The organism is Leisingera sp. S232 (assembly GCF_049800895.1).
Classification (GTDB): Bacteria; Pseudomonadota; Alphaproteobacteria; order Rhodobacterales; family Rhodobacteraceae; genus Leisingera.
Genome location: NZ_JBNAFX010000001.1, coordinates 112,621 through 168,203, shown reverse-complemented (window position 1 = coordinate 168,203; position 55,583 = coordinate 112,621). Strand labels below are relative to the sequence as shown.

58 protein-coding genes (2 of these 58 only partly in view) are annotated in these 55,583 nt (G+C 60.5%); 31 read left to right on the top strand and 27 right to left on the bottom strand.

The genetic code is table 11. From position 1 onward, the window contains the following. The 19 genes from ACP151_RS00850 to ACP151_RS00760 form a co-directional block, all read left to right on the top strand. A protein-coding gene (locus ACP151_RS00850) for a DUF5337 domain-containing protein (RefSeq protein WP_424976928.1) crosses the window boundary here: on the top strand, positions 1-90 show its final stretch. It extends 138 nt beyond the left edge of the window; the window shows 90 of its 228 coding nt (coding positions 139-228); the start codon falls outside the window, past its left edge; the stop codon is at positions 88-90. A 6-nt stretch (positions 91-96) separates the two neighbouring features. After that, positions 97-1,395, top strand: a complete 1,299-nt coding sequence (nuoF, locus tag ACP151_RS00845; RefSeq protein WP_424976927.1) for an NADH-quinone oxidoreductase subunit NuoF — start codon at positions 97-99, stop codon at positions 1,393-1,395. 3 nt (positions 1,396-1,398) lie between these two features. After that, the gene (locus ACP151_RS00840) at positions 1,399-1,815 is read left to right on the top strand and encodes an MAPEG family protein (protein ID WP_424976926.1); all 417 of its coding nucleotides are present in this window, start codon (positions 1,399-1,401) and stop codon (positions 1,813-1,815) included. Beyond that, a complete protein-coding gene (locus ACP151_RS00835) occupies positions 1,812-2,177 on the top strand; it encodes a hypothetical protein (protein ID WP_424976925.1) in 366 nt (121 codons plus the stop codon). Before ACP151_RS00840 ends, ACP151_RS00835 begins: the two co-directional genes overlap by 4 nt. A gap of 101 nt (positions 2,178-2,278) precedes the next feature. After that, positions 2,279-2,683, top strand: a complete 405-nt coding sequence (locus tag ACP151_RS00830) for a DUF5333 domain-containing protein (protein ID WP_424976924.1) — start codon at positions 2,279-2,281, stop codon at positions 2,681-2,683. A 3-nt stretch (positions 2,684-2,686) separates the two neighbouring features. Continuing rightward, the gene (gene nuoG / locus ACP151_RS00825; RefSeq protein ID WP_424976923.1) at positions 2,687-4,711 is read left to right on the top strand and encodes an NADH-quinone oxidoreductase subunit NuoG; all 2,025 of its coding nucleotides are present in this window, start codon (positions 2,687-2,689) and stop codon (positions 4,709-4,711) included. After that, positions 4,708-5,094: a hypothetical protein gene (locus ACP151_RS00820; protein WP_424976922.1), complete on the top strand. Its 387-nt coding sequence runs from the start codon at positions 4,708-4,710 to the stop codon at positions 5,092-5,094. Before nuoG ends, ACP151_RS00820 begins: the two co-directional genes overlap by 4 nt. Before the next feature lie 6 nt (positions 5,095-5,100). Continuing rightward, positions 5,101-6,138, top strand: a complete 1,038-nt coding sequence (nuoH, locus tag ACP151_RS00815; RefSeq protein WP_058287913.1) for an NADH-quinone oxidoreductase subunit NuoH — start codon at positions 5,101-5,103, stop codon at positions 6,136-6,138. A gap of 3 nt (positions 6,139-6,141) precedes the next feature. After that, on the top strand, positions 6,142-6,636 hold the full coding sequence (gene nuoI, locus ACP151_RS00810; RefSeq protein WP_424976921.1) for an NADH-quinone oxidoreductase subunit NuoI: 495 nt from the start codon (positions 6,142-6,144) through the stop codon (positions 6,634-6,636). Continuing rightward, entirely contained in the window at positions 6,633-7,064 is a 432-nt protein-coding gene (locus ACP151_RS00805; RefSeq protein WP_424976920.1) for a carboxymuconolactone decarboxylase family protein, read from the top strand. The genes nuoI and ACP151_RS00805 overlap by 4 nt, the downstream gene beginning before the upstream one ends. Next, a complete protein-coding gene (locus tag ACP151_RS00800) occupies positions 7,061-7,663 on the top strand; it encodes an NADH-quinone oxidoreductase subunit J (RefSeq protein ID WP_039145419.1) in 603 nt (200 codons plus the stop codon). Before ACP151_RS00805 ends, ACP151_RS00800 begins: the two co-directional genes overlap by 4 nt. Next, positions 7,663-8,133, top strand: a complete 471-nt coding sequence (locus ACP151_RS00795) for a hypothetical protein (protein ID WP_424976919.1) — start codon at positions 7,663-7,665, stop codon at positions 8,131-8,133. Before ACP151_RS00800 ends, ACP151_RS00795 begins: the two co-directional genes overlap by 1 nt. Further along, on the top strand, positions 8,130-8,435 hold the full coding sequence (gene nuoK, locus ACP151_RS00790) for an NADH-quinone oxidoreductase subunit NuoK (protein ID WP_008553673.1): 306 nt from the start codon (positions 8,130-8,132) through the stop codon (positions 8,433-8,435). Before ACP151_RS00795 ends, nuoK begins: the two co-directional genes overlap by 4 nt. 6 nt (positions 8,436-8,441) lie before the next feature. Next, the gene (gene nuoL / locus ACP151_RS00785) at positions 8,442-10,478 is read left to right on the top strand and encodes an NADH-quinone oxidoreductase subunit L (RefSeq protein ID WP_424976918.1); all 2,037 of its coding nucleotides are present in this window, start codon (positions 8,442-8,444) and stop codon (positions 10,476-10,478) included. Continuing rightward, positions 10,478-12,025, top strand: coding sequence for an NADH-quinone oxidoreductase subunit M (locus tag ACP151_RS00780; protein WP_424976917.1), 1,548 nt, complete (start codon positions 10,478-10,480; stop codon positions 12,023-12,025). The genes nuoL and ACP151_RS00780 overlap by 1 nt, the downstream gene beginning before the upstream one ends. Positions 12,026-12,040: 15 nt before the next feature. Next, the gene (nuoN, locus tag ACP151_RS00775) at positions 12,041-13,480 is read left to right on the top strand and encodes an NADH-quinone oxidoreductase subunit NuoN (RefSeq protein ID WP_424976916.1); all 1,440 of its coding nucleotides are present in this window, start codon (positions 12,041-12,043) and stop codon (positions 13,478-13,480) included. A gap of 68 nt (positions 13,481-13,548) precedes the next feature. Beyond that, positions 13,549-14,295 (top strand): biotin--[acetyl-CoA-carboxylase] ligase, encoded by a 747-nt coding sequence (locus tag ACP151_RS00770; protein WP_424976915.1) that lies wholly within the window; start codon positions 13,549-13,551, stop codon positions 14,293-14,295. A 12-nt stretch (positions 14,296-14,307) separates the two neighbouring features. Beyond that, positions 14,308-15,090, top strand: coding sequence for a type III pantothenate kinase (locus tag ACP151_RS00765; protein ID WP_424976914.1), 783 nt, complete (start codon positions 14,308-14,310; stop codon positions 15,088-15,090). After that, positions 15,087-16,754 carry a ribonuclease J gene (locus ACP151_RS00760; protein ID WP_424976913.1) on the top strand — a complete coding sequence of 556 codons (1,668 nt, stop codon included), beginning with the start codon at positions 15,087-15,089 and terminating at the stop codon, positions 16,752-16,754. The genes ACP151_RS00765 and ACP151_RS00760 overlap by 4 nt, the downstream gene beginning before the upstream one ends. A gap of 200 nt (positions 16,755-16,954) precedes the next feature. Here ACP151_RS00760 and ACP151_RS00755 read toward each other — a convergent pair whose 3' ends face one another. Both ACP151_RS00755 and ACP151_RS00750 read right to left on the bottom strand, forming a co-directional pair. After that, positions 16,955-17,149: an RSP_7527 family protein gene (locus ACP151_RS00755; protein WP_424976912.1), complete on the bottom strand. Its 195-nt coding sequence runs from the start codon at positions 17,147-17,149 to the stop codon at positions 16,955-16,957. Positions 17,150-17,334: 185 nt separating this feature from the next. Then, the gene (locus tag ACP151_RS00750) at positions 17,335-18,765 is read right to left on the bottom strand and encodes a DEAD/DEAH box helicase (RefSeq protein ID WP_424976911.1); all 1,431 of its coding nucleotides are present in this window, start codon (positions 18,763-18,765) and stop codon (positions 17,335-17,337) included. Between the two features lie 310 nt (positions 18,766-19,075). Between ACP151_RS00750 and ACP151_RS00745 the strand changes: the two genes are divergently transcribed. Then, positions 19,076-19,471 carry a hypothetical protein gene (locus ACP151_RS00745; protein ID WP_424976910.1) on the top strand — a complete coding sequence of 132 codons (396 nt, stop codon included), beginning with the start codon at positions 19,076-19,078 and terminating at the stop codon, positions 19,469-19,471. A gap of 1 nt (position 19,472) precedes the next feature. Here ACP151_RS00745 and ACP151_RS00740 read toward each other — a convergent pair whose 3' ends face one another. Continuing rightward, positions 19,473-21,080 (bottom strand): peptide chain release factor 3, encoded by a 1,608-nt coding sequence (locus tag ACP151_RS00740; protein ID WP_424976909.1) that lies wholly within the window; start codon positions 21,078-21,080, stop codon positions 19,473-19,475. Between the two features lie 188 nt (positions 21,081-21,268). Here ACP151_RS00740 and ACP151_RS00735 point away from each other — a divergent pair, with 188 nt between their 5' ends. Beyond that, entirely contained in the window at positions 21,269-22,885 is a 1,617-nt protein-coding gene (locus tag ACP151_RS00735) for an ATP-binding protein (RefSeq protein ID WP_424976908.1), read from the top strand. Positions 22,886-22,964: 79 nt separating this feature from the next. Here ACP151_RS00735 and ACP151_RS00730 read toward each other — a convergent pair whose 3' ends face one another. The 3 genes from ACP151_RS00730 to ACP151_RS00720 form a co-directional block, all read right to left on the bottom strand. Continuing rightward, on the bottom strand, positions 22,965-23,387 hold the full coding sequence (locus ACP151_RS00730) for a response regulator (RefSeq protein WP_424976907.1): 423 nt from the start codon (positions 23,385-23,387) through the stop codon (positions 22,965-22,967). A 16-nt stretch (positions 23,388-23,403) separates the two neighbouring features. Then, positions 23,404-25,209: a CHASE domain-containing protein gene (locus ACP151_RS00725; RefSeq protein WP_424976906.1), complete on the bottom strand. Its 1,806-nt coding sequence runs from the start codon at positions 25,207-25,209 to the stop codon at positions 23,404-23,406. A gap of 322 nt (positions 25,210-25,531) precedes the next feature. Then, positions 25,532-26,545 carry a Hint domain-containing protein gene (locus tag ACP151_RS00720; protein ID WP_424976905.1) on the bottom strand — a complete coding sequence of 338 codons (1,014 nt, stop codon included), beginning with the start codon at positions 26,543-26,545 and terminating at the stop codon, positions 25,532-25,534. 208 nt (positions 26,546-26,753) lie between these two features. Here ACP151_RS00720 and ACP151_RS00715 point away from each other — a divergent pair, with 208 nt between their 5' ends. The 5 genes from ACP151_RS00715 to ACP151_RS00695 all read left to right on the top strand — a co-directional run bounded on the left by ACP151_RS00715 (position 26,754) and on the right by ACP151_RS00695 (position 32,098). Further along, positions 26,754-27,533, top strand: coding sequence for an SDR family oxidoreductase (locus ACP151_RS00715; protein WP_424976904.1), 780 nt, complete (start codon positions 26,754-26,756; stop codon positions 27,531-27,533). Positions 27,534-27,547: 14 nt separating this feature from the next. Beyond that, complete coding sequence (locus ACP151_RS00710; protein WP_424976903.1) at positions 27,548-28,672, top strand: hypothetical protein; 1,125 nt, start codon at positions 27,548-27,550, stop codon at positions 28,670-28,672. Between the two features lie 219 nt (positions 28,673-28,891). Further along, on the top strand, positions 28,892-29,941 hold the full coding sequence (locus ACP151_RS00705; protein WP_424976902.1) for a methyltransferase domain-containing protein: 1,050 nt from the start codon (positions 28,892-28,894) through the stop codon (positions 29,939-29,941). Positions 29,942-30,098: 157 nt separating this feature from the next. Next, complete coding sequence (locus ACP151_RS00700) at positions 30,099-31,205, top strand: ABC transporter ATP-binding protein (protein WP_424976900.1); 1,107 nt, start codon at positions 30,099-30,101, stop codon at positions 31,203-31,205. A gap of 41 nt (positions 31,206-31,246) precedes the next feature. Further along, a complete protein-coding gene (locus ACP151_RS00695; protein WP_424976899.1) occupies positions 31,247-32,098 on the top strand; it encodes a GNAT family N-acetyltransferase in 852 nt (283 codons plus the stop codon). Between the two features lie 68 nt (positions 32,099-32,166). Here ACP151_RS00695 and ACP151_RS00690 read toward each other — a convergent pair whose 3' ends face one another. Both ACP151_RS00690 and ACP151_RS00685 read right to left on the bottom strand, forming a co-directional pair. Beyond that, complete coding sequence (locus ACP151_RS00690) at positions 32,167-32,841, bottom strand: helix-turn-helix transcriptional regulator (RefSeq protein WP_424976898.1); 675 nt, start codon at positions 32,839-32,841, stop codon at positions 32,167-32,169. Between the two features lie 102 nt (positions 32,842-32,943). Continuing rightward, entirely contained in the window at positions 32,944-33,252 is a 309-nt protein-coding gene (locus ACP151_RS00685) for a hypothetical protein (RefSeq protein WP_424976897.1), read from the bottom strand. Between the two features lie 227 nt (positions 33,253-33,479). Here ACP151_RS00685 and ACP151_RS00680 point away from each other — a divergent pair, with 227 nt between their 5' ends. Genes ACP151_RS00680 through tatC form a run of 3 tightly spaced genes read left to right on the top strand, consistent with a single transcriptional unit; the run spans position 33,480 to position 35,065 of the window. Continuing rightward, entirely contained in the window at positions 33,480-33,695 is a 216-nt protein-coding gene (locus tag ACP151_RS00680; protein ID WP_424976896.1) for a twin-arginine translocase TatA/TatE family subunit, read from the top strand. Positions 33,696-33,701: 6 nt separating this feature from the next. Further along, positions 33,702-34,178 (top strand): Sec-independent protein translocase protein TatB, encoded by a 477-nt coding sequence (gene tatB / locus ACP151_RS00675; RefSeq protein WP_424976895.1) that lies wholly within the window; start codon positions 33,702-33,704, stop codon positions 34,176-34,178. Beyond that, positions 34,175-35,065 (top strand): twin-arginine translocase subunit TatC, encoded by an 891-nt coding sequence (tatC, locus tag ACP151_RS00670; protein ID WP_424976894.1) that lies wholly within the window; start codon positions 34,175-34,177, stop codon positions 35,063-35,065. The genes tatB and tatC overlap by 4 nt, the downstream gene beginning before the upstream one ends. A gap of 127 nt (positions 35,066-35,192) precedes the next feature. On the opposite strand, the gene ACP151_RS00665 is transcribed toward tatC, so the two are convergent. Continuing rightward, a complete protein-coding gene (locus tag ACP151_RS00665; protein ID WP_424976893.1) occupies positions 35,193-35,690 on the bottom strand; it encodes an AAA family ATPase in 498 nt (165 codons plus the stop codon). Between the two features lie 357 nt (positions 35,691-36,047). On the opposite strand from ACP151_RS00665, the gene ACP151_RS00660 reads away from it, so the two are divergent. After that, positions 36,048-36,689, top strand: a complete 642-nt coding sequence (locus ACP151_RS00660) for a hypothetical protein (RefSeq protein ID WP_424976892.1) — start codon at positions 36,048-36,050, stop codon at positions 36,687-36,689. A 67-nt stretch (positions 36,690-36,756) separates the two neighbouring features. Here the strand turns inward: ACP151_RS00660 and ACP151_RS00655 are convergent, their stop codons facing one another. Next, positions 36,757-37,929: an adenylate/guanylate cyclase domain-containing protein gene (locus ACP151_RS00655; protein WP_424976891.1), complete on the bottom strand. Its 1,173-nt coding sequence runs from the start codon at positions 37,927-37,929 to the stop codon at positions 36,757-36,759. Between the two features lie 174 nt (positions 37,930-38,103). Between ACP151_RS00655 and ACP151_RS00650 the strand changes: the two genes are divergently transcribed. Beyond that, positions 38,104-38,946: an ATP-binding protein gene (locus ACP151_RS00650; RefSeq protein ID WP_424976890.1), complete on the top strand. Its 843-nt coding sequence runs from the start codon at positions 38,104-38,106 to the stop codon at positions 38,944-38,946. A gap of 86 nt (positions 38,947-39,032) precedes the next feature. Here the strand turns inward: ACP151_RS00650 and ACP151_RS00645 are convergent, their stop codons facing one another. The 17 genes from ACP151_RS00645 to ACP151_RS00565 all read right to left on the bottom strand — a co-directional run. After that, positions 39,033-40,283 (bottom strand): peptidoglycan DD-metalloendopeptidase family protein, encoded by a 1,251-nt coding sequence (locus ACP151_RS00645; RefSeq protein ID WP_424976889.1) that lies wholly within the window; start codon positions 40,281-40,283, stop codon positions 39,033-39,035. Between the two features lie 102 nt (positions 40,284-40,385). Continuing rightward, a complete protein-coding gene (locus ACP151_RS00640) occupies positions 40,386-41,033 on the bottom strand; it encodes a protein-L-isoaspartate(D-aspartate) O-methyltransferase (RefSeq protein WP_424976888.1) in 648 nt (215 codons plus the stop codon). After that, positions 41,030-41,824: a 5'/3'-nucleotidase SurE gene (gene surE, locus ACP151_RS00635; protein ID WP_424976887.1), complete on the bottom strand. Its 795-nt coding sequence runs from the start codon at positions 41,822-41,824 to the stop codon at positions 41,030-41,032. The genes ACP151_RS00640 and surE overlap by 4 nt, the downstream gene beginning before the upstream one ends. 303 nt (positions 41,825-42,127) lie before the next feature. Continuing rightward, positions 42,128-42,775, bottom strand: a complete 648-nt coding sequence (locus tag ACP151_RS00630) for an SDR family NAD(P)-dependent oxidoreductase (protein ID WP_424976886.1) — start codon at positions 42,773-42,775, stop codon at positions 42,128-42,130. Positions 42,776-42,890: 115 nt separating this feature from the next. Next, on the bottom strand, positions 42,891-43,151 hold the full coding sequence (locus ACP151_RS00625) for a hypothetical protein (RefSeq protein WP_424976885.1): 261 nt from the start codon (positions 43,149-43,151) through the stop codon (positions 42,891-42,893). 120 nt (positions 43,152-43,271) lie between these two features. Beyond that, complete coding sequence (locus ACP151_RS00620) at positions 43,272-43,859, bottom strand: DUF2199 domain-containing protein (RefSeq protein ID WP_424976884.1); 588 nt, start codon at positions 43,857-43,859, stop codon at positions 43,272-43,274. Positions 43,860-43,961: 102 nt separating this feature from the next. Then, a complete protein-coding gene (gene purF / locus ACP151_RS00615; RefSeq protein ID WP_424976883.1) occupies positions 43,962-45,482 on the bottom strand; it encodes an amidophosphoribosyltransferase in 1,521 nt (506 codons plus the stop codon). Positions 45,483-46,168: 686 nt separating this feature from the next. Then, the gene (locus ACP151_RS00610; RefSeq protein ID WP_424977067.1) at positions 46,169-46,849 is read right to left on the bottom strand and encodes a Hint domain-containing protein; all 681 of its coding nucleotides are present in this window, start codon (positions 46,847-46,849) and stop codon (positions 46,169-46,171) included. A 386-nt stretch (positions 46,850-47,235) separates the two neighbouring features. Continuing rightward, positions 47,236-47,790, bottom strand: coding sequence for a CvpA family protein (locus ACP151_RS00605; protein ID WP_424976882.1), 555 nt, complete (start codon positions 47,788-47,790; stop codon positions 47,236-47,238). Between the two features lie 42 nt (positions 47,791-47,832). Then, complete coding sequence (gene radA / locus ACP151_RS00600) at positions 47,833-49,194, bottom strand: DNA repair protein RadA (protein ID WP_424976881.1); 1,362 nt, start codon at positions 49,192-49,194, stop codon at positions 47,833-47,835. A 173-nt stretch (positions 49,195-49,367) separates the two neighbouring features. Further along, the gene (locus ACP151_RS00595; RefSeq protein WP_424976880.1) at positions 49,368-49,811 is read right to left on the bottom strand and encodes a paraquat-inducible protein A; all 444 of its coding nucleotides are present in this window, start codon (positions 49,809-49,811) and stop codon (positions 49,368-49,370) included. Positions 49,812-49,970: 159 nt separating this feature from the next. Beyond that, the gene (locus tag ACP151_RS00590) at positions 49,971-50,420 is read right to left on the bottom strand and encodes a hypothetical protein (RefSeq protein WP_424976879.1); all 450 of its coding nucleotides are present in this window, start codon (positions 50,418-50,420) and stop codon (positions 49,971-49,973) included. Then, a complete protein-coding gene (locus ACP151_RS00585; protein WP_424976878.1) occupies positions 50,417-51,163 on the bottom strand; it encodes an ABC transporter ATP-binding protein in 747 nt (248 codons plus the stop codon). Before ACP151_RS00585 ends, ACP151_RS00590 begins: the two co-directional genes overlap by 4 nt. Beyond that, on the bottom strand, positions 51,160-51,942 hold the full coding sequence (locus ACP151_RS00580) for an MlaE family ABC transporter permease (RefSeq protein WP_424976877.1): 783 nt from the start codon (positions 51,940-51,942) through the stop codon (positions 51,160-51,162). The genes ACP151_RS00585 and ACP151_RS00580 overlap by 4 nt, the downstream gene beginning before the upstream one ends. Continuing rightward, positions 51,939-52,976 (bottom strand): alanine racemase, encoded by a 1,038-nt coding sequence (gene alr, locus ACP151_RS00575; protein WP_424976876.1) that lies wholly within the window; start codon positions 52,974-52,976, stop codon positions 51,939-51,941. Before alr ends, ACP151_RS00580 begins: the two co-directional genes overlap by 4 nt. Positions 52,977-53,080: 104 nt before the next feature. Further along, positions 53,081-54,172, bottom strand: coding sequence for an agmatine deiminase family protein (locus ACP151_RS00570; protein ID WP_424976874.1), 1,092 nt, complete (start codon positions 54,170-54,172; stop codon positions 53,081-53,083). Beyond that, positions 54,153-55,583: the 3' portion of a replicative DNA helicase gene (locus ACP151_RS00565; RefSeq protein ID WP_424976873.1), read on the bottom strand. It continues 108 nt past the right edge of the window; the window shows 1,431 of its 1,539 coding nt (coding positions 109-1,539); the start codon falls outside the window, past its right edge — the gene reads right to left on this strand; it ends in the stop codon at positions 54,153-54,155. Before ACP151_RS00565 ends, ACP151_RS00570 begins: the two co-directional genes overlap by 20 nt.

Here is a 55,583-nt window from a genome sequence, read left to right as displayed (position 1 = left end):
CTGTTCGACTTTGCCGCGCTGGCAGGCATGATCTATGCCCTGGTCAACATATTTCAACTCTGGCGCATGCGCCAAAACAGCCAAAGGTAGGCACACATGCTGAAGGATCAGGACCGGATCTTTACCAACCTCTACGGCATGCACGAACGTAACTTGGCGGGCGCCAAGGCGCGCGGCCATTGGGACGGCACCGCAGGGCTGATCCAAAAGGGGCGCGACTGGGTCATTCAGACAATGAAGGACAGCGGGTTGCGTGGCCGGGGTGGCGCGGGTTTCCCGACCGGCCTGAAATGGTCCTTTATGCCCAAGGAAAGCGACGGCCGCCCGGCCTACCTGGTGATCAACGCGGATGAATCCGAACCCGGTACCTGCAAGGATCGGGAAATCATGCGCCATGATCCGCATACGCTGATCGAGGGCGCGCTGATCGCCTCTTTCGCGATGAATGCGCATACCTGCTACATCTATCTGCGCGGCGAATACATCCGCGAGCGCGAAGCGCTGCAGGCCGCTATCGACGAATGCTATGACAAAGGCCTGCTGGGCAAAAACGCGGCTGGCTCTGGCTGGGACTTCGACGTTTTCCTGCACCACGGGGCAGGGGCCTATATCTGCGGCGAGGAAACCGCTCTGATTGAAAGCCTTGAAGGCAAAAAGGGCATGCCCCGGATGAAACCACCGTTCCCGGCGGGCGCGGGCCTTTATGGTTGCCCGACCACGGTGAACAACGTGGAGAGTATCGCGGTTGTTCCGACCATCCTGCGCCGCGGCGCCGACTGGTTCGCCTCTTTCGGACGGCAGAACAACGCAGGCACCAAGCTGTTTGCGATTTCTGGCCACGTGAACAACCCCTGTGTTGTCGAAGAAGCCATGTCGATTGGCTTTGAGGAGCTGATCGAGAAACATTGTGGCGGCATCCGCGGCGGCTGGGACAACCTGCTGGCGGTGATCCCCGGCGGCTCCTCCGTTCCATGTGTGCGGGGCGAGAACATGCGCGACGCGATCATGGATTTCGATTATCTGCGCGGTGAACTGGGCTCTGGCCTTGGTACCGCTGCTGTCATCGTGATGGACAAGCAGACCGACATCATCAAGGCGATCTGGCGCCTGTCTAAATTCTACAAGCACGAGTCTTGCGGCCAGTGCACCCCCTGCCGCGAAGGCACCGGCTGGATGATGCGCGTGATGGATCGTCTGGTGAAGGGCGAGGCCGAGCTGGAAGAGATCGACATGCTGTGGGACGTGACCAAACAGGTCGAAGGTCACACCATCTGCGCCCTTGGCGATGCAGCTGCCTGGCCGATCCAGGGCCTGATCAAAAACTTCCGTGAAGAGATTGAAGACCGTATCAAGGCTCAGAAGACGGGCCGTATGGGTGCGATGGCGGCGGAGTGAATGATGGAAAGTTTTGCAGAATATTCCCATGCGTTGGCTGCGCTGGCGATCTTTACGCTGATCACCTTGGCGCTGTCGCCGCTCTCGGCGTTTGCGAAACAGAAGGCAGGACATGTTCCGGGCGCCACGCCGCAGGACGATTATGCGGATCAGGCTTACCGCCTGAACCGCGCCTATCTGAATGCTTGCGAGACACTGCCTGCTTTTCTGACAGTGACACTTGTTGCGGTTTTGGCAGGGGCGGCGCCGTTCTGGGTGAATCTGCTGGCCTCACTGGCGCTGGCCGCGCGGATCATCATGGTTTTCATCCATATCAAGGGCATTGGCAAATCGCATAGCGGGCCGCGCACAGTTTTCTATGTGGCCGGCTGGGCCTGCATGGTTGGTTTGGCGATTCTAGCATCGGCGGCAGTATTTTGAGCATCATTAAGACATATCGGATGGCCGTGCCTGCGGCTTGCCTGGCGGCTTTTGCGCTGGTTTCGGCCTGCGGCAGTTCCGTCACCAACAAAAACCGCGAACTCTATGACGGCGTGCCTTTCAAAGCGAAGGCCAAGCCCATCGACAAGAAGACTGATCCGGCGCTGTTTCAGATTGACATCAAGGGGGCTGAGCGGTCGGCCCAAGGGGCACGCGAAGCAGCGGCCCATGGCGGCACAAAATACTGTGTGACCACCTATGGGTCTTCCGACATCGAATGGGCCAATGACCCGCGCGACGCAGAGACACCGCTGACTATCACCGATGGTCGGGCTGTGTTTCAGGGGACTTGCACGCCGTGAGCGGATGTCCGGCATATCAGGGTCTGAAGGCCCGGCTGCTATTGCATAGCAGCGCCGCGTGCCTGCGCATGGGGGCTTCTAAACTGAAGGAGTCCCATGCCATGCATGCCCTGATTGCCGTTGGTCTGTCCATTTTTGTTGCCGTGCCGGCCGCCGCACTGGCAAAACAGTCGCTGCGCGACGTGAAGGAAATCGAAGACCCGCTGTTTGCCGTCGCCATCGCCAAGGAAGTTGCAGATCACTGTGACGACATTTCCCCGCGCTACCTGAAAGGGCTTGGCGAATTGCGCCGTCTCAAGGCGCGAGCAAATTCGCTTGGCTACTCGGATGCGGACATCCGCGCCTACATCGAGTCTGATGCCGAAAAGGCCCGGATGCGTGCCAAGGGAGAGACACTTCTGGCGCAAAGCGGTGTTGACTACGGCCAACCGGAAACCTTCTGCGCCTATGGCCGCGCGGAAATTGAAAAGAACAGCGCGATCGGCGTGTTACTGAGGGCGAAATAGACCATGTCTGACCTCCGCAAGATCAACATTGACGGAACCGAGATTGAGGTGGACGGGGCAATGACCCTGATCCAGGCCTGTGAGGAGGCCGGTGTCGAGATTCCGCGCTTCTGCTACCACGAGCGGCTGTCGATTGCCGGCAATTGCCGGATGTGCCTGGTAGAGGTTGTTGGCGGCCCGCCGAAACCAGCGGCCTCTTGCGCCATGCAGGTTCGTGACTTGCGCCCCGGCCCCGAAGGCCAGGCACCGCAGGTGAAAACCAACTCGCCGATGGTGAAAAAAGCCCGCGAAGGTGTGATGGAATTCATGCTGATCAACCACCCGCTGGACTGTCCGATCTGCGACCAGGGCGGCGAGTGCGATCTGCAGGATCAGGCGATGGCCTATGGCATCTCCGACAGCCGCTTCAAGGAAGCCAAGCGCGCAGTGGATGATCTGGACCTCGGCCCGCTGGTCTCTACTACCATGACCCGCTGCATTTCCTGCACCCGCTGCGTGCGTTTCACCTCCGAAGTAGCGGGCATCACCCAGATGGGGCAGACCGGTCGCGGTGAAGATGCGGAGATCACCTCCTATCTGAACCAGACGCTGCAATCGAACCTTCAGGGCAATATCATTGACCTCTGCCCGGTGGGTGCGCTGACCTCCAAGCCTTACGCCTTTACTGCCCGCCCGTGGGAGCTGACCAAGACCGAAACCATCGACGTGATGGACGCATTGGGGTCGAACATCCGGGTTGACACCAAGGGGCGCGAAGTGATGCGTATCCTGCCGCGCAACCATGACGGCGTGAACGAGGAATGGATCAGCGACAAGACCCGCTTTGTCTGGGACGGGTTGCGCCGCCAGCGCCTTGACCGCCCCTATGTACGGGTTGATGGCAAGCTGAAGCCTGCCACCTGGCCTGAAGCGCTGTCTGCCGCTGCAACGGCCATGAAGGGCAGGAAAGTTGCGGGTCTGATTGGTGATCTGGCGCCAGTTGAGGCCGCATTTGCCTTGAAACAGCTGGTTGAGGGACTGGGTGGCAAGGTGGAATGCCGCACGGACAACGCCCGCCTGCCGATCGGCAACCGCGCAGGCTATGCCGGCACGGCAAGCATCGACGACCTCGACGACGCCGAGATGATCCTGCTGATCGGCACCAACCCGCGTGACGAGGCACCGGTGCTGAACGCCCGTATCCGCAAGGCCTGGTCCAACGGTGCCGAGGTGGCGCTGATCGGCCCGGCAGCGGATCTGACCTATGACTACTACCACGCCGGCACGGGCCGCGATGCCCTGACCGACATGATCGCCAAAGGTGTTTCGGACGAGACCCGCGACAATAAGAAAACCGTGATCATCCTGGGGCAGGGCGCCTTGCGCGAAGCGGACGGCCTGGCTGTCATGGCAGCCGCGCAGAAAATGGCGGAACTGTCCGGCTCCAAGCTGATGGTCCTGCACACAGCGGCTTCCCGTGTTGGTGCGATGGATGTCGGAGCCGTGACCGAAGGCGGTATGGCAGCGGCCATTGACGGGGCAGAGGTGATCTACAACCTGGGCGCTGACGAAGTTGAAATCGATGCAGGCGCCTTTGTCATCTATCAGGGCAGCCACGGCGACCGGGGCGCACACCGTGCGGATGTGATCCTGCCCGCAGCTGCCTACACTGAGGAAAACGGGCTTTTTGTGAACACCGAAGGCCGCCCGCAGCTGGCCTTGCGGGCAAGCTTTGCGCCGGGCGAGGCCAAGGAAAACTGGGCCATCCTGCGCGCTCTGAGTGCCGAAGTGGACGCCAAGCTGGGGTATGACTCGCTTGCGCAGCTGCGCCAGGCATTGATTGCAGAGGTTCCGCATCTGGCCAAGATCGACGAAGTCGTCGAGAAGACCGGCGAGGCGCTGCAGCAGGATAAGCTCGGAGATGCGGATTTCCTGACTGTAATCAAAGACTTCTACTTGACCAACCCGATTGCTCGCGCGTCGCAGCTGATGGCGGAGCTGTCGGCAGGCGTGAAAACCCGCGAAACCGGAGCCATGGCCGCCGAATGATCCGCCTCGCCCTCATATCCTCCTTACTGCTGGCCGCCTGTGCAATGGCGCCCGGCAGCCAAGGTGAGCGGCCCACCCCGATCTACGAAGGGGTGGAAACCAGCCTGCTGGAGGGCGATCTGGTGCAGTTTCACGTTTCCATGCGCGGACCGCGCACCAAAGGGGACGTCGACCAATATGCGGCTTGTGCCGCTGCACAATACGCGTTGATCCGGGGATACGGGTTTGCGCGCCATGTGCGTACAACATCAAAACAGGATGGGGGCAGCCGGACCGCTGATGCGGTTTACGTGATTTCGCCCTCTCTGCCGAGCGGCCTGCGCACCATCGACGCCGAAGTCGTTGTCGCGGATTGCGAGGTCAACGGAATACCCACGGTGTGAGGACCTATGGCTGATTTCTTTAACACTCCAGGCGGCATCGCTGTTCTGATCCTGGCGCAAGTGCTTGCAGTTGTTGCCTTCGTGATGATCTCGCTTCTGTTCCTCGTTTACGGGGACCGCAAGATCTGGGCTGCCGTCCAAATGCGCCGGGGCCCGAATGTGGTGGGCGTCTTTGGCCTGCTGCAGTCGGTGGCTGATGCGCTGAAATATGTGGTCAAAGAGGTGGTGATCCCGGCTGGCGCCGACCGCACCGTCTTCATCCTGGCGCCGATGACCTCCTTTGTGCTGGCGATGATCGCCTGGGCGGTGATCCCGTTCAACGACGGCTGGGTTCTGTCGGACATCAACGTCGCCATCCTTTATGTCTTTGCGGTCTCCTCGCTTGAGGTCTACGGCGTGATCATGGGCGGCTGGGCGTCGAACTCAAAATACCCGTTCCTGGGCTCACTGCGGTCTGCGGCACAGATGATCTCTTATGAGGTTTCGATTGGCCTGATCATCATCGGTGTGATCATCTCCACCGGTTCGATGAACTTCGGCGACATCGTGCGCGCGCAGGACGGCGATCTGGGCCTGCTGAACTGGTACTGGATCCCGCATTTCCCGATGGTCTTCCTGTTCTTTATCTCGGCGCTGGCGGAAACCAACCGCCCGCCCTTCGACCTGCCCGAGGCGGAATCAGAACTGGTGGCGGGCTATCAGGTGGAATATTCAGCCACCCCGTTCCTCTTGTTCATGGCCGGCGAATACATTGCCATCTTCCTGATGTGCGCGCTGACAACCCTGCTGTTCTTCGGCGGCTGGCTGTCGCCGATCCCGGGCCTGCCCGATGGCGTCCTGTGGATGGTTGCCAAGATGGCTTTCTTCTTCTTCCTCTTCGCAATGGTCAAGGCGATCACCCCGCGCTACCGCTACGACCAGCTGATGCGCCTGGGCTGGAAAGTGTTCCTGCCGTTCTCGCTGGCCTGGGTGGTTTTCGTGTCCTTTGCTGCAAAATTTGACTGGTTCTGGGGCATCTTCGCCCGCTGGACCGTGGGAGGCTAACTGATGGCGAACATCGACTACACCCGCGCCGCCAAATATTTCCTGCTGCAGGATTTCTGGGTCGGCTTTAAACTGGGGCTGAAGTATTTCTTTGCGCCCAAGGCGACCCTGAACTACCCGCACGAGAAGGGCCCGCTGTCGCCGCGCTTTCGCGGTGAGCACGCGCTGCGCCGCTATCCGAACGGAGAGGAACGCTGCATTGCCTGTAAACTCTGCGAGGCGGTCTGCCCGGCGCAGGCGATCACCATTGACGCGGAACCGCGCGAGGACGGCAGCCGCCGCACCACGCGCTATGACATCGACATGACCAAATGCATCTATTGCGGCTTCTGCCAGGAAGCCTGCCCTGTGGATGCCATTGTCGAAGGCCCGAACTTTGAATTCGCGACTGAGACCCGCGAGGAGCTGTTCTACGACAAGGACAAGCTGCTCGAGAACGGCGAGCGCTGGGAAGCCGAGATTGCCCGCAACCTGGAAATCGACGCGCCGTACCGATGAGCGATCCCAAGAACCCTTTTGAGGCCATGATGGCCCAGATGCAGACCCAGGCGCAGGAGATGGCCAAGGCGTTCAATCCTGCGCTGGAGAACTTCTCGCCAACGGAGGCTTACAAGGAGTTCGAGGCGCTGTGGCCCACCATGCCCAAAGAGGTCATGGAAATGATGTTCGGCAACACCGTCAACAAGGACGGGCTGGATGCCAAGACCCGGCTGCTGCTGACACTGGCCGGGCTGACAATGCAGGGCGCGCAGGCCGACAGTGCCGTGCGCCAGACCGTGCGCCACGCCCTCGCGGCCGGCGCCAAGAAACAAGAGATCGTGGAAACGATCGGACAGATGTCGGTGTTTGCCGGCATTCCGGCCATGAACCGGGCGCTGGATCTGGCGCAGGCGGTCATGGACGACAAAAGGGACGATGAGACATGAGCGTTTTTGCCTTCTACCTCTTCGCCATCAGCGCCATCACCGGCGGGCTGTTCACCGTGATCAGCCGCCAGCCGGTGCATTCGGTGCTGTGGCTGATCCTGGCCTTTCTTTCCTCGGCCGGGCTGTTTGTGCTGCTGGGGGCGGAGTTCGTCGCCATGCTGCTGGTCATCGTCTACGTGGGCGCGGTCGCGGTGCTGTTCCTGTTTGTGGTGATGATGCTGGACGTGGATTTTGCCGAGCTGAAGGCGGAGATGGCGCGCTACATGCCGCTGGCGCTGCTCATTGGCCTGGTGATCCTGATGCAGTTCGTGATGGCCTTCGGGGTTTGGGAAACCGCCCACAAGGCGCCTGAGCTGCTGGCCAATCCGGTGCCTGCGGACCGCCACAACACTGAGGCGCTCGGCCTCATCATCTATGATCAATATTTCCTTCTGTTCCAGCTGGCGGGCCTGATCCTGCTGGTGGCGATGATCGGCGCGATCGTGCTGACCCTGCGCCACCGCACCGACGTCAAGCGCCAGGACGTGGTTGCCCAGATGATGCGCGACCCGGCCGCCGCGATGGAGCTGAAGGACGTGAAACCGGGGCAGGGGCTGTGATGCGTTGGTTTTTGATTTCAAGCGGGTTCCTTCTCGCTGCGTCGGCTAGCGCTCAAGAAGTCGATTGTGAGAAGCATGAACAGGCGTTGTTTTCGCCAAGGGAGATTATGACCAGAGGTGAAAGTCGCTACGTCTTGGAGCATTTCGCAGTCGCGAAAGACCGGGCTGTAGCGGTTCTTTCGCACTGTGATCGAGGGAGCTTCGTTCTGGACAAGTTTAAAGTTCCTGTAAGTTCGGCGGAGTTTTCGGCGTTCAAAGGCAAGATTGTCTCAGCCGGATTAGGAAGCTTTGACAAAGCTGCTCAGGTCAACTCAAGCATAACTCGGAGTGGATACAGCAACGAGCAGACTAGCTGTGGCTGTATAGCGGAGTTCCCAGAACTCGGCTCTGAAAGAAATCCGGTTCGCCTCTATGTTCAATACGATGAGGCAATCAGGTTGAAAATGGAGATGGCGGAGCAATCGCAATGATCGGACTTGAACACTATCTGACCGTCGCGGCGACGCTGTTCGTCATCGGCATTTTCGGGCTCTTCCTGAACCGCAAGAATGTGATCATCCTCTTGATGAGCATCGAACTGATGCTTTTGGCGGTGAACATCAACCTGGTCGCCTTCTCCAGCTTCCTGGGCGATCTGGTGGGGCAGGTTTTCACCCTGTTCGTGCTGACCGTGGCCGCTGCTGAGGCCGCCATCGGCCTGGCGATCCTGGTCTGTTTCTTCCGCAACCGCGGCACCATCGCCGTCGAAGACGTCAACGTGATGAAGGGCTAAAGACACATGGAAACCATCCTCCTCTTTGCCCCGCTGGTTGGCGCCATTATCTGCGGCTTCGGCCACAAGATGATCGGCGAGAAGGCCGCCACTGTGACCGCCACCGCACTGCTGTTTCTGGCGGCGCTCCTTAGCTGGATCACCTTCCTGTCATTTGACGGCAAGACCGAGACCATCCAGATCCTGCGCTGGATCGAAAGCGGCACTCTGTCCACCGACTGGGCGATCCGTCTGGACCGGCTGACCGCGATCATGCTGATTGTGATCACCACGGTTTCGTCGCTCGTGCACCTCTATTCCTTCGGCTACATGGCCCATGATCCGCAGTGGAAAGAGGGCGAGAGCTATAAACCGCGCTTCTTTGCCTATCTGTCGTTCTTCACCTTTGCGATGCTGATGCTGGTGACCTCTGACAATCTGGTGCAGATGTTCTTTGGCTGGGAAGGTGTTGGTGTCGCCTCTTACCTGCTGATCGGCTTCTATTACCGCAAGCCCACCGCCAATGCGGCGGCGATGAAGGCATTCATCGTGAACCGCGTCGGCGATTTCGGCTTTGCGCTGGGGATCTTTGGCCTGTTCTTCCTGACCGACAGCATCAATCTGTCTGACATCTTTGCGTCGGCCCCCACGCTGGCAGAAACACAGGTGTCCTTTTTGTGGACCGAATGGAACGCGGCGAACCTGCTGGCCTTCCTGCTGTTTGTCGGCGCGATGGGGAAATCGGCGCAGCTGATCCTGCACACCTGGCTGCCGGACGCGATGGAAGGCCCGACCCCGGTGTCGGCGCTGATCCACGCGGCAACCATGGTGACCGCGGGCGTGTTCCTGGTCTGCCGCATGTCGCCGCTGATGGAGTTCGCGCCCGACGCAACTGCTTTCATCACTGTGCTGGGCGCCTGTACCGCATTCTTTGCGGCCACCGTTGGCCTGGTGCAGAACGACATCAAACGCGTGATCGCCTATTCGACCTGCTCGCAGCTGGGCTACATGTTCGTGGCCGCAGGCGTCGGCATGTATTCGGCGGCGATGTTCCACCTGTTCACGCACGCTTTCTTCAAGGCGATGTTGTTCCTGGGCGCCGGTTCGGTGATCCACGCGATGCATCACGAGCAGGACATGCGGAACTATGGCGCCTTGCGCAAGAAGATCCCCTATACCTTCTGGGCGATGATGATCGGCACGCTGGCCATCACCGGCGTTGGTATCCCGCTGAGCGGTTGGGTGGGTTTTGCAGGCTTTGTGTCCAAGGACGCCATCATCGAAAGCGCCTATGCGGGCGGTTCCATGTTCGGTTTCTGGGCTCTGGTGATTGCCGCCTTCATGACCTCTTTCTACTCCTGGCGCCTGATCTTCATGACCTTCTATGGCGAGGCACGTGGCGACAAGCACACCCATGACCACGCACATGAAAGCCCCTGGACCATGCTGGTGCCGCTGGGCGTTCTGTCGCTCGGTGCAATCTTCTCGGGCATGCTGTGGTACAGCAGCTTCTTTGGACACAATGATCAAGTCGGCAAATTCTATGGTATCCCGGTTGCTGAGGCGGATGCACATGGGGAAGCGCACCACCATTCCTTTGTTGGCAAGCCGGGCGAGGGTGCGCTGTATATCGCGCCGGACAATCACATCCTGGAGGATGCCCACGCGGCGCCGAAATGGGTGAAACTGTCGCCCTTTGCAGCCATGGTTGCGGGTCTGGTTCTGGCTTTGTGGTTCTACATCTGGAACCCGTCGCTGCCGAAACGTCTGGCAAAACAGCAGCGCCCGCTGTACCTGTTCCTGCTGAACAAATGGTACTTTGACGAGATCTACAACGTGATCTTTGTCAAACCCGCTCTGGCCATTGGCCGTTTCTTCTGGAAACGCGGCGACGGCGGCACCATTGACGGCTTCCTCAACGGCCTCGCCATGGGCGTTGTGCCCTTCTTCACCCGTCTCGCCGGACGCGCACAGTCCGGGTACATCTTTACTTACGCCTTCTGGATGGTGCTGGGCATTGCTGCCCTGGTCACCTGGATGTCGATCGGCGGAGGAGCGCACTGATGGACAATCTCCTTTCTATTGTCACCTTCATCCCGGCGCTTGCGGCGGCCATATTGGCCCTGTTCCTGCGCGGCGAGGATAAGGCGGCGCAGCGCAACGCCAAGTTTGTCGCGCTTTTTGCCACCACGATCACCTTCCTGGTCAGCCTTGGCATTTATTTCGAGTTCGACCCGGCCGACACCGGCTTTCAGTTCGTTGAGGACCGGGCGTGGATATTCGGGCTGAAATACAAGATGGGCGTCGATGGCATCTCGGTTCTGTTCGTGATGCTGACCACCTTCATCATGCCGCTGACCATTCTGGCCAGCTGGTCGGTTACCGACCGGGTCAAGGAATACATGATCGCTTTCCTGCTCCTGGAGACCCTGATGCTGGGTGTCTTCATGGCGCTGGATCTGGTGCTGTTCTACCTTTTCTTCGAGGCGGGCCTCATTCCGATGTTCCTGATCATCGGCATCTGGGGCGGCAAGGAGCGGATCTACGCCTCCTTCAAGTTCTTCCTCTATACCTTCTTCGGCTCGGTGCTGATGCTGGTGGCGATGGTGTTCATGTATGTGGATGCGGGCACCACCGATATCGAAACCCTGCTGACCCACAGTTTCTCGGCGGCGTCGTTTGACGTGCTGGGCATTCATGTGCTGGGCGGTGCCCAGACGCTGATGTTCCTGGCGTTCTTTGCTTCCTTTGCGGTGAAGATGCCGATGTGGCCGGTGCATACTTGGCTGCCGGACGCCCACGTTCAGGCGCCGACCGCGGGGTCCGTGGTGCTGGCAGCGATCCTGCTGAAGATGGGTGGCTACGGTTTCCTGCGCTTCAGCCTGCCGATGTTCCCGGTGGGCGCGGATGTGATGACTGATGTGGTCCTGTGGATGTCGGCCATTGCGGTGGTGTACACCTCGCTGGTGGCGATGGTTCAGGAAGACATGAAAAAGCTGATCGCCTATTCCTCGGTTGCGCATATGGGCTTTGTCACCATGGGTATCTTTGCCGCCAACCAGCAGGGCATTGATGGCGCCATCTTCCAAATGCTGAGCCACGGCTTTATCTCTGCTGCGCTGTTCCTGTGCGTGGGCGTGATTTATGACCGCATGCATACCCGCGACATCGACGCCTACGGCGGTCTGGTGATCCGGATGCCGGCATATGCGCTTGTCTTCATGTTCTTCACCATGGGCAACGTCGGCCTGCCGGGCACCTCCGGTTTCGTTGGCGAATTCCTGACCCTGATGGGCGCCTTCCAGAAAAACACCTGGGTGACTGCGGTTGCAGCCACTGGCGTGATCTTCTCGGCCGGCTATGCCCTGTGGCTCTACCGCCGGGTGGTCTTTGGCGACCTGATCAAGGGCAGCCTGATGGGGATCAAGGACATGTCCGCGCGCGAGCGGTTCGTCTTTGCACCGCTGGTGGTGATGACCCTGCTGCTGGGCGTCTACCCGTCGCTGGTCACCGATATCATCAGCCCCTCGACCGAGGCGCTGATTGCAAACTTCAACCAGTCTCTGGCTGCTGCCGATACCTCGGCAGCGACCCAGATTGCTTCGCATTAAGGGAGCATCAGGCAGATGATCCAAGCTGATCTTACCGTAATCCTGCCAGAGATCGTTCTGGCGCTTTACGCCATGGCGGCGCTTCTGGGCGCTGTCTACACCGGCAAGGACAAGCTGGCGGTGCCGCTGGTCTGGAGCACAGCAGCGCTGCTGGCGCTGGTCGCTTTCTGGATCGCGTCCAGTCCGGCCGGCACTCAGACTGCGTTCAATGGCATGTTCATCGACGATGGGTTCTCGCGCTTTGCCAAGGTGGCGCTGCTGTTGGGGGCCTCAGCCGTTCTGCTGATCGGCCAGGACTATATGGCGCGCCGCGGCATCTTGCGGTTCGAATACCCGGTCTTGGTGGCGCTTGCTGCTGTGGGCATGATGATGATGGTGTCCGCAGGTGATCTGATGTCCCTCTATATGGGGCTGGAGCTGCAGTCGCTGTCGCTTTACGTCGTTGCCGCGATGCGCCGTGACAGCGTCAGGTCGACCGAGGCCGGTCTCAAGTATTTTGTGCTGGGGGCGCTGTCCTCTGGCCTGCTGCTTTATGGCGCGTCGCTGGTCTACGGTTTTGCCGGCACCACCCAGTTTGCCGGTATCATCCAGGTGGCGGAACATGGGTCTATGTCTATCGGCATGCTGTTCGGGCTGGTCTTCATGATCTCGGGGCTTGCGTTCAAAGTTTCGGCAGTTCCTTTCCACATGTGGACACCGGATGTCTACGAAGGTTCGCCCACGCCTGTTACCGCGTTCTTTGCCACCGCGCCCAAAGTCGCAGCCATGGGTCTGTTCGCCCGGGTGCTGTTTGATGCCTTTGGCGGTGCTGTCTCTGACTGGCAGCAGATCATCGTGGTGCTGTCCGTGCTGTCGATGTTCCTTGGCGCCATTGCGGCGATCGGCCAGCGCGACATCAAACGGCTGATGGCGTTCTCCTCGATTGCCCATATGGGTTATGCGATGATCGGACTGGCGGCCGGAACGGAGCAGGGCATCACAGCGATGCTGGTCTATCTGGCGATCTACGTCACCATGAACATCGGTACATTCTCCTTCATTCTGATGCTGGAGAAAGACGGTAAACCGGTGACCGATATCATGGCGCTGAACCAGTTTGCAGCACGCGAACCGGGCAAGGCGCTGGCGGTGCTGATCCTGATGTTCTCGCTGGCAGGCGTGCCGCCGATGCTGGGATTCTTTGCCAAGTTCGGGGTTTGGCAGGCTGGTATTGATGCAGGGCTGATGACGCTGGTGATTGCGTCTGCCGTCGCCTCGGTGGTTGGCGCATTCTATTACCTGCGGATTGTCTTCTACATGTACTTCGGCACCGGAGAAGACGAGGTAGAGGCGAAGGGATCGCCGGTTCTGAGCCTTGCTTTGATGGCCTCTGCCGCGCTGATGCTGGTAGGAGTTGTCTATCAGTTCGGCATCGATAATGCCGCTGCGGCTGCAGCCGCGACCCTTGTAAATTGATCTGCTTCTCAGGCAGGCTGACAGAGCCCGGTCTTGCGACCGGGCTCTGTCGCATTTAAGGAGCGCATATGAGCTGGCCAGCTGGATATGGAAAACGGGTGCTTGCCGAGGTGGACAGCACCTTGAACGAGGCCGCGCGAATTGCGGATGAACTGGCCGGTCCGGAATGGATTCTGGCCCTGCGTCAAACCCAGGGAAGGGGCCGCCGCGGGCGGGATTGGAAAGATCCCGAGGGCAACTTTGCCGCCACCCTGATGATGCGCCCCGAAGGCTCCCCGGATCAGGCTGCGCTGCGCAGCTTTGTTGCGGCTCTTGCGGTCTTTGACGCCTGCGTCGCGGTCACCGGTCGCAGCGAAGGTCTGTCGCTGAAATGGCCCAACGATGTGTTGCTGAAAGGCGGTAAGCTGGCAGGCATTCTTTTGGAAAGCGCAGGCAACAGCAAGGGCGTGAACCATCTGTTTGTCGGCATCGGGGTGAATCTCGTGGAAACCCCGATGAAAGAATGGCTGGAGCCGGGGGCGGTCTGGCCGGTGTCGCTGCTGTCGGAGACCGGCGTTCAGGTCACGCCAGAGGAGTTCCTGGAAGCCGTGGCCGAAACCTTTGCCCGCTATGAGCAGCAGTTCAGTACCTATGGGTTTGAGCCGATCCGAACCGCCTGGCTGGAACGGGCGGCCAAGCTGGGCGAAGTGATTACGGCTCGAACTGCAAGTTCCGAGACTGAAGGCACTTTTGAAACGGTGGACGCCAGCGGCAACCTTGTCCTAAACACCGCCAAGGGCCGCGTCAGCATCCCGGCGGCGGACATCTATTTCTAGGAAGGGCCAGCGATGCTTCTGGCAGTTGATTGCGGCAATACCAATACCGTCTTCTCTATTTATGACGGCGAAAAATTCATCGGCATGTGGCGCACTGCTACCGAATGGCAGCGCACCGCTGATCAGTATTATGTCTGGCTCAGCACGCTGATGCGGCTGCAGGGGATTGAGGCGGATATCACCGACATGATTATCTCCTCCACCGTGCCGCGTGTGGTGTTTAATCTGCGTGTTCTGGCGGACCGCTACTTCAACACACGCCCGCTGGTGGTTGGCAAACCCGACTGCCTGCTGCCGGTCGCCGTGCGGGTGGATGAAGGCACCGCCGTTGGGCCAGACCGGCTGGTCAATACCGTTTCCGGCTTTGACCAGCACGGCGGCAATCTGATCGTTGTGGATTTCGGCACCGCGACCACCTTTGATGTTGTGGCCGCAGACGGTGCCTATGTTGGCGGGGTGATCGCACCGGGCGTGAACCTCAGCCTGGAAGCGTTGCACCAGGCTGCCGCGGCACTGCCGCATGTCGACATTTCCAAGCCGCAGAACGTGATCGGCACCAATACCATCGCCTGTATGCAGTCTGGCGTGTTCTGGGGCTATGTCGGCCTCGTGCGCGAGATCTGCACCCGCATCAAGGCGGAACGGGCGGTGCCAATGAAAGTGATATCGACAGGCGGACTGGCGCCTTTGTTCCAGCAATCTGCTGATCTGTTTGACGCATTTGAGGACGACCTCACCATGCATGGGCTTCAGATCATCCATAAATACAACAAGGATAACGGTACTGACGCATGAGCAGTGATAGATTGATCTACCTGCCCCTGGGCGGGGCAGGCGAAATCGGCATGAACGCCTATGTCTATGGCTACGGGCCACAGGGCAAGGAACGGCTGGTGCTGGTCGACCTGGGCGTGACTTTCCCGGATATGGACACCACCCCGGGCGTGGACCTGATCATGCCTGACATGACCTGGCTGAAGGAACGCGCTGATCAGCTGGAAGGCATCTTCATCACCCACGGGCACGAGGACCATATCGGCGCCATCGCCCATATGTACGCGCATTTGAACGTGCCGGTTTACGCCCGCGCCTTCACCGCCAATCTGGCGCGCCGCAAGATGGAAGAGGCCGGCCACGACCCAGCCAATGTGCATATTTTGCAGGCCTGGCCAGAGACAATCAAGCTTGGCCCCTTCACCATCGGTGTGGCACCGATGAGCCATTCGATCCCTGAAAGCGGCGCGCTGGTGATCGACAGCCCGGCAGGTCGGGTGGTGCACACCGGCGATTTCAAACTGGACGCTAGCCCGCTGGTTGGCGAGCCTTTCGACCCTGAGATGTGGCAGGAGATCGCCAAGGACGGTATCCAGGCGCTGATCTGCGATTCCACCAATGTGTTCTCTCAGCATCCGGGCCGTTCGGAAGCCGAGCTGCCAGAGGAGATCACCAAGCTGTTTGCCGAGGCCAAGGGCATGGTGGCCGCCACCACCTTTGCGTCCAACGTGGCCCGTGTGAAAACCCTGGCCGAGGCGGGCGCCAAAGCGGGGCGGTCTGTGGTTCTGCTGGGCCGCGCCATGCGCCGGATGATCGAGGCCGCAACTGAAACCGGCGTGCTGACGGATTTCCCAAAGGTGGTCAACCCCGAGGACGCAGGCGACATCCCGCGTGAGAACCTGATGCTGATCACCACTGGCAGCCAGGGCGAGCGCCGTGCCGCGACTGCGCAACTGGCGCGCGGCAAGTACCGCGGGCTGGAATTGAAAGAGGGCGACACCTTCCTGTTCTCCTCCAAGACCATTCCCGGCAACGAAAAGGGTGTGATCCGGATTATCAACCAGTTTTCAGAAAAAGGCGTGGATGTGGTCGATGACAGCTCCGGCCTGTATCACGTTTCCGGCCACGCCAACGGTCCCGACCTGGAAGTGGTTCACAACCTGCTGAAGCCCAAAATGCTGATCCCGATGCACGGCGAACACCGCCACTTGCGTCAGCATGCCCGGTTGGGCGAGGCAAAAGGCATTCCCAGCGCTGTCGTTGTGAACGGCATGATAATGGATTTGACCGGAGAAACGCCAAAAGTCTCCGGTTATGTGGATACCGGGCGCACCTATCTGGACGGCTCGGTCAAATACGGCGCAATGGACGGCATCGTCCGCGACCGTATCCGCATGGCGCTGAATGGCCATGTGGTGGTGACAGTGATCCTGGATGAGGACGATGAACCGCTAGGGGAGCCTTGGTGCGACCTTAAGGGGTTGTCTGAAACCGGGACTTCCAATGCAGCACTGGTCGAGGTGCTGGAAGAGGATCTGAACCAGTTTCTGATGCGGGCCGGCGCCAAAACGCTGCGTGACGACGAGAAGCTGGAACAGGAGCTGCGCCGCATTGCCCGCCAGACTGCGCATTCCGAAATCGGCAAGAAACCGGAAGTGACGGTGGTGGTCAGCCGCATGCGCTGATCCTGCAGGCCGGGCGGGAGCACCTGCCCGGCACATGCCGCATCGAGGATGTTCAGACCGGCAGAGCGTGGCTCTGTGTATCCTGACAGTCCTGCAGCCCTGCCGCGGCCTTCGACGACCGAAAACGAAAGACGCCGCGGCCTGACAAGGCACGCGGCGCTTTCATGTCGGATGCCGCTCCAATAGCAGCCGCCACAGCCTCAGCCGCGCAGCGGGCGGGCGCAGTTGGGGCAGGACAGAGCTTTGCGCGGGGCACTGAAGAGCGTGCCGAACAGGCGGCGCATAAAGCCCGCAAATGCTTCTGCGCGCAGCTGGTGCGCACGGGCTTCGATGGCCTGGAATTGGGCGAAGCTCAGGATCTGTGTTTCATTGGTGTTCATGTCGTGACCCATCATTCATGGCGCGTATTACTGTTGCACCTGCTTTACGCCGCTCTGCCTGGAAATACGCCGGCCAAGATCGAAGACCCGCTATGCCGCAATTGCAAAGGTCGCCTTGCTGTGTCTGCATCATACGCAGCACATGCCACGAAAAAGGCCGCCCCAGCGGAGCGGCCTCAAGATCTGTCTGTGAACGCTGGTCAGCTGGCGCGGCGCTCGGCAAAGCTGAGGGCGATGAAGCTTGGCAGATGATCGCCCATGCCGACCACGGCCTTGTCGTCGCGTTTTCCGTGCTTGCCGCCGCGGCCGCCGGAAGAGCGTTCCTGCCTCTGCGCGGGCTTTTCATCCCTGCGGCGGTCACGGCTCTCGTCTTTGCGGCTCTCGCGGCTTTCGCTCTTGCGGCTCTCGCGAGTGTCCGATTCAGCTTTGTCGGCCTTTTCAGCCTTTGCAGGCCGGGCAGGCTTTTCTTTCTTGGGTTCCGGCTTAACTGGGTTTTCCAGACGCGGAATTTCCTTTTGGATCAGACCTTCCACTGCCGCCAATGCCTTGTCGTCGCGCGGGATGCAGATGGTGATCGCCTTGCCCTCACGTCCGGCACGGCCGGTGCGGCCAATGCGGTGAACGTAGTCCTCTGCGTGGCCCGGAACGTCAAAGTTGAACACGTGGCTGACGCTCGGCACGTCCAGACCACGTGCAGCCACATCCGAGGCCACCAGAATGCGCAGGTTACCTTCGCGGAAGGCATCCAAGGTCTTGGTGCGCTGGCTCTGGTCAAGGTCGCCGTGAATGGCCGCGGCGTCATAGCCGTATTTCTTGAGCGACTTCGCGCAGATATCCACATCCGTCTTGCGGTTGCAGAAGATGATGCCGTTGGTCAGCTTGTCGCCCTCTGCGTCGATAAGTGCACGCAGCACGGTGCGCTTTTCGCTGCCCTCGCGGTCGCGGCGCGAAGCTTTGAACTGGACCACGGCCTGTTCGATGGTTTCTGACGCGGTGGCCTGACGGGCCACTTCGATTCGCGCCGGACCTGACAGGAAGGTATTTGTAATGCGTTCGATCTCTGGCGCCATGGTGGCAGAGAAGAACAGCGTCTGCCGGGTGAAGGGCGTCAGTGAGAAAATCCGTTCAATATCCGGAATAAAGCCCATGTCGAGCATCCGGTCAGCTTCATCAACCACCATGATCTGCACGCCGGTCAACAGCAGCTTGCCGCGCTCGAAATGGTCCAGCAGGCGGCCCGGCGTGGCGATCAGCACGTCGACGCCTTTGTCGATCAGCGCATCCTGTTCCTTAAAGGAAACGCCGCCAATCAGCAGTGCCTTGGTGAGTTTTACGTGTTCGGCATAGGTGTCGAAGTTCTCTGCCACCTGCGCCGCAAGCTCGCGGGTCGGGCACAGCACCAGGCTGCGCGGCATCCGGGCACGGGCGCGGCCGCGTGCCAGCAAGGTTATCATCGGCAGCGTGAAAGACGCAGTCTTGCCCGTGCCGGTCTGGGCGATTCCCAGTACGTCGCGCCCCTCTAGCGCAGGCGGGATTGCCCCTGCCTGAATAGGGGTGGGGCTTTCGTATCCGGCGCCCTCAATAGCTTTGAGGACCTTGGGATTAAGGTTCAGATCGGAGAATTTTGTCATTTGCATCCGTCATTGCGGACACTGACCTGGCCCGCGCGTGTATGTTGCAGCCGGCTCCGCAAAAGGTCATGCAGTGTGGCAACTGCCGGCTCGTGGCGCGGCATAACAAAATCCTGTGCCAAGGTCAATTAATGGCAGATTTTGCAGCGTTTTCGTCGCGGAGATCGGCAAAATGGAAACAATTCGACTGAAGCCGGGGAAATGTTTTCGCCGCTTGTCTTCCCTGCTGAGGGGGCGAATCTCCCAAAGGCCCCAGCCGTCAGCCGTGCCCGCAATCCGGTTTCCCCCTCTCGCCTGCGAAGGCCGACAGATGTTCTTGCACGGTCACGCCTCCGAATTTGCGCGGGAAAGCAGGCTATCACTCGGCCCTGTGAGGCCGGTGTTGCAAGCGGTACCGGAAATGCCACAACCAGCTGTCCCGGGTTCGGGCAAACAGCTGGCACAGGCCCATGCTGGCGGTCTGGGTGAGGTCTGGTTTTTGCTTTTTCTGAAAGGCGTTATGGATTTGCAGTTCGATGTCTTCCAACCCGGTGCAGACAAACAGCTTGCCACAGAAATGGCGCAGAAACCCGCCGTCCGGATGTCCGCCAAACTTGGGGTAGACGTGCTCTGTTCTGTGGGGGGCGTCCGGTTTGGAAAGGGGAGGTTTGAACGTGCGGCCATCCCGGCCGGACAGCTGTTCAATTGGCCGCACGAGTGTGTTTAAATCAAACCATCATTTCCTTGGTCGCGGTCAGGCTCAAATCCGGATAGTCCCGCACCACCCGGTCAATGTCCCACTGCAGCCGGGTCAGAAAGACGATGTCGCCGTCATTGTCATGGGCGATGTGCTGCTTGTTGGCATTGATGAATTTGTCCACTGCGGCTTTGTCTCCGTTGACCCAGCGCGCACTGGTGAACTGGCTGACCTCAAACCGCACGGGCAGGCCGTATTCCATTTCAATCCGGCTGGCGAGGACTTCGAACTGCAGCTGACCAACCACGCCGACGATAAAACCGGAGCCGATTGAGGGTTTGAAGACCTTGGCAGCGCCTTCTTCGGCAAACTGCATCAGCGCTTTTTCCAGGTGCTTGGCTTTCATGGGATCGCCAGCGCGTACCCCCTGCAGCAGTTCCGGTGCAAAAGACGGGATTCCGGTCACTTTCAGCGCTTCGCCCTCGGTCAGCGTATCGCCGATGCGCAGCTGGCCGTGGTTGGGAATGCCGATGATATCGCCGGCCCAGGCTTCTTCGGCCAGTTCCCGGTCAGAGGCCAGGAACAACACCGGGTTCGACACCGCCATCGGCTTCTTGGTGCGGACATGGGTCAGCTTCATGCCGCGCTTGAAATGGCCGCTTGCCATCCGCACAAAGGCCACCCGGTCGCGGTGCTTGGGGTCCATATTGGCCTGAACTTTAAAGACAAATCCGGCGACTTTCTTTTCCTCGGGCGCCACGGCGCGGGGCTGCGCTGACTGGGGTTGCGGCTCTGGTCCGTAAGCACCAATGCCGTCCATCAGCTCTTTGACGCCAAACGAATTGATCGCCGAGCCGAACCAGATCGGGGTCATATGCCCCTCCAACACGGCCTGCGGGTCCAGTGCGGGCAGCAGTTCGCGGGCCATTTCGACCTCTTCCAGCAGCTTCTCCAGCAGGTGCTCCGGCACGTGTTCAGCCAGCTTTGGGTCATCCAAGCCGTTGATTTCAATGCTTTCCGCAATTTTGTTACGGTCAGCGCGGTCCATCAGTTCCAGCCGGTCGCGCAGCATGTCGTAACAACCGATGAAATCCCGCCCTACGCCAATAGGCCAAGCGGCAGGGGTCACGTCGATTGCCAAGTTTTCCTGGATTTCGTCAATGATTTCAAACGTGTCCCGGCTTTCACGGTCCATCTTGTTACAGAAGGTCAGGATCGGCAGATCGCGCAGGCGGCAGACTTCGAACAGTTTCTGGGTCTGGCTTTCCACACCTTTGGCGCCGTCAATCACCATCACTGCCGCATCCACCGCTGTCAGGGTGCGATAGGTGTCCTCGGAGAAATCCGAGTGGCCGGGCGTATCCACCAGATTGAAACGGAAGCCGCTGAAATCAAACGACATTGCGGATGCGGAAACAGAGATTCCGCGATCCTTTTCCATTTGCATGAAGTCCGACCGCGTGCGTCTTGCCTCGCCTTTGGCGCGCACCTGGCCAGCCATCTGAATCGCGCCGCCATAAAGCAGGAACTTTTCAGTCAGCGTGGTCTTGCCTGCGTCCGGGTGCGAAATGATCGCAAAGGTCCGGCGGCGGGCAATTTCGGGCGGCAGTTCGGGGCGGTTTGTGACGGTGCTCAGCATGCGGGTGGCTGTATCCACAAACCGCATAAGAGGCAAGAAAAACGGCGCCCTGGCACATTTGGACCTGCTTTGGGCGTCAAGGGAAACAATTCTAACTTGCCTATGTTTTAAAGACGATTTTCTTGTAACATTGTCACTGCGAAAACATTGTTTAAGACTTCAGTAGCTTTGCCTTTAAGGAACCCTACGTGCCACAAGTTGAATTTTCAGATCACTTTGAAATTCTGGAAGCTATTGAACTTGCGGTGATTGTTCTGAAAATGGGCGAAGATGGGCTGCCACGTTACGTGGTCATGAACGCAAAGTCGCGAGAGCTGACGAAGTTCAAGCGCAGCGACTATTTAGGCAAGACGGCGCTGGAACTTTATGGCGGTGCGACAGGCCGGAGAGCTTTGAACCATCATCTGGCTGTCATCAACGGCGGCAAGGCTGCAACATATGACATCGTGCTTCCGGTGGAGAACAAGGAAAAACATCTCAGCACCACTCTTCGGCCGGTGTTCGACGAAAACGGCCGCCCGATCTACCTTGTGGGCACGTCCATCGATGCCACCACTGAACGCGAAAGAGACGAAGCGCTGGAACTCACCCGGATGGCGCTCGACAAGGCCGAAGAGGCCAGCAAGGCCAAGGAACGCTTCCTGGCAAACATGAGCCATGAGATCAGGACGCCGATGAATGGCATCATCGGCATGTGTGAGCTGCTGAAGGAGACAGACCTGGACGAGCAGCAGCAGCTTTTTGCGGATACCATCTTTAGTTCTGCAACCACGTTGCTGACGGTCATCAACGATGTGCTCGATTTTTCCAAAATCCAAGCTGACAAAATCTCTCTGAACGAGGCGCAGTTTTCGCTCTATGATGTGGTTCAGGACGTGGGAACCCTGCTGTGGGCCAGGGCTGCTTACAAGGGGATCGACCTGCGAACCGAGTATTCCGAAGACGCGCCGCGTGTGTTTTCCGGTGATGCGGGCAAGATCCGGCAAATCCTGATGAACCTGTTGGGCAACGCGATTAAGTTTACCGAACACGGCCATGTCACCGTCAGTGTTGTCTTTGATCCCGAGGCTGTGAACCATACCTTGAAAATTCGCGTCTCGGATTCCGGCATCGGGATTGAGCCTTCGCAAATGCAGTGGATTTTTTCCGCTTTTGAACAGGTGAATCGCCGGGCGGTTCGCGTGATCGAGGGCACCGGGCTGGGCCTTGCGATCACCCGCGCGCTGGTAGAGAGGATGGGGGGCACGGTGACAGCGTCCTCCGTACCCGGCGAAGGGTCCGTTTTCACAGTGGGACTGAGCCTGCCACCTGTCGCTGACCTGGACCCGCTGGACCCGACTGCTGCTGCGGGACCTCAACTCAAGGACCGCAGGCGGGCGCTGAACGCCGCGCCTGGCCTGACAGCTCCAGATGTGCCGCCCGATGCTCTCAGCGGCAAGCGTGTTCTGGTTGCGGAAGACAATAAGACCAATCAGCTGCTGGTTCGCAAAATGCTGAACTCAACTGGCGCTGAGCTTCGTTTCGCCGCAAATGGCCAGGAAGCGCTGGAGATGTTCAAGTCCGAGGGGGCCGACCTGATCCTGATGGATCTATCCATGCCTGTCCTCGGCGGATTGGATGCTACACGCCGTCTCCGGGCCTATGAACTGGAAAATGGGCTGGTCGAATGTCCGATTGTTGCCCTGACTGCCAACGCCCAGCCCAGCGATGTCGAAGCCTGCCTTGCCGTCGGGATGAATGACTTTCTGTCAAAGCCTTTCCGCAGGATCGAGCTTTTGAACCGGATCCTGCTGCAGTTTAGCTAAAGCGGTTCCCGCGGGGCAGGTTGACCGTTTCAGGGACTTTGTCAGCGGCAGGTCTAACCGCTGTTTGACGCCGCTGCTATCAGGCCGTTGCGCAGTGCGGCGGGGTGCAGACATCCCACATTTCCTGCAGCGCGTTCAGTACTTTCTTCGTGCCTGCAGAGGAGCTTGGCTTCACAATATAGCTGCTGATGTTGCGGTGGTAGGCGCGGGTGATGTCGTGCGGGCTGTCGGAAGTGGTGAACATATAAACGATATTGTCGGAAATCTCCTCCCTGGCGCGCAATTCATCAAGAAATTCATGGCCGTTCATGCGCGGCATGTTGATGTCCAGCAAGATGAAAAAGGGGCGAGGCAAGTCCCGCCCGCGCTCCGTCGTCAGCAGTTCCAGCGCTTCTTGGCCATCGCAGGCCCGCACCAGAGTGGCAGAGGGAGAATGCTTCTTCAGCATGCGCTCCAGGATGAGCGCATCCACATCGTTGTCTTCAATCAGGAGGATGTTCATTCGGTGGTTTTCCACGTTAGGCGGCTTTGGTTTTGATGTCTTCAGCGGCGGTACTGTCTCCGGCAGGCCAGCTGAACCGGAATTCGGCACCATGTCCAACTTCGGACTGCAGGGTCACTTTGAAACCGTGATGTTCAACGGTCTTTTTGACGATGGCGAGGCCAATCCCGGTGCTTTCCGGGTCTCCTGCCCGCCGCAGTGTCTGAAACACGTCGAAGATCCTGCTGTGGTATTTTGGTTCAATGCCATTGCCGTTGTCGCGGACCGCTATGTCGCAGCGGGTGCCTGCGTCGGTTGCGTGGACGGTAATTTTGGCATGCTCAGGATCAGGATGGTACTTGATCGCATTGCCCACCAGATTTTCCAGCACACGGACAAAATTGAAGCTGTCGGTGGAAATATGCGTCAGGCTTCCAGTCAACTCCAGCTGGCTGGTGGACAGGTTGAAGTCAGACCGGAACGTTTCGATGACCTCAGGTAAGAACAGTTCTTTTTCTTCAGTCGTATGTTTGCCGATGCGCGCATATTCCATCACGGCCTGGGTCAGGTCGTTCATCCTGCCCACCCGTTCGGTGATCCTCTGCAGGTTGGCGGCCACGTCGGGATCGGCATTGCTGGAAGTAAAGTAGTCTTCCAGATCCTCCTGGACCATTTCGGTCAGCGTGCCGATGCCGCGCACGGGCGTCTTCAAATCATGCGAGGTGATATAGACGAATTGTTCCAACTCCTCGTGGGCCTTTTCCAGTTTCACGGTCTTTTCCTTCAGGTCGGCGGTGACCCGTGCCGCATAGGCTTGGGCGCGCTGTCTGGAACGGCCCATGAAGAAAAGAAGCGAGATGACCAACGCCTCGATCACCAGGCCGCCAGTCAGGATGAGCATGGGCTGCGAATAGGAATGAGCCTGACGGAAGCCGAGGTTGGTGCGGATATCAAGCTGCCAGGTGCGGCCATAAATCTCCATCTCGACGGTTTCTGAAAATTTGGGGGAGGGGTCGAAACTGGGGGCTGCCGGGTTATGCTCGTCATAGATGATCTCGCCGCCGTCGCTGATGCCGAGACGCACGTGGCGGAGGTCCTTGGACAGCAGGCCCGCCATCAGCTTGCGGACCACAAACGGCGCATAGACCATGCCGTCAGGGTGCTGTTCACCGGTAGCGGGGCTGTTGGCTGCCCTGCCGGAATAAAACGGCGCATAAAACAGGAAGCCTGCGGTGCTGCTTTCATCCTGTACCAGCACAATCGGACCAGTGATCTGCGCGTCGCCGGTTGCGCTGCTGGCCAGGGCGGCTTCGCGGCGGTTGACCTCATGGGCGATATCCAGACCGACGGCCGCCGCGTTGATGTTTTCGGGTTCAATAAAGGAAATCGGCAGGCGGAAGTCGTGGTCATGCGCGGGATAGACAGAGAAATCGGGCCGTTCTTTGCGCCGTTTCTGCAGGTAGGTTTCGAATTGGCCGGGTTCGACATAGTGGATAATGCCGATCCCGTTGATTCCAGGGTATCGCTCATCCACGCGCAAGGTGTCTGCAAAGGTTTTCCACTGCTGGTAGGTCATGTCGCCGCCATGGGATCGGACAGCGGATACGCCAGCCCACAGGGCGTCCTCATACTTCTCCATCCGGGCGGAAATCAGCCCAACGACCTGATCGCGGGCAGCCAGAAACGCGTTCTCGATACGGGTCTCTGCTTGCGCGCTGGCATAGAAATAGGCGCCAACAGTCATCATCAGCGACAGCCCGATGACCAGCGCGTGGATCAAGGATAGATGGAAGCTCCGGCCGAATTGCCGCCAGCGATCCAGGGTTGAGAAGCGGTCAAGCATGTTTTCCACTCATTTGTCGAGCTGGATTTATTCTGCTTTTGCGGGCTTAAGATGCGGTGAATTTTTTGCGGCAGCTGATTGCCCGGTTGGAAATTTGACGGAGCATGAGCAAGATTCTGCCGGAGCGCAATGTCAGTCACGTCGGTCCGTTTTCCTGCTGACCCCGCTATGTTGCGCGCCGCCCGCGGGCCGGAGGTCGATTTGAAGGCAAGTGGCCAAGCTGGCGGAACAGGGCAGGTTGCGCGTTCGCCTCTTCTAAAAGTATTGGTTTTATTTCAATGGTTTGATGTGACCGGTAAAGCGTTCGACCCAAAGAGTGCGGTCAGCACAAAGAGGCCCGTTTGAGCAACCCTACAGCATCCGGACGGTCCAGCAGAGACCGGTTGACGTTTAGCCCATGGGCACCGCGGGTGTGTTGTTCGGGCAGCGTGCCGGGGCGGGAGGTCCAGAAATCCTCCGGCAGCACCGGGCGCGTGACCGGGTCGAGAAAGGTGCTTTCGGCTGCGATTCCCTCGGCGTAGATGATGTGATGCTGATCAAACAGTATCTGGAAGTAATCGGTGAACCCGCCGTCCAACACCACCACGCTGCCGCCGTTGACCAGATCGCGGGCGCGCACCAGCAGCTCCGGTGCGCCTGCACCGATTTCGTCGCGGCGCTGGTAAACCATCAGGCGGTGGCTGGGGCTGACGATCAGGTCGTTTAAATTGTTCAGGGCGCCCTTGCGGATCAGGATCGGGGCAAGATCGCCGACGGCGCGCAGGGTGGATTGGCCGATCCAGCGCACGTCCTGAATGCCATCGTCGCGCGTCAGCACGCGGTCGCCGGCCTTCATGTCCTCAATCTTGCGCTGTTCGCCGGTGGACAGGGTGATGCGGGTGCCGCGGGTAAAGGAGACGCAGGCGGATTGCGCCAGTTTGCGCCGCGCCGGTGCGCGTTCTGCTTTGACCAGAGTGTAGGGGGTCTGCGCCTGAAGAGGCGCCAGCGGCACCAGAAAGATAGCGGCGATATATCCCTCGGTGTCGGCCTCGACCATCACCAGAATCTCAGTGTTGGGGCCGCGGTCGGGCATCAGTGTCAGCAAGCAATCCAGATGCAGCGCAGCGCCGGCAGGGCCGGTGCCGCTGCCATCGGCGATGGTGAAACTGCCGTCGTGATGGGCTGCAATGGCCAGACGCTGCGGTGGTGCCGGGCTGTCGAGCAGGTAGATGTCATCCAGCATCAGATCCTCGAGCACGCCAAGCGGATCGCCCATATTGGCACCGTATTCAACGCGGAAACGTTCTGCCGGGTAGGCCTGAACGGAGGAAAGGCTGGCGGTCACTGTCTGTCCCATGCGGTTTTGTTGCGGTCCTTCAGTCCGATATAGGCCCCAAAAAGGTTCCTGTCTGATGAATTTGCCTTGAAAATGTGGCGAAACGGCGGAGGGAAGACGCTGTTTTTCCGGCAGCTGGCCGGAGCCAGCGGCTCTGGCAGGTCTGGCCTTCCGCTCCCGCGCGGTGCACTCTCTGCGCAAACAGCAGGGTTTTCGCGGGAGAAAGACAATGGATCTGGGTATTTCGGGCAAGCGCGCACTGGTCTGCGCCAGCAGCAAGGGGCTGGGTCTGGGCTGTGCCGAGGCGCTGGCAGAGGCCGGAGTGAATCTGGTGATGAACGCACGTGGGGCGGAGGCGCTGGAGGCCTCGGCGCAGGCAATCCGCAGCCAATACGCTGTCGATGTGGTGACGGTTGCGGCGGATGTGACCTCTGAAGAGGGTCAGAAGAAAGTGCTGGATGCGGCGCAGGGCGTGGACATTCTGGTGACCAATGCAGGCGGCCCGCCGCCGGGCATGTGGACCGACTGGGACCGGGAAGACTTCATCAATGCGCTGGATGCCAACATGCTGACCCCGATTGCGCTGATCAAGGCGCTGGTGCCCGGCATGATGGAACGCGGCTGGGGGCGGGTGGTCAACATCACCTCGGTCTCAGTGAAATCGCCGATCCCGGTTTTGGGGCTGTCGAATGCGGCGCGTGCAGGGCTGACCGGCTATGTGGCGGGCACTGCCCGGCAGATCGCCGGCAAAGGCGTGATCATGAACAATCTGCAGCCGGGCATCCATGCCACCGACCGCGCCGTGTCTCTGGATGGCGGCGCAGCGCAGGCGCAGGGCATCACGCCCGACGAAGCCAAGGCGCAGCGCTGTGCCACTATTCCGGCAGGCCGCTATGGCACACGGGCAGAGTTCGGCGCCACCTGCGCCTTTATGTGTTCACAGCACGCAGGCTTTATGGTCGGCCAGAATATCCTGCTGGATGGCGGTGCCACCAACACCACGATGTAAGGAGGGCCAGATCGATGGATGGCGGGTTTTCGTTGAAAGACCAGTTGTTTAACCGGGAAAAGGTTCATTACCTGGCGGAGCTGTTTGCCACGGCGGACAGCCGCTTTGATGCCGCAGGTTTTGAGGCGCAGGTTATGGCGGACCTGCCGGCACTGGAGCTGAAGCAGCGGATGACCCTGATCGCGGATGTGCTGGCGGATCATCTGCCGGACGCCTTGCCCGAGGCTGCGCCGATCCTGCTCAGGGCGCTGCCGCCGCCCTTGGATCCGTCGAAAACCGACGATGATTTCGGGGATTTCATCTTTGCGCCCTTGGGGGAATTTGTGGCAGCCAAAGGCGTGCACGCACATCCCCAGTTGTCGCTGGATCTATTGGAAGAGATCACCCAGCGGTTTTCGATGGAATGGGCGATCCGCCCGTTCTTGAACCGCTGGCCCGAGGACGTGCTGGTGCGGATGCAGGATTGGGTTGGGCATTCCAGCTATCACGTGCGTCGGCTGGTGAGCGAAGGCACACGGCCGCGGCTGCCCTGGGGGGAGGCGGTCGGACTGTCTCTGGACCAGCCATTGCCGCTGCTGGATCGTTTGCACAGCGATGGCGCCCGTTATGTCACCCGCTCGATCGCCAATCATCTGAATGATATCGCCAAGAAGGATCCGGATCTGGTGATGGATCGGTTGGAGGCCTGGCAGACAGCGGGGGGGCAATCAGCCAAGGAACTGGCCTGGATGACCTCTCATGCCTTGCGTGGACTGGTCAAGGCGGGGCATCCACGGGCGATGAAAATGCTGGGGTATGACCCGGATCTGGAGCTTGAGGCTGACGTCGTCATAAAATCGGAAAAAGTACGAATTGGCGACGCACTGGAATTCGCGACACATCTGAAGGGGCAGGCGGGATCACCAGTCCTTGTGGATTATATTATTCATTTCCAGCGCCCTGGCGGGAAGGTTTCAGCCAAGGTGTTCAAGCTGAAGCAAACTAAGATTTCTGGAAAATTGTTGACATTAGACAAGCGGCACAAGCTGAAAGGCAACGCCTCCACCTTCAAGCTGGTGCCGGGGCCGCACCGGATGGAGCTGATGGTAAACGGCAAGGTGCGGGCCGAGGCGGTGTTCGAACTGCTGCCGGCAGGTTGACGTCCAATCGTGTTCCCGGCGGGCAATGCCTGTCTGCATCTGTCAAACCAGAGGTATGCCGCGGGCAGAGACGGGGCGGCTGCACCGTCTCTGCCCGCGAATGAGCGCTGCATTCAGCGCTTTTCTTCACACTTGCGTCAGTTTGGTCCCGTGCCTGATTGCCGCTCTGCGGAGAGAAGGCTATCCCTTTGCCGGAAATCTCCACGAAAGGCGGCTGCCATGAATCATGAAAACGTGCAGAATTATTACGGTGAAGTGCTGCAGGGCAGCAGTGACCTCCAGACCAATGCCTGCTGCACGCCGGATGACATGCCGGACTATGTGAAGTCGGTGCTGTCGAAAATCCATGACGAGGTGCTGACCCGCTACTACGGTTGCGGGTTGATCGCGCCGGAAGCGCTGGAAGGTGCACGCATCCTTGATCTTGGCTGCGGGGCGGGGCGCGATGTCTATGCGCTGTCGGCGCTGGTCGGCGAACACGGCAAGGTCGTTGGCGTTGATATGACACCGGCGCAGCTGGACGTGGCACGGCGGCATCAGGACTATCACGCTGAGGTCTTTGGCTATGCCAGCTCCAACGTTGAATTTCACCACGGCTACATCGAAAAACTGGAGGAGCTGGACCTTGAGCCAGGCTCGTTCGACATCATCGTTTCCAACTGCGTGATCAACCTGGCCACCGACAAGGGAGCCGTGCTGCGCGGTGCGCATCACCTGCTGAAAGAGGGCGGCGAGATCTATTTCTCGGATGTCTATGCCGACCGCCGGGTGCCGCAAGAGATGGCAAAGGATGAGGTGCTCTATGGTGAATGCCTGTCGGGTGCGCTGTATTGGAACGATTTTCTGTCGATCGCCAAGGCATCAGGGTTCAATGACCCGCGTATGGTGACCGCGCGCCTGCTGACCATCGAAAACCCGGTTCTGGAAAAGCGCGTGCAGCCGCTGAAGTTCCTGTCGGCCACCTACCGGCTGTTCAAACTGCCTGCATTGGAGCCCGCGTGCGAGGATTACGGTCAGGCAGTGATCTATAAGGGCACCATTGAACATGCGCCGCATGTCTTTGCGCTGGATGATCACCATGTCATTGAAACAGGCAAGGTGTTTCCGGTCTGCGGCAATACCTGGATGATGTTGCAGGACAGCCGCCTGGCGCCGCATTTTGACTTCATCGGCAGTTTTGACGAACATTATGGAATATTTGAGGGCTGCGGCGGCAATTCGCCCTTCAACGGGCTGGAGCAGGACGGCGCAGCGGCGGGCTGCTGCTGAGCCCGGATCAATGTCCCGCCCGGCCAAGAGGCCGGGCGCTTCCTGTGCTGTGCCTTCCCAGGCGCCTTTGGCAATTCAGATCGCTTGCGGCCCCGCCGCTGGGTTGTTATCCCGTCGGGAACCCAAGCATTTTCATCGGACACAGCCCCGAGGCCTCATGAATACTGCCACTGCCGGCCTCCGCCGCTCCATCGCCCCGCCGCGGCTGGAAATCCGCAACATCCGGCGCTTCTTCGAAGGCCGTGCGGTGGTGGATGATGTCTCGCTGCAGATCCAGGCCGGGCAGGTGACCTGCCTGCTGGGGCCGTCGGGCTGCGGCAAATCCACCACTTTGCGGATGATCGCCGGGGTGGAGATGCAGGACAGTGGTGAAATCTATGTGGATGGCAAGCTGATCTGCGATACCATGTTCCGGGTGCCGCCGGAGCGGCGCGAGATCGGGTTGATGTTCCAGGACTTTGCTCTGTTTCCTCACTTAAGTGTGGCAGACAATGTGGGCTTTGGCCTGAAGGGCAGCAAGGACGAGAAACGCGCTCGGGTCGAGGAACTGCTGAACCGGGTGGCGCTAAAACGCTTCATCGACGGCTATCCGCATCAGCTGTCGGGCGGCGAGCAGCAGCGGGTGGCGCTGGCCCGCGCAATCGCCCCGCGGCCGCGCATCATGCTGATGGATGAACCGTTCTCCGGTCTCGACAACCGGCTGCGCGACGGTATCCGCGACGAGACACTGAGCCTCCTGAAGGAGGAAGACACCGCCGTTCTGCTGGTGACGCATGAGCCGGAAGAGGCGATGCGGATGGCGGATGAAATCGCGCTGATGCGCGGCGGCAGGATCGTGCAGCAGGGCGCGCCCTACAATGTGTATACCCACCCGGTCGACAAGGCCGCGCTGTCCTTTTTTAGTGATGTGAACGTGCTGGAGGCCGAAGTGAACGGCGCCCTGGCACGCACTGCCTTTGGCGAGTTTCTGGCGCCGGGCGTGGCGGATGGCACAGCGGTAGAGATCGTCTTTCGTCCGCAGCATCTGCGCATTGATTTCGACCGGGCCGGTCAGGGGCCACTGCCGACTCCCAGCGACGGCGTGCCCGCGCGTGCAACAGTTGAGCGCGCGCGTTTCCTGGGCAGCGAAAGCCTTGTGGAGTTCCGGATGGATTTTGACGGTTCGGTTCTGAAAGCCACGGTGCCCAACGTCTTCCTGCCTGAAGCGGGCCGGGTGATGTGGCTGACAGTCCGGCGCAACCGCTGTTTTGTCTTTCCTGCCTGATCTTTAGCGCGCATTGTACCCTCGGGTGCAAGGAGAGGCAGATGCAAGGCAGCTATCAGATCCGGGTGTTGACCGCCGCGGAAATCCAAACTGCTGCAGCCTGGGCTGCGCGTGAAGGCTGGAACCCCGGCCACCGGGATGCCGCCTGCTTTGCTGCCGTTGACAGTTTCGGATTCTGGGGCGGGTTTCTGGATGGGCAGATGATCTCTTGCATTTCTGTTGTGAACTACGGCGAGGCATTTTCCTTCCTCGGTTTTTACATCGTAGCGCCAGAGCACCGCGGGCAGGGCTATGGATATGCGCTGTGGCAGGAGGCACTGGTGCATGCGGGCACGCGCACGGTGGGTCTGGACGGGGTGGTGGACCAGCAGGACAACTACCGCCGGTCCGGATTTGAGCCGGCATACCGCAATATCCGTTTTGGCGGTCTGCCGCGAGGCAGCTTGACGCGCTCTGAAGGCTATGCCGTTTCGCGCTTGTCCGTACCTTCGGCGGCATTGGATGCATTGGATGCCCGCGTCTTTCCGGCGCCGCGCGACGTGTTCTGGCGGCAATGGCTGGCTGCCGACGGGCATGTGTCTGCAGGCGCGCGCAAAGACGGTGTCTTGTCTGCCTTTGGCACGCTGCGCCCCTGCAGGAGGGGCTGCAAGATCGGTCCGCTGGTGGCTGAGACCTGCGAGGGTGCAGAGGCTGTTCTGGCAGAGCTGCTGCAGGCGTTGCCGGACGGGCAGGAGGTGTTTCTGGATGTGCCGGCCCCCCATGCCGAGGCGGTGCAGCTGGCGCGCAGCCTGGGGCTGGAGCCGGTGTTTGAGACTGCCCGGATGTACCGCGGGCCTGCGCCGCAGCTGGCGCTGGATGCGATTTACGGCGTCACCAGTTTTGAATTGGGCTAGGGGTGGGGCTCTGCCCCCGCCGCCTTTGGCGTCTCCCCCGGGGGATTTGAAACCAGAAAGAAGCGGTTTCAGGAGCCGTAGGGATCGTAGTCCTGCAGGCGTTTGCCGGGTTCGTCCACGAACAGCTCTGGCAGGGCGGCGGCGGCCTCGATCAGGTCGACACGGAACACCCGGAAGGCGCCGCGGGTTTCGCACCAGGCGGTCAAGGTCCAGACCCGGCCCCAGTATTCCATGTGCAGCGGTCGGATTTTGCGCTCGGTCAGGGTGCCGTCGATGCGCCGGTATGTCAGCTGCAGTTTCTGCCGCGCTTTGATTGCGGCGCGCAGGGCAGGCATATGGGCCAGGGCGCGGGCGGCGTCCGAGAACGGGTAGACCGCGAATTTCCACGCATCCGCCTCGGCGATGGTCTGTTCGGGCAGCACTGCGTCCACCTTGGCCGCCAGCGACAGGGCGGCGGATTTGAGATCCGGGTCGGCGGCTTCGGCGACGATGGCCATGCCGAGGTTCAGCGCCTCCAGCTCTTCGGGCGTCAGTGTCAGCGGCGGCAGGCTGATTTGCTCGCGCACCATGTAGCCGACGCCGCGCTCGCCCTCCACCGGCACACCGGAGGCAACCAGCGTGTCCATGTCGCGGTAGATGGTGCGGGTGGAGACCTCCAGCCGCTCGGCGATATCCTGGGCGCGGTGCAGTTTCCCGTCGCGCAGGATCTGGATGATTTCAAAAAGGCGGTCGGTGCGGCGCATGGGGCTAGCCTTTGCGCGGTGGCGTCAGGAGGTCAAGAGCTGCGCCCGGCCTGCAGGCTCTGCCTGCATTGTTTTCGGCCTTCGGGCGCAGCCCGGCAGGCCTTAGGGGGCCATCTGCCACAGCACCTCTTCATGGCGCATGCTGGCGCTGTCGGGTGCAAGCGCTGCAACCACTTCGGGGGCGAATTCCTGTTGCATGAAGGTCTGTGCCACGTTCTGCGCCGTTGCCATGTCCTTCCAGACCACATAGTCCGTCCATTTGCCGTCTTCGCCCTGGCTCAGCTGACGGGTGACAAAGCCGTCCTGCTTGCGCACGAAGTCTTCGGTGCGTTGCATCAGCGCCATGAAGTCCGCGGGACTCACCCCGTTGGCCAGTTTGAAAGTCACGATTTCGGCGACATGCTTGCTCATCACGTTTCTCCTTTGTTCATGTGATGGGCTGGGTTTACGACCCTGCAACTGACATAAACCTGTCAGTTGGGTGCGTGCGGGTGGTAAAAGTTTCGGTTTCCCGCGCTTGCAGGTGCTTTCTGCGGGTGGAGTTGCTTTCGTTCAAAGCTGCGCCCGCGCTAAACCGGTAACGAACAATTCCACCGGCGCTGCCGCTTTTGCGCCGGATCACGTAAGGAGAGACTTTCATGCTCAACAACATCGGCCTTCCCGGCATTCTTCTGATCGCTGTCGTCGTTCTGGTCCTGTTTGGCCGCGGCAAGATTTCCTCGCTGATGGGGGAGGTCGGCAAGGGCATTACCTCCTTCAAGAAAGGCATCAACGAAGGCAGCAAGGAGCTGGAAGAGGATGCCGGTGTCGAAGCAAAAGACGTCACCCCCGAGACCGAAAAAGACAAGGCATAAGGTCGGATGTTCGATCTTGGGTGGACCGAGCTTCTGGTCATCGGTGTAGTGGCGCTGATCGTGGTCGGCCCCAAGGACCTGCCGGTTCTGTTCCGCAATGTGGGGCGGTTTGTCGGCAAGGCCAAGGGGATGGCGCGCGAATTCAGCAGTGCCATGCATCAGGCTGCGGATGAGGCCGGAGTCAATGAGATGACCAAGGGTCTGAAGGCTGCGTCAAACCCTGTCGGCACCGCCATGGACGGGGTGAAACAGGCCGCGCAGGACATGGCCAAATCCATCGACCCGACCAAATACGATCCTGACAGCGAGACCGGCAAGCTGGCGGCCAAACGCGCCGGGGATGCCAAGAAGATCCAGGCGTCGACAGCGCGTGCTGCAGCCGAGCGCAAGGCGCGCGAGGCGGAGGAGGCGCTGGCCAAAGCAGAAGAATACGAGGCGGCGCTGAAACCTGCGACCGCCAGTGAAGAAGAGGCCAAATCATGAGCAAAACGGATGAGATCGACGACTCAACCGCGCCGCTGATCGAACATCTGGCCGAACTGCGCAACCGGCTGATCCATTCGGTTGCGGCCTTTGTCGTCGGCATGGTGATCTGTTTTACGGTGGCGACACCGGTGTTCAACTTCCTGACAGCCCCTTTGTGCCAGGTGCTGGCCGAGGGCGGGCAGGACTGTGCGCTGATCTTCATCAGCCCGCAGGAGGGCTTCTTTGTCGCGATCAAGATCTCTTTCCTGGGCGGGTTCATCCTGGCATTTCCCTATATCGGGTTCCAGATGTGGCGCTTTGTGGCGCCGGGGCTCTACAAGAACGAGAAGGGCGCGTTTCTGCCCTTTATGATTGCGTCGCCGTTCATGTTTCTGCTGGGCGCCAGCTTTGCCTTCTATGTGGTGACACCGCTGGCCTATGACTTTTTCCTCGGTTTCCAGCAATTTGGAACCGGCGGCGAGGCGGTCACCGGCGAGGAAGTCAGCCAGGGCCTGAGTGTGGTGTTCCAGGGGTCGGCGCAGGAATATCTGAACCTGACGATCAAGTTCATCGTGGCCTTTGGCCTGTGCTTTCAGCTGCCGGTTCTGCTGACGCTGATGGGCAAGGCCGGGCTGGTCAGCTCTGAAGGGCTGGGGGCAGTGCGCAAATATGCGGTAGTGGCGATTCTGGTGCTGGCCGCACTTGTAACGCCGCCGGATGTGATCACCCAGATCATCCTGTTTGTGGTGGTGTATGGGCTTTATGAAATCTCGATTTTCCTTGTGGCCCGTGTCGAGAAAAAGCGTGAAGCGAAGCTGCGTGCGGAGGGCTACTATGACGACGAGGAAATGGAGGCCCATCCCGATGATCCGCCGGTGGCTGACACAGAGGACAGCAAAGGCTGACGGAGCTGAGCTGGCTTGAAACAGAGAGGCGCGCCTGAGAAGGCGCGCTTTTTCTTGGGAGTGCCGGTCTGGGGACCGACCAGAGTTACCGATGTGGCGCCGGGCATAAACGAACAGTCTTCCGGTATCATTTGGGGTCGTCGTGCATTACCAGATTGAACCCTTCCTCAGGCGAGGGGGCAGCAAAATGCCTGGAAAACCGGCGGAATTGCTCTTCAGTCGCGGCAAAGGGGTGGTCACCGCGGGCGTTGCGTTCATGCAGCCGCTGCAAACACAGATCATCCGCTGCACACAGAACATGCAACTTATGAGACGCGCCAGACGCCTCGATGATGCTTCGCATCCAGCTGCGCGTTTCAATTGTGTTGGCAGGAAAATCCAGCACAACCGAAACCCCTGCATTCAACAGCGATGACACATGTGGTCCCATGAGGCTGCGCAGCTTTGAAGCGCAGCGGACATAATCTGATGCAGACCGCATATCATCAGCGAACAAGGCGTGCAGCCATTTGTCTTCGGCTATCAGGACCGTGCCGTTTTCGCTTGCCAGCTGTTTGGCCAGTGTGGATTTTCCTGCTGCGATTTTTCCGCAAAGCATGTGCAGCGTTGGGGGGGAAATTGACATGGAAACTACCTTGTTCGGCGCAACAGGCGCATTTCGAATTTGGACACCAAAGACCCGGCCCAGCGTGTCAGGCCGGGATGGGAATTCGCAGCTGGCGCCAAGCGCCGTTTGCCTGACCCAAAGAATGCATATCAGATGGTTTGCACAGAGCAGGTATCCTGTCCACGCGAAAGCAGGAGGGCACTACCGATACCGCTGCGGTCGCATTGTTTTGTTCAGTAGGTCCCCGCACCAAAGCCGCGCCAACTCATCAGACTGTGCCCCCAACACTCTTTCGTGAAACGATGCTCTCGGGCATTTCCTTGCCTCGCCCCATGCGCCATCCTGCGGTCATTCCCTGACGAATTGGAGGTTTTCATGAAAACGTTTCTCGCTGGGCTGGCCTGCTCTGCTGCCTGCCTGCTGGCTTCTGCCGCAACCGCCGAAGGCCCGCCGATGGGGTTCTTTGTCACCTCCGTTGGCCTGGGTGACGGCGGCAATCTTGGCGGGCTGGAGGGGGCGGATGCCCATTGCACCAGCCTGGCAGAGGCTGCGGGTTCTTCCGGGCGCATATGGCGTGCCTACCTCAGCACCCAGGAAGACGGCAAACGGGGCATCTCTGCCCGCGCGCGCATCGGTACGGGCCCCTGGTACAACGCCAACGGAGAGCTGATTGCGGTGGACCTGGATCAGCTGCACATCATGCCCAATATCTATGCCCGCACCGCGGTGGATGAGAACGGCAACCGCATCAAGGGCCGCGGCGATCGCCCGAATGAGCATGACATCCTGACCGGCACCCAAGCAGACGGCACCGCCTACTTCCCCTGGCAAGAAGGCGACAAGACCTGTTCGAACTGGACCTCCAATGGCGAGGGTTCAGCCACGGTCGGCCACCACGACCGCCACGGCGGCGGCAATACATCGTGGAATGCCGCGCATAACTCCCGCGGCTGCAGCGCCGACAACCTGCGTGGGACCGGCGGTAATGGCTATTTCTACTGCTTCGCGGCAGATTGAAGCGGTCAAGGCAATCCGGCTGAACAAGGCGGGAACCATCAGGACGCGGCCGGCAGGTCGCGTCTTTCTACCGGGGCGCCGTGAGCAGAAAAAACACGTCTACCGGGTCGGAAACACCGCGCACATTGTGCTGGCCGCAGCTGGCAAACAGATCAGGGGCGGCGGCAGCAACAGCAGCAGAGGCCAGAACGGAATGCCCGGTTGATTTTGTCAGGCCCTCAATCCGGCTTGCCAGGTTCACGGCAGCGCCGAGCACCGTGAAATCCAGCCTGCCGGGGCTGCCGATGTTGCCATAGCTGACACGACCGGCATTGATACCAATTCCGACTGCCAGCTGTGGTTTGCGTGTTTCTGCGCGGGTGCTGTTTGCAGTGGCAATCCCGGCAAGCACTGTTTGCGCGGCCCGTGCGGCCTGCCTGCATTGATCCGCGCGGCGGGCTTCGCTGGCGGCGGGAAAGATGGACAGAATGCCATCCCCCATGAACTTCAAAACATCACCGCCCGCGTCTTCTACCGCCTGCACGACAACATCGAAATAGATGTTCAGGGCGTCGAACACCTCATCCTCGCCGGCGCTGTCGGACAGGGCGGTGAAACCGCGCAGGTCCGTGAACATGATTACGGCCTCCAGAGTGGTGCGCTCGCCGCGTTTGATCGACCCGTTCCAGACGGCGTCCGATGGGCCGTCCCCAAGATAGGTCCGCAACAGGCTGCGGGAAGATTTGCGCATGGTGGCAGGTTCCAATGCGCAGGAGAGGGCGGGCAGGGCGGCCTCGATCATCTGCAAATTCTGTTCCGAAAAGCCATCATCAGCCCGCGTGACAAAGGTGCAGCCGTGCAGTGATCTGTCGCCGTAGTATAGCAGCGTCGCGTAGTAATCGGTGCCGCCTGCCTCTGCGAATTCCCGATAGGAAATATGGTCGGCTTCGGGGTCGAGTTCCCGCAGGCTTTTGTGCAGCGGGCGCCGATGCGCCAGAATATACTCAAACGAGCTGCCAACGTAGCTGTCCGTCAGCATAAGATCATGGGTTACATCGTAGCTTTCTGCACCCTCTGGCGTCCAAACCACCCCCCAGGCGATCAGCAACGGGTTTGCGAACCGCTGGCCGATGTTGACCCGCCACAGCGGCACGCCGGCGTCAATCAGCGCCGTGCAGAAATGCGAGACAGCCTTGACCGGATCACCGCAGCAGCGGCCTTCGGTCATCATCCAGTGCGAGAGTTCGCCAATGGCATCCATAGAGACAGTCTAACCGTAAGACCGGCAGTCGAACAGGTGCCGGACATTGCAACAAGCCGCGCCGGGTTGGCTGGCGACCCCCAGGGGCGATCCGCAGGGCCTGATGTTCTCCCCTCTTGCCGCTTGGCCCTGAACATGCTTTGAAATCCGTCAGCTAACCGACGGAGGCCTCCCATGGACCAGATCGCATTGACCCGCATTGCCGAAGCACTGGAGCGGATGTCGCCCGCGCCGCTGGAAACCCCTGATTTCAACGCCGCCGCTGCCTTTGTCTGGCATGTAGGGCCAGAACGGCTGGAGCCTGTGGAGAGCGTCAACCGGGTGGATCTGGACCTGCTTGTGGGCATCAACCGTTCGCGCGATACGCTTTTGGACAACACCCGCCGTTTTGCCCAAGGGTTCGCTGCCAACAACGCATTGCTGTGGGGCGCGCGGGGGATGGGAAAATCCAGCCTGGTGAAGGCGGTGCATGGCGCGCTGACGGATGATCACCCGCAGCTGAAACTGGTGGAGCTGCAGCGCGAAGATCTGCCCTCGGTGGCGCGGCTGCTGGGGCACCTGCGCGGCTCTGAACACCGGTTCATTCTGTTCTGCGATGACCTGTCCTTCAGCCATGACGACCAGCATTACAAAAGCCTGAAGGCGGTGCTGGACGGGGGCATCGAAGGGCGGCCGGAAAACGTGGTGTTCTATGCCACCTCCAATCGCCGCCACCTGATGCCGCGGGACATGATCGAGAACGAGCGCTCCAGCGCCATCAACCCGTCGGAAGCGGTGGAGGAGAAGGTTTCGCTGTCGGATCGGTTCGGCCTGTGGCTGGGTTTCCATCCCTGTGATCAGGATGAATACCTGACGATGATCAAAGGCTATTGCGCAGCCTATGGCGTGGCGGTCGATGCCGATGAGCTGCAGTCAGAGGCGGTAGAGTGGCAGGCGACCCGAGGCGCGCGGTCGGGTCGGGTGGCCTGGCAGTTCTTCACCGATCTGGCCGGACGGCACGGGGTGGCCCTGCGCTGAGGTTTTCTGGTTCCCAGAAGCATCCAAAATAGCAAAAGCCCGGCCAATCAGCCGGGCTTTTCTGTGTTAACAGTCTGTTGCTGCCGTCAGTTCAGATAGTCCAGCGGGTCGATGCTCTCGAATCCGTCGCGCACTTCGAAATGCACAAAGGCCTCGTCGCCGCCGCGCAGCGAGGCGATGCGTTGGCCACGGACCACGGATTCACCCTTCTTCACGGTGATGTTGCCGACATTCTGGTACACCGTCAGCAGCTTCTGGCTGTGGCGGATCACCACGATCGGCACATTGCTGGAATCCTTGGTGATTGCCGCCACCGTGCCGGCTTCGGCTGCATTCACCGGCGCACCGGCGGCGCCGGCAATGTCGATGCCATCATTTCGGCCCTTGGCGTAGGTTTTGATGATCTTGCCCTGCACCGGATAGGCCATCGCAGCGCTGCTGCTGCGGGTGGGGGCCGGCAGTTCAGGCTTGGGCAGGGTCTCTGCGGCGGGTTTGACCGCAGCCGGTTCGACCTTCTCGTCCGGCAGCGGTTTGCTGGCGCTGGGCGGCACCGGTGTCTCGGAGCCTCTGCCCGGCTCTGTCACGGCCACCGCCGCAGGGATGGCTGCAGGTACGGCCTCATCAGCTGCGGGCTGCTCTTTCAGCGGGATCAGCAGAAACTGGCCTTCGCGTACTGAAAAATCGCTGCCCAGTCCGTTCCATTCCGCCAGCGCCTTTACCGGCACCCGATAGAGCCGCGAGATCGTATAGGCGGTCTCGCCGCGTTTCACCTTGTGGCGCACCGGTTCGGGGCCGGACTGCACCTTGGCCGGCTGTGGCCTGGGGGCGGCTTGGATGTCGGTTGTTGTCACGGAACCGGCATTGGGGGAGGTCAGCGGTGCAGTGTCTATGGCCTGGCCTGCGAGCGACGCAATATCGACAGACCCTGGTTCGGCGCTGCCGGGCAGGCTGTCGGGCGCCCGGCGCGGCAATGCCAGCACCTCGCCCTGGCGCATATTGTCGCCGATCTCCATACCGTTAAACCGGGCGACCTCGCTGGCGGGAAGACCAATGCGGGCGGCCACATCTGCCACCGTGTCGCCGCGCTGGGCCACAGCCACCTGGTAAGACGGGTAAGAGATCAGCCCGCGCCCATCCGGGGCCGGGCGGTTCGCGGTGGCCGACTGGGCGGCCCCGGCGGTGTTGAAGGCGCCGATCTGGCCGCGCAGATCGTAATCCAGCGGGCCCTGGCAGGCCGCCAGCAGTCCGGCCAGTGGCAGCAGGGCCAGAAACCGGACACGCGGCAGGCCGCGGAACTGGCCGCGGAATATGGTCCGGGCAGGGGGAATCCGGGTCATTTCGCTCTCCTCAAAACACGCTTCCCCTTTTTCGCGGGGATTCTCTCGCGTCAATCATTATAGCCGATGCGGTTTGCGCATGGGCTGAAATCCGCCGGCAGTTTACGTGTCTTTTCCCAGCCCCTCAAGCAGCGGAACAAAGCGCACGGGACGCAGTTCGTCATAGTCCAGCCCGTCGTCGGTTTTGCGGACCCGGATCAGGGACTGGACGTGGTCCGACTGGCCCACCGGCAGCACCATGATACCGCCGGGTTTCAGCTGTGCCAGCAGTGGCCCCGGCGGGTCTTCGGCAGCGGCTGTCACGATGATGCGGTCAAAGGGCGCCTGTTCGCTGAGCCCATGGCTGCCATCGCCCACCAGTGAAGTCACATTGGCCAGCTGCAGCTGATCAAACACGGCCCGCGCTTCGCGCACCAGACGGGCGTGCCGATCGATGGTATAGACCCGGCGCGCCAGCTTCGACAGGATGGCTGCCTGGTAGCCGGAACCGGTGCCGACCTCCAGAACCGTGTCGCGGGGGGACATCTGCAGCGCCTGGGTCATCATACCAACCACCGAGGGCTGCGAGATGGTCTGGCCGCAGGCAATCGGCAGCGGCACGTCCTCATAGGCGCGGTCCGCAAAGATGCCGCGCACAAACAGCCCGCGATCGACGTCTTCGATCGCCTCCAGCACTTTCTGGTCCGTGACCCCGCGCGAGCGTACAGAGTAGACAAACTGCATCTTGGTTTGCGCGTCGGGGCCGCTCATGCGCCGGTATCCTCAATTGCCTTCAGCCAATTCATGGCGTCCCGTGCGGTCAGATCAGCCCGCATCGGGGTGACGGAGATATAGCCGTCAAGATTCACCGCTGCGTCCGAGCCTGGCGCCGTCTGCACCTGCTGATTGCCGCCGCGGATCCACAGGTAGCGGCGGCCGGTGGGCGACAGCTGCTCCTCTGCCGAGAAATGGCTGCCGTGCCGGAAGCCCTGCGCCGCAACCCGCGCGCCTTTTACGCCTGCGGCCGGAACCGGCGGGAAGTTGATGTTGTAAAACAGCCGGTAATCCTGGCTGTCCTGCGGCTGGGCGGCCAGGATCTTCTTCACCAGCGCGGCGCCATGCACGGCGGCGGCTTCAAACGGATTGGCTGTTTCGCGGTTGGCGGGGCCAAAATATTGGGACAGCGCCATTGCCGGAATACCTTGCAGTGCAGCTTCCATCGCGCCGCCCAGGGTGCCGGAGTAAAGCGCGTTTTCGGCAGAGTTGTTGCCCCGATTCACGCCGGACAGCACCAGATCGGGCTTGGCCCCTTGCATGGCCACATGAATGCCGGCAAGCACGCAGTCGGCAGGAGAGCCTTCGGCGGCGAAGCGGCGTTCGTCCAGTTGGCTCAGCATGGTGGGGCGGGTGTAGCTGATGCAATGGCCGACGCCAGACTGTTCAAAGGCAGGCGCCACAGTCCAGACCTCGCCATTGGCGCCTGCGATCTCTTGGGCGATGGCGTCCAGAACTTGCAGCCCTTCGGCGCTGATGCCGTCGTCATTGGTGATCAGAATGCGCATGAAAAGCCTGCCTGCCGTTTAAAACCGGATTTTCGATTGAATAGGACCTGTGCCGGAAGGGGGCAAGGATTTCGCAGGGGGAACCGGCATCGGCGACAAAGCGGGGCAGGGAGGCAACAGGCAGGGAGGCAACAGGCAGGGAGGCAACAGGCAGGGAGGCAAGGGGCAGGGAGGCAAGGGGCAGGCCGACAAGGGACAGTTCGGCCAGGGGCGCTCCCGCGCCTTTGGCCTGCATCAGGAGATGCCGTCCAAAGCCTTGGGCCGGGCGCCGCGCCGGGGCGCGGCGCAGGCCTGCCGCTGATGTCAGCCTGCCAGGATCAGCGGCAGCAGGCGCTGGGCCTCGTCCTGGATCGGTGTCAGCGCGTCGCGGTCTTCGCCCGGATGGAATCGGGCGCGCAGCGCGGTTGCCATCGGTTTTGGTTCCAGAATACTGACCTTGGGGCCGGTGCGTTCGGTTTCGGCCTGCCAGCTGCGAGCCAGTGCCATCTGGGCCGCCTTGGTGGCGCCATAGGTGCCGTAGAATTTCTCGCCTGCCCGCGGATCATCAAAGAAAACCGCGCGGCCCGACTGGCCCAGGAGCGGCGCCACATAGGGGATCAGCACCGAGGTGGCGGTGGCATTGATGGCGACCGCCTTGGTCCAGTCCTTGGCCGCCACAGAGGGCGCCGGGCACAGCGCGGTGGCATGGATCGCGCTGTGCAGCCACAGGTCCAGCTTGCCCCAGCGGTCATGGATGCCGCGGCAGAGCGTGGCCATCGCCTCTGGCACAGTGATGTCCATCGGTGCCAGCGTGGCTGAGCCGCCCGCCGCCTTGATGCGGTCATCCAGCTCTTCCAGCGCGCCGGTGGTGCGGGCGACAGCAACGATATGATGAGTGGGCGCAAGCGCTTCGGCCAGGGCGTTGCCGAGGCCGCGGGATGCACCGGTGATAAGAGCGATTTTATCTGTCATAGCCGCCTTCTTGGGCCGCCGGCGCGGGCAGGTCAAGAGGCGGCGGACAGGGCCATGGATTTTCGAAAACCCCTGGCCGGTCGCCTTGAAGAAATCTGCGCTATTCGCGGATTGATCAGCCGCCCGGCATTTCAAGGCGTCTGGTTTCACCGCGTTGGTTCAGCACCAGCCCATGGGCGTCGATGGCGATGATCTGGCCCTGCGACAGCCTGGAACCGCGTTTGACCGTGCGCGTGCGGCCTGACGGCAGGCGGATCAGCGCCCGCATGCTGTCTTCTGGGCCAAAGAGGCCCAACAGGCTCAGATTGCTGCGGCTTACAGCATTGGCCTGGGTCGCAAGCCCCGCAACCCTGGCAGAGGTCTGTTCGTTCGCCATCTCGTCCGTCCTTCGCTATTCGGGCGCTATCTGGGGCGCCGCCGCGGGCGGTACAAGTGGGCAAGCCAAAGTTCGGCGGAAAGCTGCAGAAAGGTGAGAAGGAACCTGCCTGCGGGCCTGTCAGGCGTCAAAAACCAGCGATGGCAGGTCATGGCCATAGGCATAGAGAAGCTCCAGCAGCTCCTCCAGCGAGGCCCCGTCTCTTTGCAGCGGATAGAGCGGGTGGTTTTGCTCGGTGACCTTCAGTTCCGGATACTGGCCGCCTGGCCGCATTTCCAGCATGCAGCCCGCAGGGATTGCCATATCCGGAGGGATCGCATTGGCCAGCCAGGCCGGGCGGTCGCCCAGCTTGTCGGTTTCGCGCATCTCGAACAGGTCAAGGTAAGCATCGAAGTCATCACGATTGAGGCTGGCCCAAGTGCCCAGAATGAACTCTTCGCCGCGGCTGTTTGTCAACGGCACCGCCAGAACGGCGCGGATAAAGCGCAGATCGTCCAGGCGGCAGAAGTCCTCCGTCAGAATGTCGCCACGGGTCGCAAGAACGGCCGAGTTGTCCTCGACCTCCATGTCTTCGGAGCAGATGTCGGGCCGGTCGCAGCTGAGGCTGAGCAATTGCGCAAAGGTCGCTCCGCAGCAGCGGCACTGGCGCGGAGAGATCAGCATGCGGGCAAGATGCGGGTCCAAGGGGCGGCCTTTCATCAGGAGCATAGGAAAAGGCGCGGGCCGTTCTGGCCTGCGCCTCCCTACGTAAAGTTCCGGGCTCTCATAGTCGCCTGCGGGCCAAAGTTCAAACCCCAGTTGGCGCAGGGCTCAGCCGGTGGCCAGTTTGGAAGCGTTCCACGACGCGCCGGGGGCAGGCATGTCCTTGATCTTGGCGCTGACGCGGCTGCTGTTTTCCAGCGTATCCAGGTATTCCTTGGTGACGCCGGTGATGTAATTGCCGTCAAAACAGGAGCAGTCAAAGCCTTGAATATCCGGGTTGCCTTCCTGTGCCGCCCAGATCAGATCGTCAAGCTTCTGGTAGAACAGCGCATCCGCACCCAGCTCCTCGCGGATTTCCTCGATGCTAAGACCGTTTGCGATCAGCTCGTGCTTGGTTGGCATATCAATGCCATAGACGTTTGGGTAGACCACCGGCGGCGAGGCGGACGCAATATAGACCTTCTTGGCGCCTGCTTCGCGGCACATCTGCACGATCTTCTTGATGGTGTTGCCGCGCACGATGGAATCGTCGATCAGCAGCACGTTGCGGTCCTTGAACTCCAGCGGGATCGCATTCAGCTTGCGGCGCACCGATTTTTGCCGCTCTGCCTGGCCCGGCATGATGAAGGTCCGGCCGACGTAGCGGTTCTTTACCAGGCCTTCGCGGTAGCGGATGCCGGTGGAGTTGGCGACTTCCAGCGCCACCGGGCGAGCCGAATCAGGCACCGGGATGATGCTGTCGATTTCGAGACCCGCGTCCTGGATCTGCTTGGCCAACGCCTGACCCATGCGCAGCTGGGTCTTGTAGACCGATACGCCGTCCATCATCGAGTCTGGACGGGCCAGATAGACATACTCAAAGATGCAGGGCGTAAGCTTGCCCTCGACGGCCTGGAACTCATGCAGGTTGCCCTCCAGATCCACCAGGATCGCTTCCCCCGGTTTGACGTCGCGGACCTTCTCGAAGCCGTTGATGCCAAAGGCCACGTCCTCAGAGGCAACGCAGTAATCATCGCCGCCATTTTCCGCCGGGCGCTTGCCCAGCGACAGCGGCCGGATGCCATGGGGGTCGCGGAAGGCCAGCATGCCGACACCGGCAACCATGCACAGCACGGAATAGGCGCCCTGCACCCGCTCCATGGTCATCTTGACGCCGGCAAAAATGTTGCGGATCGGTTCGGCATTGCCGTTGACCTTGATCGCATCGGCGACCTTGTCGGCCAGGACGTTCAGCAGGATTTCGGAGTCTGAAGTGGTGCGCAGATGGCGGCTGTATTTGCCGGTCACTTTCTCGCGCTGCTCGGCGGTATTGGTGATATTGCCGTTGTGCACCAGATAGATGCCATAGGGCGCGTTCACAAAGAACGGCTGCGCCTCAGCCGCGCTGAGAGACCCCGCAGTGGGATAGCGCACATGGCCCATGCCGACCCGCCCGGTCAGGGTTCCGGCATCGGCGGGGCCGAACACATCCTTGACCAGCCCGTTGGCCTTGCGCTCGCGGAAGAACTCGCCGGTGTAGGTCACAATACCCGAGGCATCCTGGCCGCGGTGCTGCAGCATCAAAAGCCCGTCATATATCTCCGCAAAGACATCTGTGTCCCGGCTTGCGATCCCCAAAATCCCGCACATTGGCTGGCTCCAATCCCACTTAGGCTTTGCTGTTCGATTGCTGATGGAAACGGCTCGGGCAGCAGTCTAGCGCATTTTGCGTCTTGCGTGCCAATCTCGAGACTGCGGAGACAGCTGACCTGCCTGCGGCACCACGGGCCGGGACCTGATAACCATCTGCAGACATGGCTCCGTGCGCGGGGGGCGCCGGTTCATGTTCACGATGGCAGGCGGGCAGCGTCTGCAGCAGCGGCAAGGCGGTGAGGCTCCGAATCCGTTTCCTGTTCCGGCCCTCACATAGAGGCTTTCGCGGCCTCTGTCATCAAAGGATCACAAAAGGTGCTCGCGCGGCCATGCTGAATAAATCTGGCCTTGGAAATTGGATCACTTGGTTCGCTTGAAACGAAGCTGCAACCATTGCTTTGCGACAACGGACAGCCCGGGGGTACGGCGATGATTGCGCCTGATTTTTCCGGCAAAGACTGTGAAGTCGCCCGGCAAAAGACTGTCCGCAAGGACAGCAAAGGTCAGGATTTTCTGGCGCGAGTGAGCGGACAATCGTCGAGCGCCTTGCCGTTCTCAGTTCTGGCGAAAATTGAAAAAACCAGAGGTGCTGTCCCTGTCGATTGCCCAAAAAAGATAGGCCCGCCTTTCAGCGGGCCCAGGGGGGAGGGAGGAAGTCTTGGAAGGTATTTTTTTAATATTGTTCAGGCTGCCAGGATGCGGTCCAGCAAGTTGTCCAGCGGTCCGGGCAGGCGGGCGTCAATTTCGCCCATACCAGTCTGCGCCAATGCGCGGCCTTCGTCGCTGGCCAGCACCTGACGTGTTTCGGTCAGCGACAGGTGGTGGAAGGCAGAGTCCTCGGCCGCATCACCGGCCGGCAGAAGCATGCCGCTTTCGGCCCAGACCAGCTCTTCTTCTGCAAATTCGAAATGGATGCGGCCCAGGCGCTCCGGCGCTGCCGCTGTGATCCCCTTGTAACCGGTCAGGGCGATCAGCTTGGTGACAACAACCGGCAGGCAGAACAGGCGTTCCGCGGTTTCCATCTCCAGCGCCACTTTCTGATCCGAAGGCAGCATCAGGTCGGTGTCATTGCCCAAAGCGCCGGCCGGGATATGCATCAGGGTGGTCAGGCGCGGCACCGCATGTTTCACCGCCTTCACTTCCTGGGCACCACCGTCAAAGGTGAACACCATGTCGCCGGGCTTGACGTCGCGGGCCTGCTTAAAGCCCTCTTCGGTCTCCACCAATGTATCAGGCAGAAAGCCACCGCTGCGGATGCGGGCAGGTTTCGGCGCCGGCTTCACGGACTGCGGCAGAGGATTGGTCAGCAGCAGCACATCAACCGGCAGGTAGTCGGCGAAATCTGTGGTGTGATCCAGCTGCATTTTATGTCCCTTCTGAGCGTCTTCGTCCCGGCGTTTTGCCGTTGAAGCCATGTGGCCCCTGAATTGGGACCAAATTGGGGCAGGCTTGCGTCGCATTTCCGGATGAAACGCTTTTTTGGGGACAAAAATTGCTTTTTCAGGGGGATTGTTAACCTTTTGGCTGGTCCGGCTGAGGATTTGTTAAGATTTAACTTGGTTTTTGAGACGCCCGAAACGGCCTAGAGAATCCCGATTCTCTTTGGTTAACAAAGTGTTAACGTTAATTTCCACTGTTAACGCTCAGGTTGCTTTCCCTGTGGATAACTGTGTGAACGCAATGATTTAAAAGCAAAACGGGCGCCCAAGGGGCGCCCGATAGCCTATCTTTAGGAGGTAATCCCTAAGAATTACTGGCCGCAAGCACCGATCAGCGCCTCGTATTGGGCAGTGACCCAGCCCAGTGCCTGCTCCGGATTGCGTTCCTCAATCTTGCCAGTCAGCCGCTCAAACACGTCAGCAGACCGGCTTTCGTCAACAATTGTAAAGCTCTGCCCGGTCATCACCACATCATAAAGGAAGAAGGCAATTGCAATCAGTACAATGCCGCGCAGGACACCAAAGAAAAAGCCCGCGCCCTGATCCAGCCCGCCAAGCGCCGAACGCTGCACCAGGGTGGAGAAAAGCGGTGTGAAGAAAGAGACAACGATCAGCGCCAGCGCAAACACCGCAGCAAAGGCGGCGATGATCGACAGCTCGCAGCTGTCAGCAATGAATTCACCGATCACCGGAATTTCCGCCATCAGCGGCTCGACCTGCGGCGCAAAGATGAAGGCCAGCACCCCCGCTGCGATCCAGCCGGCAATTGCCATCGCCTCGCGTACAAAACCGCGCGAATAAGCCAGCAGCGCTGATAGCACGATGACCAGGGCCACGACCCCGTCGATGATTGTGAAACCTTCCATGTCCCTCGCCCGTTTGCCTGCGCACTCAAATTTTTTGCGACTTTAACCGGCCCCGAAGAATTCGCCAACAAAACCTGCCAGATCACCCGACTTTCTGAGATTCAGACCATTTACGGACACGGTTTTGCTGCCGCCAGGGGCGATCGCCGCCGTGAAACCAAGTTTTTGCGCCTCTTTCAACCTGTTTTCGGTCTGCGGTGCCGGACGAAGAGCTCCGGAAAGCGAAATTTCTCCAAAAACCACCGTATCTGCGGGCAGGGCGACGTCTTCGCGCGCGCTCAGCAGTGCGGCGGCCACAGCAAGATCGGCAGCAGGTTCAGAGATTTTCATGCCACCTGCCACATTCAGATAGACGTCCAGCCCGGCAAAGGGGATGCCGCATCGCGCTTCCAGCACCGCAAGGATCATCGCCAGACGCGAAGAATCCCAACCGACCACGGCGCGGCGCGGTTGCGAATGCGGTGAAGGCGCAATCAACGCCTGCATTTCAGTCAGCACCGGCCTTGTGCCCTCGATGCCGGCAAATACCACCGAGCCGGGCGAAGGCTCGCCGCGCTCTGACAAAAACAGGGCAGAGGGGTTGATCACCTCTGCCAGCCCACTGCCGGTCATTTCAAAGACGCCAATTTCGTCCGCTGGGCCAAATCGGTTTTTGACGGCACGCAGAATACGGAACTGGTGGCCGCGTTCACCTTCGAAATATAGAACCGTATCGACCATATGCTCGACCACGCGGGGGCCAGCGATCTGGCCCTCCTTGGTGACATGGCCGACCATGATCACCGACGTCCCGTGGCGTTTGGCAAATGTGGTCAGCTCATGCGCCGCCGCGCGGACCTGGCTGACAGAGCCTGGCGCGCTGTCGACGTGATCGGCCCACATGGTCTGAATGGAATCGATAATGGCCAGCTGCGGCTTCTCCGCTTCCAGCGTGGTCAGGATGTCGCGCAGGTTGGTCTCTGCGGCCAGCTGCACCGGTGCATCCGCCAGCCCCAACCGCTGGGCGCGCATTCTGACCTGGGCGCTGGCTTCCTCGCCGCTGACATAGACGGTTTTAACGCCCGCCTGGGCAAACCGTGCAGCCGCCTGCAGCAGCAGGGTGGATTTGCCGATCCCCGGGTCCCCGCCGACCAGAATGGCGGATGCCTGCACCAGCCCGCCCCCGAGCACCCGGTCCAGCTCACCCACGCCGCAACAGGCGCGCGGCGGCGGCGTTTCGCGGGCAGACAGATCCGTCAGCTCGATGGTGCGCCCGCGCTTGACGCCCAGCGATTTCTTCGAGGGGCCTGAGGACAGCCCCTTGTCTTCAGTGATGGTATTCCACTCGCCACAACCCTCGCAGCGCCCGGACCATTTCGAAAAGCTGGCTCCGCAGGCGGAGCAGGAAAAAGATGTTTTAGCCATGGTTCGATCACTGGCAGATGTTTCCCTTTTGTTCAAGAGGGCTGCCAGTGCAGCTGCGGCGGATGCGAGGCTCTGCCTCGCGCTCCGGGGTATTTGTGACCAAAAAGAAGCAGCTTCTTTTTGGTTTTAAGTACCCTGGGGGAGGCCCGTCAGGGCCGGGGGCAAAGCCCCTGTCAGCACAACCGGCGCAGAGAGCGCTCTGTCAGCATCCCCAGGCCAATCGAGGCAAGGATGCAGGCCGAAAACATATAGAGACCCCAGGCAGTTTGAAGTGTTGCCAGCCCGATGCCCTTGGCCAGGGTGATATAGAGCGCAATGAGGAAGACATCTGCCATCGCCAGCTTGCCCAGCACATGCAGCGCCGACTGCAGTTTTGCATCCAAAAGGCCCCACTGCACCAGCGCGAGGCCAATGGTCTTGAGGTAGGGCGCGAAAATCGCAAAGAAGGTGACAATCAGCGCCAGCACCGCGTCGCTGCCCCAAAGGCTTTGCAATCCGGTGATCACCGATATCTCGCTGAGCCCGAAAATGGGTAGCAGTCCCGCCCGCATCAAGGGCGCAAACCAGGCGACGGGATAAAGGATCAGCAGTGACAGGGTGAGGAGGCGTAGGGTCATAGCGGCTCGTTACAGGTTGGTTCGCCAAGATGGGGGTGTTCTGCGCGGGAACTGAAGGAAGAATGACGGCAGATATTCATCTGCCGCAGGGATCATGGGAATGCCGGATGTTTCCGGCAAGAATATTTGGACACAGCAGAAGATACGGAGTTTTTGGCTTCATCCTGGGTTGTCACTGCTGACTTCGCAGACTTTTGTAATTGCAGAAGACGCGGCACTAAGGGTGACAAGTAAAGCTGAGATAAGAGCGATGACAATCGCATCGTTCAGAAACGGCCGCAGGCGGCTGCGGAATGCGGCGATCATCCAGTCAAGCAAAGTGCCAGAAAACAGCAGTATGAATACCAATGAACTCAGCTCCCGCGGTAAAGCCTGCCTGCTGAATTGTGGTGTTGCCCAATGAGCCGCCAGCAGCATAGTCCACAAAGCCGCTGAAATGATACCGATGGCAATTCGTGAAGTTGCCAGCCCTTTTAGTCTCTTCGCCAGCAGGGCAAGCCCGGCTGCAATTGGAAGAGCGAATACAATTTGGGTACTGGTCACTGCGTATGAGTTCGGCGCAGAATCTCGTTGGCCATAGATTGGAAAGCATTCTTCCAGCATGCTCATCGCACCGCCTCGATCGGCCCCTCCGCGCGGCCGTGGATGAATTGCTCCATATAGGGATCGCCCGACTGATCCATCTCTGCCACCGGGCCGGTCCATTGGATCACCCCGCCGTGCAGCATCGCCACATTGTCGGCAATGGCGCGCACGGATGTCATGTCGTGGGTGATGGTCATGGCGGTGGCGCCCATTTCCACCACAATCTCGCGGATCAGGTCGTTTATGACACCCGACATGATCGGGTCGAGGCCGGTGGTGGGTTCATCAAAGAAGATGATCTCAGGCTCGGCAGCAATGGCGCGGGCCAGCCCGACGCGTTTCTGCATGCCGCCAGACAGTTCGGCAGGCAGTCGGTCGGCAACATCGGCCTTCAAGCCGACGCGGCGCAGTTTTTCGATGGCGATTTCGCGGGCCTCTTCCGCCGGACGCTTTAGATGGCCGCGCAGCAGGCGAAAGGCGACATTCTGCCAGACCGGCAGCGAGTCAAACAGGGCCGCGCCCTGAAACAACATGCCAAACCGCGCCAGGAACTTGTCGCGATCGCCAGAGCCGGCGGGCTTGCCATCAACGTAAATCTCGCCGCTGTCAGGGGTGATCAGCCCAAGGATGCTTTTCAAAGCCACCGATTTTCCGGTGCCGGACCCGCCGATGATCACCATTGAGGTGCCCTTGGGGATTTCCAGATTCATGCCGTTCAGCACGCGATTTTCGCCAAAGGCCTTGTGGACGTTTTCCATGCGGATCATAGCGAGAAGAACACCCCAGTAAGGACAAAGTTGGCGGCCAGGATCAAAACGGCGGCGGCCTCGACCGAGCCTTTGGTGGCGCGGCCCACGCCCTGGGCGCCGCGGCCTGACTGCATGCCGTAGTAACAGCCCATCAGTGCTGCGATAGTGCCGAAGACCGCACCTTTGGTGAGGGATGAAATGATGTCCAGCGGTTCCAGGAAATCGACAGTGTTCTTGAGGTAGGCTGCAGCGTTGAAGCCGAGGTTCTGCACCGCCACCGTATAGCCGCCCATGATGCCGATAATGTCGCCGACACCGACCAGCACCGGCACCGTGACCAGTGCCGCCAGCACCCGCGGCGCCACCAGGTATTTCATCGGATGGGTGGAAAGTGTCACCAGCGCGTCGATCTGTTCGGTCACTTTCATGGTGGCAATCTCGGCGGCAATCGAGGAGGTCACGCGCGCGGCAATCATCAGCCCGACCAGCACTGGGCCAAGTTCGCGCACCATGCCGATGGCAACGATCTGCGGCACCACTGCCTCAGCGTTGAAACGGGCGCCGCCCGCGTAGATCTGCAGCGCCAGCGCGCCGCCGGTGAAAACTGCGGTCAGCCCCACCACTGGCAGCGACAACCATCCGACATTCACAAGCGCCTGAAAAAACTCGCGCGGGTAATAGGGCGGGCGCAGCATGTGGCTGAAGGCGCTGAGCGCAAACAGCGCTGCGCGCCCGATGGCGCTCAGCCCGTTCAGGGCCGTGCGGCCCAGTCGGGCCAGGAGAGCAATGGGGGTCATCCCAGATAGGTCCGTGCGTAGCGGTGTCCGGTGGACGTCAGGATCTCATATCCGATGGTGCCTGCGGTTTCTGCCAGCATGTCGACGGTCTGCTGCTCGTTCAGGATCGACAGCGCGTCCGGGATCTCTGCCAGATCGGTGACATCCACGGTGATCAGATCCATCGAGACTCGGCCGACCACGGGGCAGGGGGTCTTGCCTGCAAAAACTTGAATGCCGCCATTGCCCATCGCCCGGTGCAAGCCATCGGCATAGCCCGCAGCAACTGTGGCGATGCGGCTGGGGCGTTTGGCAATCCAGGCATTGCCGTAGCCGGCACTTTCGCCCGGCTCCAGATCGCGCAGCTGGATGATGGGCAAATCCAGCTGTACCACCGGCACCGCATCGGAGAATGGCAGGCCGCCATAAAGACCGATACCGGGACGGCAGAGATCAAAATGGTAGTCCTTGCCCAGCAGCATGCCGCCTGTCGCCGCCAGCGAGCGGGGCACTTCCAGCCCGTCGGTCAGGTCGCGGAAAGCTTGGAGCTGCCGTGTGTTCATTTCATGCGACGGCTCATCTGCGCAGGCCAGATGTGACATCAGCAGTACAGGGTTCTGCCCCAGAGCGATCTCGGCCACCGCGGCCCATTCAGCGCCTTCCATGCCCAGCCGGTTCATGCCGCTGTCCAGCTGCACGCCAAACGGGTGGCCGGGCAGGGTCTCGAAATGGCGCAGCATCTGGTCCAGCGAGTTCAGCATCGGGGTCAGCTGAAAGTCCTTCAGCAGCTTGGTATCCCCCTCCATATGGCCCGAAAACACCGAGATACCGGGGCCTGGCCCCAATGCGCGTCGCAGCGCGCCGCCTTCTTCGGCTGCCGCCACAAAGAAATTGCGCGCACCCGCCTTGGCCAGTGCCTTGCCCACTCGGCCTGCATCCAGGCCGTACCCGTTCGCTTTTACCACGGCTGCGGTTTCGCAGCCGGTCAGCGCATCCAGATTGCGCCAGTTGGTGACCAGCGCATCCAGGTTGATTGTCAGTTTTGCCGTGCTCATGTGGTGTTCTTGACATGCGAGGGGCAGGGGTCAAGTGGGAAAACCCGCCACACCGGCCAATAGTTGCCTGCTTTCAGGGTGCTGGGTGGTCCGTTTCGACCGATTCATGCAGGCATCTGATGGGTGGCGCAATGGATGCCGCCGCCCAATTCCGATAACAGGTCGGTGTTCAGCATGACCAGTTCGCGGTCCGGATAGTGACGGCGCAGTGTCTGTGCCGCCAGCGCATCTGCCTGGGCATCACCGCTTTGCGATGCGATGACACCGCCGTTGCAGACATAATAGTTCGCATAGCTGCACTGGCTTGCCGGGTCACTGATACGCCCGCGCCGAGGCCAGGGCAGTGTGTCCACTTGCAGCCCTGCGTTCAACAGCCTGTCATGCAGCCTCCGCGCTGACGCATCAAAAGCATCTCCCGGTGTCGGGGTGTTCTCCAGCATCATCAGTGCACGGCCCCGGCCTGTGAACCGTGCCAGACCGTCGATATGGTCGTCGGTCACATCCTGCCCTTTCACCCCCTTGCCCCAGATCATCCGGTCAGCGCCATAGGCGGCCAGCAGGGCCTGTTCGATCCGGTCGCGCGAAAGCCCGGGATTGCGGTTGGGGTTCACCCAGCTGCTTTCATTGGCCATCAAGAGGCCACGCCCATCAGTCTCGGCGCCGCCTGCCTCCCCGACTATGCCGCTGTTGTGCAGCGGCAGGCCCAGCCGGTCAGCTACCAGGGCGGCAATCTTTTCGTCGTTGGGGTGATGATAGCGGCCCCAGCCATTGAAATTCAGCTGCCGCACAGACAGCTGGCCGCGGCTGTCCTGCGCAAACAAGGGCCCAGAGTCGCGGCACCACAGGTCATCGGCCGGAATGTCCCACAGGTTCACATTGGCAGACAGCAGGCGCAGGGCGCTGGTGTGGGTTTCCGGGGCGGCCAGCATGATCACGGGCTCAAAGCCCGCAACAGTGTTGGCTATCTTTGCAATCAGGCGCTGGACCTTCCGCCGATAGCTGCCAGTGCCGTAAACATGCGGAGAGACCGGCCATTGCATGAAGGTCAGCTGATGCGGGGCCTCTTCGGGCGGGACCTTGAAACTGTGGTCTGCAGCCAGCAAAGTCTCTCCTGATCCCGCTGCAAGACCGGCGCCGGCGGCGCAGGCCAGGAACCGGCGGCGGCCCCAGCGCAGCTTAATATCCGCCGTCTTCATGTCCTTGCTGCCAGGCCTTGGCGAGGTTGCCGAAGCGGGTGAACTGCGCTTCGAACGACAGTTCCACCGTGCCAATGGGGCCGTGACGCTGCTTGCCGACAATGACCTCGGCCTTGGCGTGCAGCCGCTCCATCGCCTGCTTCCATTCTTCCATCTTTTCCAGCTCGTGGTCGCCGGGCTTTTCCCGTTCCTTATAGTATTCCTCGCGGAACACGAACATCACCACATCGGCGTCCTGTTCGATCGAGCCCGATTCCCGCAGATCCGACAGCTGCGGGCGTTTGTCGTCGCGGTTTTCCACCTGACGCGACAGCTGCGAAAGGGCGATCACCGGAATGTTCAGCTCCTTGGCAATCGCCTTCATCCCCATCGAGATTTCGGCAATCTCGTTCACCCGGTTGTCGGCCATGCCGCGGCAGAGCTGCAGATAGTCGATCACCAGCAGGTCCAGCCCATGGGTCCGCTTCAGGCGGCGCGCCCGAGCGGCCAGCTGGGAAATCGGAATGGCGGGCGTGTCGTCAATGAACAGCGGGCAGCTTTCCAGATCCTTGGCCGCCTGCACAAAGCGGCGGAACTCGCCCTCGGTCATGTCGCCCTGACGGATCTTATGCGAGGAAATCTCAGAGGCTTCGGCCAGAATACGCCCTGCCAGCTGCTCGGCGCTCATCTCCAGTGAGAAGAACCCAACCACGCCGCCATCCAGCGCGCCTTCGCTGCCGTCGGGTTTCACCCCGCGTTTATACGCCTTAGCGACGTTGAAGGCGATATTGGTGGCCAGCGATGTCTTCCCCATAGAAGGGCGGCCCGCGAGGATGAGAAGGTCCGAGGGATGCAGGCCGCCAAGTTGCTTGTCGAGGTCCATCAGGCCCGTCGAGATGCCGGCCATGCCGCCACCCCGCTGATACGCCTCGTTGGTCACATTGACCGCTTCTGTGACGGCCTTGAGGAAAGATTTGAAACCGCTTTCCGTCTGGCCCTGCTCGGCCAGCTGGTAAAGCGACTGCTCTGCCTCAACGATCTGCTCTTTTGGTTCCGACGCCACATCCACGCGGCGCGCCTTTTCTGCAATGCTCTGGCCCAGGGCGATCAGCTCGCGCCGGATTGCCAGGTCGTAAATCATCTGGGCGTAATCCCGCACCGCAAAGGCAGAGATCGACGCGCCCGCGAGCTTGGCCAGATAGGCCGGCCCGCCCAATTCCTTCAGCCCCTCGTGGTCCTCCAGAAACGCCTTCAGCGTCACCGGCGACGCCAGCGCATTCTTCGAGATGCGCGCAGCGGCCACTTCATAGATCCGGGCATGCACCGGATCATAAAAATGCGACGAGTCGATGATCAGCGCGATCTTGTCATAGACCTCGTTGTTGGTCAGGATCGCCCCCAGCAGCTGCTGTTCAGCCTCAACCGAATGCGG

Coding starts and splice junctions, on each gene's coding strand:
- nuoF (WP_424976927.1), top strand. CDS start 97: ATGCTGAAGGATCAGGACCGGATCTTTACCAACCTCTACGGCATGCAC.
- ACP151_RS00840 (WP_424976926.1), top strand. CDS start 1,399: ATGGAAAGTTTTGCAGAATATTCCCATGCGTTGGCTGCGCTGGCGATC.
- ACP151_RS00830 (WP_424976924.1), top strand. CDS start 2,279: ATGCATGCCCTGATTGCCGTTGGTCTGTCCATTTTTGTTGCCGTGCCG.
- nuoG (WP_424976923.1), top strand. CDS start 2,687: ATGTCTGACCTCCGCAAGATCAACATTGACGGAACCGAGATTGAGGTG.
- ACP151_RS00820 (WP_424976922.1), top strand. CDS start 4,708: ATGATCCGCCTCGCCCTCATATCCTCCTTACTGCTGGCCGCCTGTGCA.
- nuoH (WP_058287913.1), top strand. CDS start 5,101: ATGGCTGATTTCTTTAACACTCCAGGCGGCATCGCTGTTCTGATCCTG.
- nuoI (WP_424976921.1), top strand. CDS start 6,142: ATGGCGAACATCGACTACACCCGCGCCGCCAAATATTTCCTGCTGCAG.
- ACP151_RS00805 (WP_424976920.1), top strand. CDS start 6,633: ATGAGCGATCCCAAGAACCCTTTTGAGGCCATGATGGCCCAGATGCAG.
- ACP151_RS00800 (WP_039145419.1), top strand. CDS start 7,061: ATGAGCGTTTTTGCCTTCTACCTCTTCGCCATCAGCGCCATCACCGGC.
- ACP151_RS00795 (WP_424976919.1), top strand. CDS start 7,663: ATGCGTTGGTTTTTGATTTCAAGCGGGTTCCTTCTCGCTGCGTCGGCT.
- nuoK (WP_008553673.1), top strand. CDS start 8,130: ATGATCGGACTTGAACACTATCTGACCGTCGCGGCGACGCTGTTCGTC.
- nuoL (WP_424976918.1), top strand. CDS start 8,442: ATGGAAACCATCCTCCTCTTTGCCCCGCTGGTTGGCGCCATTATCTGC.
- ACP151_RS00780 (WP_424976917.1), top strand. CDS start 10,478: ATGGACAATCTCCTTTCTATTGTCACCTTCATCCCGGCGCTTGCGGCG.
- nuoN (WP_424976916.1), top strand. CDS start 12,041: ATGATCCAAGCTGATCTTACCGTAATCCTGCCAGAGATCGTTCTGGCG.
- ACP151_RS00770 (WP_424976915.1), top strand. CDS start 13,549: ATGAGCTGGCCAGCTGGATATGGAAAACGGGTGCTTGCCGAGGTGGAC.
- ACP151_RS00765 (WP_424976914.1), top strand. CDS start 14,308: ATGCTTCTGGCAGTTGATTGCGGCAATACCAATACCGTCTTCTCTATT.
- ACP151_RS00760 (WP_424976913.1), top strand. CDS start 15,087: ATGAGCAGTGATAGATTGATCTACCTGCCCCTGGGCGGGGCAGGCGAA.
- ACP151_RS00755 (WP_424976912.1), bottom strand. CDS start 17,149: ATGATGGGTCACGACATGAACACCAATGAAACACAGATCCTGAGCTTC.
- ACP151_RS00750 (WP_424976911.1), bottom strand. CDS start 18,765: ATGACAAAATTCTCCGATCTGAACCTTAATCCCAAGGTCCTCAAAGCT.
- ACP151_RS00745 (WP_424976910.1), top strand. CDS start 19,076: ATGTTCTTGCACGGTCACGCCTCCGAATTTGCGCGGGAAAGCAGGCTA.
- ACP151_RS00740 (WP_424976909.1), bottom strand. CDS start 21,080: ATGCTGAGCACCGTCACAAACCGCCCCGAACTGCCGCCCGAAATTGCC.
- ACP151_RS00730 (WP_424976907.1), bottom strand. CDS start 23,387: ATGAACATCCTCCTGATTGAAGACAACGATGTGGATGCGCTCATCCTG.
- ACP151_RS00725 (WP_424976906.1), bottom strand. CDS start 25,209: ATGCTTGACCGCTTCTCAACCCTGGATCGCTGGCGGCAATTCGGCCGG.
- ACP151_RS00720 (WP_424976905.1), bottom strand. CDS start 26,545: ATGGGACAGACAGTGACCGCCAGCCTTTCCTCCGTTCAGGCCTACCCG.
- ACP151_RS00715 (WP_424976904.1), top strand. CDS start 26,754: ATGGATCTGGGTATTTCGGGCAAGCGCGCACTGGTCTGCGCCAGCAGC.
- ACP151_RS00710 (WP_424976903.1), top strand. CDS start 27,548: ATGGATGGCGGGTTTTCGTTGAAAGACCAGTTGTTTAACCGGGAAAAG.
- ACP151_RS00705 (WP_424976902.1), top strand. CDS start 28,892: ATGAATCATGAAAACGTGCAGAATTATTACGGTGAAGTGCTGCAGGGC.
- ACP151_RS00700 (WP_424976900.1), top strand. CDS start 30,099: ATGAATACTGCCACTGCCGGCCTCCGCCGCTCCATCGCCCCGCCGCGG.
- ACP151_RS00695 (WP_424976899.1), top strand. CDS start 31,247: ATGCAAGGCAGCTATCAGATCCGGGTGTTGACCGCCGCGGAAATCCAA.
- ACP151_RS00690 (WP_424976898.1), bottom strand. CDS start 32,841: ATGCGCCGCACCGACCGCCTTTTTGAAATCATCCAGATCCTGCGCGAC.
- ACP151_RS00685 (WP_424976897.1), bottom strand. CDS start 33,252: ATGAGCAAGCATGTCGCCGAAATCGTGACTTTCAAACTGGCCAACGGG.
- ACP151_RS00680 (WP_424976896.1), top strand. CDS start 33,480: ATGCTCAACAACATCGGCCTTCCCGGCATTCTTCTGATCGCTGTCGTC.
- tatB (WP_424976895.1), top strand. CDS start 33,702: ATGTTCGATCTTGGGTGGACCGAGCTTCTGGTCATCGGTGTAGTGGCG.
- tatC (WP_424976894.1), top strand. CDS start 34,175: ATGAGCAAAACGGATGAGATCGACGACTCAACCGCGCCGCTGATCGAA.
- ACP151_RS00665 (WP_424976893.1), bottom strand. CDS start 35,690: ATGTCAATTTCCCCCCCAACGCTGCACATGCTTTGCGGAAAAATCGCA.
- ACP151_RS00660 (WP_424976892.1), top strand. CDS start 36,048: ATGAAAACGTTTCTCGCTGGGCTGGCCTGCTCTGCTGCCTGCCTGCTG.
- ACP151_RS00655 (WP_424976891.1), bottom strand. CDS start 37,929: ATGGATGCCATTGGCGAACTCTCGCACTGGATGATGACCGAAGGCCGC.
- ACP151_RS00650 (WP_424976890.1), top strand. CDS start 38,104: ATGGACCAGATCGCATTGACCCGCATTGCCGAAGCACTGGAGCGGATG.
- ACP151_RS00645 (WP_424976889.1), bottom strand. CDS start 40,283: ATGACCCGGATTCCCCCTGCCCGGACCATATTCCGCGGCCAGTTCCGC.
- ACP151_RS00640 (WP_424976888.1), bottom strand. CDS start 41,033: ATGAGCGGCCCCGACGCGCAAACCAAGATGCAGTTTGTCTACTCTGTA.
- surE (WP_424976887.1), bottom strand. CDS start 41,824: ATGCGCATTCTGATCACCAATGACGACGGCATCAGCGCCGAAGGGCTG.
- ACP151_RS00630 (WP_424976886.1), bottom strand. CDS start 42,775: ATGACAGATAAAATCGCTCTTATCACCGGTGCATCCCGCGGCCTCGGC.
- ACP151_RS00625 (WP_424976885.1), bottom strand. CDS start 43,151: ATGGCGAACGAACAGACCTCTGCCAGGGTTGCGGGGCTTGCGACCCAG.
- ACP151_RS00620 (WP_424976884.1), bottom strand. CDS start 43,859: ATGCTCCTGATGAAAGGCCGCCCCTTGGACCCGCATCTTGCCCGCATG.
- purF (WP_424976883.1), bottom strand. CDS start 45,482: ATGTGCGGGATTTTGGGGATCGCAAGCCGGGACACAGATGTCTTTGCG.
- ACP151_RS00610 (WP_424977067.1), bottom strand. CDS start 46,849: ATGCAGCTGGATCACACCACAGATTTCGCCGACTACCTGCCGGTTGAT.
- ACP151_RS00605 (WP_424976882.1), bottom strand. CDS start 47,790: ATGGAAGGTTTCACAATCATCGACGGGGTCGTGGCCCTGGTCATCGTG.
- radA (WP_424976881.1), bottom strand. CDS start 49,194: ATGGCTAAAACATCTTTTTCCTGCTCCGCCTGCGGAGCCAGCTTTTCG.
- ACP151_RS00595 (WP_424976880.1), bottom strand. CDS start 49,811: ATGACCCTACGCCTCCTCACCCTGTCACTGCTGATCCTTTATCCCGTC.
- ACP151_RS00590 (WP_424976879.1), bottom strand. CDS start 50,420: ATGAGCATGCTGGAAGAATGCTTTCCAATCTATGGCCAACGAGATTCT.
- ACP151_RS00585 (WP_424976878.1), bottom strand. CDS start 51,163: ATGATCCGCATGGAAAACGTCCACAAGGCCTTTGGCGAAAATCGCGTG.
- ACP151_RS00580 (WP_424976877.1), bottom strand. CDS start 51,942: ATGACCCCCATTGCTCTCCTGGCCCGACTGGGCCGCACGGCCCTGAAC.
- alr (WP_424976876.1), bottom strand. CDS start 52,976: ATGAGCACGGCAAAACTGACAATCAACCTGGATGCGCTGGTCACCAAC.
- ACP151_RS00570 (WP_424976874.1), bottom strand. CDS start 54,172: ATGAAGACGGCGGATATTAAGCTGCGCTGGGGCCGCCGCCGGTTCCTG.